This window comes from Stenotrophomonas sp. STK16_22 (genome assembly GCF_051984505.1).
Taxonomy (GTDB): domain Bacteria; phylum Pseudomonadota; class Gammaproteobacteria; order Xanthomonadales; family Xanthomonadaceae; genus Stenotrophomonas; species Stenotrophomonas maltophilia_A.
The window spans coordinates 1,105,791-1,163,461 of the sequence record NZ_CP196972.1; the positions used below are offsets into that span (position 1 = coordinate 1,105,791).

Here is a 57,671-nt window from a genome sequence, read left to right on the forward strand (position 1 = left end):
CAGGGCGATCAGCAGCGGGATCATCAGGCCGAGGCCGACCAGCGGCCAGGTCATGCGCCGCTGCCGTGCATGCAGGTGAAGCAGGAACAGGCCGGTTATGCAGAACACCAGGCAGGCCACGGCGAACAGGTCCAGGAACCAGCCCCACGCTGGGCCCGCGTTGCGGCCCTTGTGCAGGTCGTTGAGGTAGGACACCGCGCCGCGCGAGGTTGATTCGTACTCCACCGCGCCGGTCTCGCGATCGATGCTCAGCCAGGCGTCGCCACCCGGGCGTGGCAGTGACAGGTAGATCTCCTCGGCCGACCACTCGGCCGGGCGCCCGCCGATGGCGATGCCCAGCTGCGTGTCCAGCCATTGCCGGGCCGGGCGCGGGATCGGCGCGTTGCCATCCTCGCGCGTGCCCAGCTGGCCCAGCAGCGCGGCCGGCAGTTCCAGATGCTGGTTCTGCACCTCGGGCTTGGCCTCGATCTTCGCCGCATGGTTGAGGGTCAGGCCTGTCACCGCAAACAGCAGCATGCCGATCAGGCAGACCGCCGAGCTGATCCAGTGCCACTGGTGCAGCGTCCGCAGCCAGAAGCCACGGTTCTGTTGCTGCTGCACGGTGGAAGAGGCAGGACGGCTCACGGCACGGTTCGAGGCGGACGGGGACTGCCCATTACATCATTGATGAGAATAGCTCGCAATTGCGTGTCGTTCTGTATCCCAGAGGGATTGCCGGCCAGCGGCCGGCACTACCGACTGGCCGGCAATCCCACGGATCAGTAGATCCACGCCATGCGTGGATGGAGCGCTGCCGACCAAGGTCGGCACCCGCCAGGGCAGGGCGCAGAGATCAGAACTTCGCGTTCAACGAAATCCAGTAGCTGCGGCGCTGGTCCTTGGTCGCGTAGTCGTCCACGCAGCTGAACTCGCTGGGATTGAGCAGCAGGCACGACTGCGAAACGAAGTCCTTGTCGAACAGGTTGTTGACCCGCGCGTTGACCGTCAGCCACGGCGTGGCCTTCCAGCTGCCACCGAGATGGAAGATCGTGTAGTCCTCGTAATAGCGCACGTGGCGGGCGCCGGCACTGTCGATGAGGGTGTCGCGATAGCGGTCGTAGCGGCCTTCGCCGATCAGCGACAGGCTGATCGCTTCGTTGATCTGCCAGTTGAGGCTGGCGTTGGCCATGTGCTTTGCCGGCGTGGTGCCAGAGATCGGGCGCCCTTTGTCGGGGCCGCTGGTCTGTTCGCTCTTGGTCCAGGTGTAGTTGCCGCGCAGCTGCAGGTTGTCGAGCAGGTCGACGTGGCCGGCCAGTTCCGCACCGCGGGTCTCGGCCTTGTCGATGTTCACGCTCTGGGTGAAGGTGCTGTAGCCCAGTGCTGCCCAGCCCGGGCCGATGTCCACGCAGTAACCGCTGCCGGCGCGGGCCACTTCGCAGTTCGGGAACGTGCCGCCGCTGGCGATCTTGTCTTCGAACTTGTTGAAGAAGCCGGTGACATTGAAGCCCCAGCGCTGGCCTTCGTAGTACGCGGCCAGCTCGTAGTTGGTGCTGGTTTCAGGCTTCAGGTTCGGCGAACCCACCAGCGGCAGCACGCCCTGGCCACCGAAGCCGGTGATGCCCGGGAACAGCTGATCCGGTCGCGGGGTCTTGTAGCCGGTGCTGACGCCACCCTTGAAGGTCCAGGCGTCAGTGGCGTTCCACACCAGGTAGCCGCGCGGGCTGACATGGCTGCCGAACACGTTGTGGTCGTCGTGGCGCAGGCCGAAGGTGGCGGTGAGGTGTCGGTCAGCGACCAGTTGTCCTCGGCGAACAGCGCCCACATGCGGTGCTTCTGCTTGGTGTTGCTGCGGTAACCGGCGCCGTCCATGCCGAACACGCCGTCGATCATGTCAGTGTTGTTGTACTGGCCGCCGACGGTCAGCTTGTGCGCGCCGAAGTCGAGGTCGAGCATGGTGTCGAGCACGTAGCCTTCCAGCTCCATGGTGCGCAGCGGACGCGGCAGGAATGCCTGCAGGCGTGCCATTTCACTTGGGTTGAGGGCGGCCAGTGCATTGCCGCGGCCGGCCGCGCAGTTGTTGGCGCCGCCGGTGCGGCGGCAGACGTCGTTCCACAGGGTCTGCAGGTTGGCGCGTTCGTCCAGGGTCAGCGGCAGCGAGCGGCCCAGGTTGCTGCTCTTGCTGTGGGTCAGCGAGGTCTGCCAGGTGCCGAAGCTGTAGCGGCCCTGGTGGGTCAGCGACAACTGGTCGCGCTCGTAGCGCTGGTAGGCGGTGTAGCCCACGCGCGGCTGCACCACGCGGCGGGTGACGGTACCGCTGCCGTTCGGGTTGGGGATGACGGCATTGCCGACGCGCCACAGGCTGGCCAGGCTGTCGAGGGTGCCGGTCTGGCCCTCGCTGTTGTCGTACTTCTGCCGCGACACGTCGTAGTCCAGCCACAGTTCGTGGTCATCGTTGACGTGGAAGTTCAGCCGCACACCGGTGTTCCAGTTGGTGTTGGCCACCGACTTGCCGCCGCCACCGAAGCCGATGCTGCGCTCCCACAGGCTGCCGTCTGGCAGGGTCAGTGCATCCCACTCCGGATTGGAGGCCTTGGCGTCGTAGTAGCTGCCGCGTACTGCCAGGCCGATACGGTCCTTGACCAGCGGGCCGCTGAGGTAGACGTCGGTGGTACGCGCATCGCCGAACTGATCGTCCTGCTGCACGGTGAAGCCCTGGGTGAGTGCGCCGTGCCAGCTGTCCTGGTTGCGACGGGTGATGATGTTGATCACGCCGCCCATTGCATCCGAGCCGTACAACGTGGACATCGGGCCGCGCACCACTTCAATGCGCTCGATGGCATCCAGCGGCGGCAGGTAGGCGAACTGGCCACCGCCGAAGTTGTTCGGATACAGCTGGCCGACATTGCTCTGGCGGCGGCCGTCGATCAGCACCAGGGTGTACTCGGAGGGCAGGCCGCGCATCGAGATGGTGGCACGGCCGTTCTTGTCGCTGGCTTCCAGGCCGACGTCGATGCCTTCAACGTTGCGCAGCGCGTCGACCAGATTGGTGTACGGGCGCTTGCTGAGTTCTTCGCGGCTGACCACGCTGATGCTGGCGGGTGCATCGACCACCTTCTGCTCAAAGCCGGAGGCGGTGACCACCACCTTGTCCAGCGTCTGTGGCGCGCCGGAAGCGTCACCGTGGGCGAAGGCAGGGGCGGTCATGGCTGCCAGCACGGCGCTGGTCAGCAGGGTACGGGACAGGGACGAACGGACACGATGGCGCTGGGCCATGGCAGTAACCTCGAAGGATGCAGGGTAGTGCAATGCCAGGCGCGAACGGCGCGGCATGCACGGGGAGGCCCGGTCAGGGGCGGCAGGGATGAAGCAGGCAGCGGCGTGCGGGCACGACCGCGCAGGCGGTCACGCGGGGCCGTGATTCAGGCGAGCGGCGGCGCCTGGCCGCGTTGCTGGCGGCGCCCGGGCGCGTCGGCCCAGGGCGTGTCCGGAGCGGCCAGCGGCCAGTCCGGGCGCACGCCGGGCATGGCCGGCGTGGTGGGTACGAGTTCAAGCTCGGTGCGCAGCCATTGGCTGGCCAGCAGCAACGGCGGGCGTGCCTTCTCGGCCGATTTCACCGGGGCGGCAGCACAGCGGCGCAGTTTGGCCGGTGCTTCTTCCTGCGGGGACGCTTCGCCACCGCGCTCTTCCAGCGGCATCTGCACGGCCATTCCGGCTTGGCCGTGTGGCAGCAGCGGCAAGGTGCCCAGCAGCAAAGCCAGCATCGCCACCCACGCCAGCAGACTGGCCAGCGCAGGACGCTGGCCGCGCATGGCGGTGCCCATCTTTCGATGGATGAGTGGGCGAGGGCGAAGCGGGCGCAGCAAGCAGGGGTCCCCAGGGGTCTGCCGGCAGCGGCCGGCATCAACGGGGCGTGATTGTAATGAGAGCTGTTAGCTGTTGCAAATGAGAATGATTGCCAAAATGTCGCAGGCCGGCCGGATCCGGCTCAGACCTCGCTCCAGCGCCGCAGCAGGTTGTGGTAAACGCCGGTCAGCTGCAGGATCGCCTCGGCGTCACCGCCGGTCTGCCGCAGGCGCTCGATCGAGCCATCCATTTCCCACAGCAGGCGGCGCTGCACATCGTCGCGGATCATGCTCTGTACCCAGAAGAACGAGGCCACGCGCGCACCGCGGGTGACCGGCCGCACCTGGTGCAGGCTGCTGGACGGATACACGATCAGGTCGCCGGCCGGCAGCTTTACCTCGTGCTCGCCGTAGGTATCGCTGATGATCAGCTCGCCACCCTCGTACTCCTCGGGCGCGGACAGGAACAGGGTGCAGGAGATGTCCGAGCGCAGTTGCTCGCCGTTGGCCAGGTTCATCACCGCGCCATCGACATGGAAGCCATAGGTGCCGCCCCCGCTGTAGCGGTTGAAACGCGGCGGCAGGTACTTCAGCGGCAGCGCTGCGCTGAAGAACAGCGGGTGCCGGGCCAGCGCGACGAGGATGATCTCGCCCAGTTCGCGGCGCAGCGGCGAGGCCTCGGGCAGCTGCTGGTTGTGCTTGGCCTGCGCGCCCAGATGGCCGACGGTCTCGCGGCCATCGGTCCAGTCGGCGGCATCCAGTCGGCGGCGGAAGTCGGCCACCTGGTCTGCGCTGAGAATGTCGGGGATGTGCAGCAGCATGCGGGACTCCTCAGAGGGACGGCGGTGCGACCAGGGCGCGCACCTGCGGATGCGGCGACGCGGCCAGTTCCGGCACGATGTGCGCCATGAACGCCGGGCTGCCGTGCGCCAGTGCGAGCCGCAGCCAACGCACGGCCTGCTCGACCTGGCCGGCCTGCAGCAGGATGGAGGCGTAGTTGGCCTGGCCGCGGAAATCGCCGGTCTCGGCCGCGCGCCGGTACCAGCCCAGGGCGGCCTGCGGATCGCGTTCGATCTCCAGGCCGTCTTCGAGGTGGCGGGCCAGCAGGTTCATCGATTTGGCATGGCCCAGGTGTGCGGCACGGGTATACAGGGCCAATGCCTGCGCGCGGTCCTGCGGTACACCGCGGCCGGTGGCCAGCAGGTTGGCCAGGTTGTACAGGCCCCAGTCCAGCCCGGTGTCGGCCGCGCGCCGGTACCAGACCGCGGCCAGCGTCGGGTCGGTGACGGTGCCCTGGCCCAGCTCATGGCAGCGGCCGAGCATGTTCATCGCCATCGGCGCGCCGTTGTTGGCGGCGGTTTCGTACCAGAGCAGCGCGGCCGAGGCGTCCTGCGCGGTGCCTTTGCCTTCCATGTGCATCTGCGCGAGCAGCAGTTGTGCCTCGACCTGTCCAGCCTGCGCGGCGTCGCGCACGCGTGCGAACGCGGCCTGCGGATCGTGCTGCAGCAGCTCGGCCAGGGCGTCGCTGTCGATGGGAGTGCGGGTAACCATGGGGTGAGTATCGCCGGAAGCAAAAACGGCGGCAGGAGAGCCTGCCGCCGTGGTGGAGCGGAGTTACATCAGAACTTCACGTTCAGTGCCAGGGTGGCCGAGCGACCCGGGGCGATGCTCGCGTAGTGCGAGGCATAGGCCTTGGTGAAGTAGGTCTTGTCGGTCAGGTTCTGCACGTTGAGCTGCAGGCTGATGTTGTCCTGGATCGCGTAGCTGGCCATCGCGTCGAAGCGGGTGTAGCTGGCAATCCACTTGGTGTTGGCGACGTCACCGTACTGCTTGTCCGAGTAGAACGCACCGGCGCCGATGGTCAGGCCGGTCGGGAAGCGGTAGGTGGTCCACAGGTTGGCGCTGTGCTTGGCGGTGTTGGGGAACACGTTGCCGTTGTTCGGCGACGGCACGTAGATGCCGCTCGGGCAGGTGCGGCCCGATACGGCGCAGACAAAGCCGTTGTCCTTCAGTTCCGAATCCAGGTAGGTGTAGCCGCCGTACAGGCTCCAGGCATCGGTCAACTGGCCATTGAAGCCCAGCTCGAAGCCGTTGATTTCCTTCTTGCCGGCGTTCTGGCTGGTGCCGTTGTCGATGGTCACACGTGCGTTGTTCATCACGGTGTGGAAGATCGCGGCAGTCAGGTTCAGGCGGTTGTCGAGCAGGTCCCACTTGGTGCCGAGTTCGAGGTTCCTGGTGTCCTGCGGCTTGAGGTCGGCCACAGCCGCGCTCAGACCGTCGGAGCCGTCACCTCCGTCCATGCCCGGCGGGGTCGAAGAGGTGCCCCAGGACAGGTAGATGCTGCCGTTGGCCGCCGGCTTGAACACCACGCCGGCCTGGTAGTTCAGGAAGTCGTTGTCATTGCGCACGCGGGTCGGCGCCGCACCGGCCACCGGCGTGGTCAGGGTGGTGCGGAAGTCGTCGTAGCGCAGGCCGAGATTGAAGCTCCACTGTGCGTTGAGTTCGATGGTGTCGAACAGGTACGCCGAGGTGGTCTTGGTGCGCTGTTCGACGTCCAGCGCCTTGTCGCTGCGATACACCGCGTGGGTCGCCGCCCACGGATCGTTCGGGTTCGGATTGGCGAAGCTGGTGCAGTTGTAGCCGGTGGCCGCGCCGGTGGTCGGGCACTTGCTGTTGCCGGTCAGCGGGTTACTGGTGCCCGGGGTCATCAGGTAGCTGCCGCGGGTCATCTTCTCGTCGCTGTACTCCACACCGGCGCTGTAGCTGTGCTTGAGCGCGCCGGTCTGGAACGCGCCGGTCAGGCCCAGCTGGTCGGCGAAGCTCTTGACGTCGACGGCGCGGCTGTTGGTACGGCGCCACAAGGTGCCGTAGTTGTTCGGGTTGCCCTGGCTGTCGTCCGGCTGGGTCCACAGGTAGTCGTTGCTGGTGTTGCCCAGGCGCGCGATGTTGCGCAGCTTGTGGCCACCGAAGTCGTAGCTGGCGTCCAGGGTGCTGATGTCGGCGCGGGTGCGCTGGAAGTCACGGTCGACCAGGCCGTAGTAGTTGTTGCGGTCCGGCACCATCGGGCGGCCATCGACCCACTTCGAGGCCGGCGCACCGTTCGGATTACCGTACGGGAAACCACCTGCATCCGGCAGGTCATCGCTCTGCATGTGGTAGTGGCTGGCGATCAGCTGTGCCGGACCGTTCAGGCCGAACGCGATCGACGGCGCGATGCCCCAGCGGCTGACATTGGCAGCGTCGCGGCCGGCGATGTCCGACTCGTGCTTCATCAGGTTCAGGCGGGCGGCGATGCCATCGCCCAGCACGTAGTTGGCGTCCACGGTGCCGCGTGCGTAGCTGTCGGTGCCGATGCCCATGCTGGCGCTGGTCTCGTTCTTCAGCTTCGGCGTCTTGCTCACCAGGTTCAGGCTGCCACCACCGGAGTCACGGCCGCCGTAGGCCGAGCTCGGGCCCTTGACCACTTCCACCTGCTCCAGGTCGAAGATCTCGCGCGTCTGCGAGCCGACGTCGCGCAGGCCGTCGACGAAGACGTTGCTCTGCGAATCGAAGCCACGGATGAAGGGGCGGTCACCGGTCGGGTTGCCGCCTTCGCCGGCACCGAAGGTGATACCCGGGACCATGCGCAATGCATCCTGCAGGTTGGTTGCACCGGTTTCGGCGATCAGCTTCTCCGAGACGATCGACACCGACTTCGGGGTGTCCAGCAGCTCGGCGGTGAACTTCGGCGAGGACGGATTGAACCAGCTGCCGCGCACCTGCACCTTGTCCAGGTCGGTGGCCTTGCGGGAGCCGGCATCGGCGCTGTCGGCAGCCTGTGCGGCCAGCGGTGCGAAGCCGGCGGCCAGGGTGGCGGTAGCGAGCAGGGAAACGCGCGGAGCGTGCTTGCGGGACGTGATGTGGGTCATGGTCTGGGTGGCGGTGGCTTGGATCGGGAAAGGGCGAGCGCGAGCCGGCGCAGATGGACGTGCGGCGACAGGCGGGAGGTGGGTTCTATAGAGCCGAGCCATGCTCGGCTGGCGGGAAACGCAATCAGGCGCACGGCAACGGCCGCAGGGCGCCTCAGCTGGCGTGCGGTGCGGGCGGAGCGTGGCCGGGGTTCAACCGCAGTGCGGGATCGCGCAGCTGCCAGCGCAGGGCGTCGGAACGCCACAGCGGAACATGCGCGACCAGGGCGGCGCGCGGGGGAGCCAGTCCGGTACAGGGCGTGGCGCCCTCGCCATCCAGCGGCGGCTCGGGTGCTGGCGCGGCATGGTGCGGGCACTCGTCGGCCGGCGGGGCCGGCACCGGCATGACCTGCTGCAGATCTTCAGCGTGTGCCTGCCAGCCGTGGGTAGCCGGGTTGTTGCCGCGTCCTTCGTGCAGTGCCGACCAGCCCAACACCAGCGTCAGCAGCACGGCCACGAGCAGCGGCCACCCTTGGCGGGCGAGCTGGCACAGCGTGGCGGTGGGCGCGGGCGAAGCCATGGCGCGGGGGCGGAGTCGTTACGAAGATGTTACGTAGAATAACATCAACGATAATGATTCGCATGTACGGGCCGTGCCGGGCCCTCGAGGCGACCCGGGGGCGCCCTGGGGAGGCTCTAATGGCCTTGCGATGGATCCACCCCATGGGTGGATGCTCTCCCGCGGGGCGCCCTCTGGGGGGCTCTCTGGGCCGAGCGCCGCCTCAATCCCGGTCGTCGCGGGTCCAGACAGCGTCGTGCTCGCGCTTCACCGGAAACTTGGGCACAGGGCTGTAGGCCGGGGCGCACAGGGCGCGGCCGTCACGCACGTCGAAGCGCGCGCCGTGCAGCACGCACTCCACACTGCCCTCGGTGGTGTTGAACTCGCCCGAGGACAGCTCGAACTCTTCATGTGTGCACTGGTCTTCCAGCGCGTACAACTCACCGTCGAGGTTGAACACCACGATCGGCGTGCCGGTTACCTCGTCGAACACGCTCTTCATTTCACCCGGCAGCAGCTCGGTGCCGGCACAGACGAAGGTCCAGGTATCGCTCACGCGGCGGCTCCGGCCAGCGGCTTTTCCAGGATCTCGAAGCGCAGGTCGTCGCGCTTGGGAATGCCGAAGCGTTCGTCGCCGTACGGGAACGGCTTCTTGATGCCGGTGCGCAGATAGCCGCGGCGCTCGTAGAAGGCGATCAGCTCGTCGCGCACGTCGATCACCGTCATCTGCATCACCGGCACCTTCCATTCGCGTGCGGCGTGCGCTTCGGCGGCGTCCATCAGCTGCTTGCCGACGCCGCCACCCTGCTGGGCCGGGTCGACCGAGAACATGCCGAAGTAGCCCTTGCCGTCGACATCGGCGACGTGGGCGCAGGCCACCAGCTGGCCGTCGCGTTCGGCCAGCAGGATGGTGGAGCGCGGGCGGTCCAGGTCGGCCTGGATGCCCTCGGCATCGATGCGGGCGCCGTCCAGCAGGTCGGCTTCGGTGGTCCAGCCAACGCGGCTGGCGTCACCACGGTAGGCCGAGGTGACCAGGGCGATCAGGGCGGGGATGTCGGCCGGCGTGGCGGCGCGGAAGGTCAGGGTGCTCATGGGCACATTCTAGGTGGAGCGGGGAAGGGCGCGGGAGGCTACCGCTTGGGCCAACTTTGCCGAGTGTGGCCAATACACAGGGTTGACGCCGTCTTCATTATTCGTTCATATCCATGGTCAGCACCCGCCCACCGTGAAGCAACGCGTGGCTGTCTGCCGGAGTGGGTGCCGCCTGGTCGAAGGCCAACTGCCGTTCGGCGCGGGTGGGGCACACAGGGAAGTCGATCCAGGGAGGATCTTCATGCAGTCTCGCCTCATTTCTCATCCGCGCGCCGCAACGGCTGCCAAGGGTCTGTTTCTCGGTGTCATTGCCCTGTGTGTGCTGGCACCGGTCGGCGTTTCAGCCCAGATCGTTCCCACCTGGCGCCAGGAGTACGACAAGCGGCTGAAGTACGGGGACCTTGTCGAACCGCTGAAGGGCGAGATCTTCGGCGAGCAGGTCAACCTCTATGACGGCTCGATTAGCTTCAAGGCCACGGATATTTCGATTCCAGGCAATGGCGGTCTGACGATGACCTTGGGCCGCAGCTACAGCGATGACGATGGCGGCGGAGAGAACTCATTCTCGAATTGGGGCCTGGATATCCCGTCCATGTCCGGCGTCTATGGTGATCTGCCGGAGACCGCGTCTGTCGGCTATTGGGCGCCTGCCGCGCGCTGCAGTACGGTGGCGGCGCCTCCGTCATTAGAGGTCTGGAACCGTCGCAAAACCCAGACCGTCAATTTCAGTCCCACTACATTCTGGGATGGCGTGCGACTCTCTCTACCGGGTGGTGGCAGTGAGCCGGTGCTGGGAGGCAGCGGAGATGCGCGCCAGCCGCAGCCACAGTTTGGCGAACCGGCGCCTTGGAATACCAAGGGCGGCTGGACGTTCAGTTGTCTGACCGCCCTGAAGAGCGGACAGCCGGGACAAGGCTTCCTTGGTCATGCTCCCGACGGCACCAAGTACTACTTCGACTGGATGGTCGCCAAGCCTCACAACGGTGCAACGCTGCAACCCTACGGGCCAGAAAGCAATGCACTGCTGAATCGAAAGCGTGTGTTCCTGTACCCATCGCAGGTTGTGGATCGCTTCGGCAACTGGGTGCGCTACGAGTGGAGTGGCGACCGGCTGTTGCGCATGGTTGCCAACGATGGCCGCGAGATCAGCCTGGGCTACAACGCGAAAGGACTGATCGCATCCGCAACCGCTGCTGGGCGTACCTGGACTTACGGGTACACGGAGGCCGATATCCTGCGGACAGTGACGCTGCCGGACGGAACCCAATGGGTCTACAACCTGCCGCCGCTGTCAGTCACCCACAAGTATGCCGACTATAACGGGCAGAGCATCTGGGAGTACATGGACTACCCGGCCACATGTTCGCGCGTCAACAAGATCGTGCCCAGCGAGATCACCCTGAGCATCCAGCATCCGTCGGGTGCGCTGGGGACGTTCCTGTTCCGGCCGTTCCGCCATGGGCGCAAGAATGTGAAGCTGGATTGCCAGACCTCTGGCGACAATCACCTGTTTGCCGATGGCTGGAACTACACGCCGGTCTACCGTGACGCAATGTCGCTGGTGACCAAGACCATCAGCGGTCCGGGCATGCCCACTGCACAGTGGACCTATCAATACACCAATCTCAATGGTGCTTTCGCCCAGGACCTGGGCGGTCCAGTAATCCCCGTAGGCCAGGCAGAGCCGAAGATCACCACCGAGACGTTGCCCGATGGTGTCGTTCGCGTCTACGAGTTCGGCAAGGAAGTTGCCTACAACGACGGCCTGTTGCTGTCCACGACAACGCGATCGGGCGGCTCCGTCGTGCGCGTTGACCGCAATAACTACTATCCAGATGCCCAGCTGGATGCGGCGCCCTTCCCGAAAGAGGCCGGCAAGGACTTCAAGTACGGTGCGAGCGATCTCAAGGCCCATTACAATCGCCCCGTCCAATCCACTGTGGTGGAACAGGATGGCGTGCAGTTCACCCGCACCGTGCAGGCCTTTGATGCATTTGCGCGCGAAGTCACCGTCGTTGAAGCGAATTCCGCCGGCCAGAGTCGCACCACCAGCACCAGCTACTACGACAATCCCGCGCTATGGGTTAACGGCCAGACAGCGCGCAGTGTGCTCAATGGCATCGAACAGTCCCGCACCGAATTCGATACGGCCAAAGCACTGCCGCTGCGCGCCTACGCATTTGGCCGCCTGGCGCAGCAGGTGACCTATGCAGCCGACGGCACGGTTGCCTCGGTGGCCGATGGCCGTGGAAATACCAGCCATCTATCGGGATGGAAGCGTGGTGTTCCGCAGCAGCTCCGCATGCCGGCCACGCCCGAAGCGCCCAATGGTGCGGTGCGCACGGTTGCCGTCGACGACAACGGTTGGATCACCTCGCTGACCGACGAAACCGGCGCAACCACCAGCTTCAGCTACGACAGCATGGGCAGGCTGCGCAGCCAGCAGTTCCCTGGCGGCGACAGCGTGAACTGGAATGGCGTAACCATGGACCTGCAGCGGCTGGGTGGCGCGCAGCTGGGGGTGCCCGCCGGTGCGTGGAAGCACTCCCGCACGCAGGGCGGACGGCGCACGGACACCTACCTGGATGCGATGTTCCGCCCGGTGCTGGTGACCGAAAACGCCAACAACGTGCTGGACAGCGCCGTGGTGACCCGCTACGACACCAGCGGCAAGACCGTGTTTGCCTCGTATCCCACGCGGCAGTTCTCCGATATCAATGCCACCCTGACCGGCACCACGACGCAGTACGACGCGTTGGGCCGCCCCACCGTGGTCAGTCAATCGTCCGAGTTGGGGGCACTGGTTACCCGCACCGAGTACGTGGGCAACCTGTCAGTGAAGGTGACCAATCCCCGCGGCCAGGCCACGACGACCCGTCATCTTGCCTACGACCAGCCCAGCTACGAGATGCCGCTGACGCTGCAGCACCCGGAAGGCGTGGTGACCGAGATCCAGCGCGACACGCTGGGCAAGCCGCTGGCGATCACCCGCCGCAATGCGGACGGCAGCCAGTCGCTGACCCGCCGCTACGTCTATGACGGCTACCAGCAGCTGTGCAAGACCATCGAGCCGGAAACCGGTGCGACCGTGCAGGACTACGACGCGGCAGGCAACGTGCTGTGGTCGGCGGCCGGCACGGGTTTGACCAGCACCACCGACTGCAACCGCAGTGAAGCCCTGGCCAGCGGACGTGCGGTGAAGCGCAGTTATGACGCCGCCAACCGCCTGTCGACCCTGATCTTCCCGGATGGGCGCGGAAATCAGAACTGGTCCTACGCGCCTGATGGTCTGCCGGCCGAGATCAGCACGCAGAACGATCCGGCCCGGCCGATGGTCGTCAACCGCTACCAGTACAACCGCCGCCGCCTGCTCAGCGGCGAAACCCTGCAGCATCCGGATCTGGGAAGCCTGAGCCTGGTATATGGCTACGATGCCAACGGCACGCTGGCCAGCAATACCTATCCGGGTGGGCGTGTCGTCAGCTATGCGCCGGACGCACTGGGTCGGGCGACGACGGTCGGCGGCTATGCGAAGGAGGCCAGTTACTTTGCCAACGGCGCGTTGGCCCGCTTCGTATATGGCAATGGGATCGTGCACACGTTGACCCAGAATGCCCGCGGGCTGCCCGACCGCAGCCGCGATGCCACTGCAGCGGCCGCAGTGCTGGATGACAGCTATGACTACGATGCTGGTGGCAACGTGATGGCCATTTCCGATGGTCTGCCCGGGGCGCCCGGCAACCGGGACATGACCTATGACGGCCTGGACCGGTTGCGGACGGTCACTGCGCCGGGCTTCGGCAACGCCTTGTATGAGTATGACGCGTTGGACAACCTGCGCCGTGCCAAGGTCGGCAGCCGCGATCGTACGCACTACTTCGATCCGACCAATCGGCTGGTCAACGTGATCGAAACCGGAACCGGGGCAACCGTGACCGGTCTTGGCTATGACGTGCAGGGCAATCTTTCGGTGCGCAATGGTCAGGCTTTCGCGTTTGACTACGGCAACCGGCTGCGCGCGGCGGGAACAGCAGAGAGCTACGAGTACGACGCCCACGGTCGCCGGGTGAAGGCTGGTGCCAGTGGCAAGGGGGCAATCTACTCGTTCTACGACAACGGCGGCGTGCTGCGATTCCAGCGCAACGAACGTACCGGCAAGCAGACCGACTATCTCTACCTGTCAGGCAGCCTGGTTTCCCAGGTGCATGGTGAAGCGGCACCCAGCGTTCCCGCGCTGAGTGCGCCGGGCTACATCACCCAGGGCAGCGTGAACCTGACCTGGAGCCCGGCCGGCGGTGCCAACCGCTATGAGTTGCAGCGTGCCCTTGCGGGCAACTGGAGCACGGTCTTCGATGGCGCGGCGCAATCGTTCACCAGCACCGGCCTGGTCACGGGGACCTATCAATTCCGGGTGCGCGGCTGCCGGGCGGTGTGCGGCGGATGGAGCAATGTCGCGTCAGTGGCCGTGGCATTGGCGCCATCCACCGTGCCGACCCTGAACGTGCCTGCCACAGCCTTCAACGGCAGCTACAACGTAGCTTGGTCTGCGGCTTCCGGTGCCGAGCGCTATGAGCTGGAGGAAAGCGCCAATGGTGGCGCTTGGGCCCAGGTGCACAACGCCATCGGTCAGTCCAAGGCCTTCAGTGGCAAGGCAGCGGGAAGCTACAACTACCGGGTTCGCGCATGTAACCCGGTAGGGTGCACGGGATACAGCGCCACGGCTGCGGTGACGGTCGTATATCCGCCTGCCACTGCGCCAGGACTCTCTGCGCCGGCACGCGCTGCGCCGGGCAGTATCGGCATTGGCTGGAACGGGGTGGCTGGTGCCACGCGTTACACCTTGCAGGAGAGCAGCAATGGTGGCGGATGGGTCACGCTGTTCGACGGCAACGCAGGTTCCTATGCCACCGCTGCGCGGGGTGTGGGCAGCTATGGCTATCGGGTTGCCGCCTGCAATGGCGCAGGCTGCGGGCCGTGGTCGGCCACGTCGACGGTAGCGGTGATCGGGCCGCCGACGATCGAGCCGGTGATCAGCGCACCGGGCCTGGTGAACGTGCCGCAGTACAGCCTGAGCTGGTCGGTGCCGGCCAACAGCGAGAGCTTCGTGCTGGAGGAGAGTGCCAACGGTGGTGGCTGGACGGTGGTGCATAACGGCGGCGGGAACAGCTTTGGTGCCAGCCGTGGTAATGGCAGCTATGCCTATCGTGTGAGGGCGTGCAATTTCGCGGGGTGCAGTCCCTATTCGGGCATCGCCAGTGTCTCCGTCGTGCTTCCTCCCGCGGCCACTCAGATCTACGTGGCGGAGTGGCTCAGCACGCGCAAGGCGCCCTATCAGGTGCAGTGCAGCGTCGGCTGGCGCGCGGTTCCGGGGGCAACGGAGTATCAGCTGGAGCCTTCCGGAGCTGGACGGCGCCTGTACACCGGCCCCAAGACCTATGTGCAGTCGAGCGGCGGGACCTACTGCGCCAGTCTCTACATTGTCAGGGCCTGCAACGCCGGTGGTTGTTCGGCATGGTCCGCAGACTTCCCCGTCACCCGCGGCGTATTGAATTGGGACTAAGCCATGAATGGACTCTGTTCGCTGTTGATTCGGGCGGTACTCGCGGTGGGGGGGCTGGTGGCCTGTGTGGCTCCGGCAGTTGCCCAGGAAGTGGTCGAGTACATCCACACTGATGCACTGGGTTCACCGGTGGCGATCACCGATGCCAGCGGGAACGTCATCGAGCGTACGGTGTATGAGCCGTATGGGGCGGTGGTGAATCGGCCGTTGAAGGATGGGCCGGGATATACGGGGCATGTGACGGACTCGGGGACCGGGCTGAGTTACATGCAGCAGCGGTACTATGATCCTGCGTTGGCAGGCTTTCTGTCTGTCGATCCGGTCGCTGCATATCAGAGCCCGATTGGACAGTTCAGTCGCTACAGGTACGGAGATGGCAATCCCTACCGCTTTACTGACCCAGATGGGCGTCAAGTGTCGGATCCACGTTCTTGCCACGACACTTCCAGCTGCCTGACCCTTGATCAGGCACAACAGCAAGTCGGGCGAGATGGCCGTCTGATGCTGAGAATTGTTGGAGGATCGGCGGTCGCGGGCACAACCGGTGGTGCAGCGATAGAGGGTGGAGGATTCGTTTCAGCGTTGGCTGCGGCAATGCGTGGCGCCATAATGGCCGGGAAGGATTTTTCCCAAGCACGGAAGTACATTGACTCGGTTGCAGATCAGTTGGGTCCCACCGGGGGACGTGCTGGCAGAAGAACCAACCAGTACGAGGGGCATGGTGGCGCCGCTGGCGCAAAAAAAATGTTCAATATATTGACTCGCGGTCAGTCTGAGGCGCGGGATGGGGGGCAGTTAGGGAAACTGGGCGACGGCTCAGTGGTTCAGATGAGTGCAAGAATTACAAGGGATGGTTCGGGCGAGACTTCAGTTCGGCTCAGCGCTGAACGAACCGGAACCAAGATTAAAGAGGTTATTAAAGTTAGATTTAAAGAGGAGTAGGTGGCATGTTTGGTGATGATTCCACGCTATTCATGAGGTATGTGAAGGGGCGGGGTAATGCTGTATACCCGTGGTCGTTGTCAATTGTAGATTGCTATTTTATGTGGCTCGCATTTTCCAAGGTCTCTGGGAGTGATCGGCCGCTGCTGTCGAGGATATCTGATAATGGCAGGCAGATTGAGGATGTTCTCATTGCTGATGCCTACGATATCTATGAGATTGATAGTCGTGCCGCGGGTTTTGAAGTTGTGCTGCGCCATGATTCGTCGGGCTCATTGTGTTATTGGGATGTTCATGAGCGCTTTGTTATAGCTGTTGGTGGTCGTGACTTTCTTGGGGTGGCAAGCCCATATCCCGGGGACATAGAAAAGCATCGTTATATTGAGGAGATGATGCATAGAGAGGCGTTCGGATTTGATGGGCCGCCTGAGGCGATTTATGCGGCCATCTCCAATCCGTTCTCTTGAAGGTGTGACTAACGTCGTTGTTTAGGGATGCTCTGAAGAACTCCCGGGCAGTGCGGGCCGCTGGCCGGCAACCTGAGAGGCAATGACAGCTCAGGTTGAGGAGACTGTACTGCTTGCTCACCATAGACACCCCTCTCGTTACCATTGATTATGGCTCTGAGCTGCCTACGAAATCCTGGTCGGTCCAATATGAAGATCAAATTGATCTTGAAGGGCGTCGCCGTGTATTACGCGAAAACTGCTGTTTTCACGATCGTAAGCTATGGATTGTTGCGTCTCGTGTACGGGCATACATGGATTTCATTCATTGAATGGGCGCTCATACTTCTGGCGGCGTTCACGGTGGGCTACATACCTCTTTTCGTTGGCTTGCTACGCGGGAAGAGTTCGTAGCAGCCTTGTGCAGACGCGATACGTCCACCGAATGGGGCCTCTTCTTAAGCGTAGCTATCTTGCAGGCTGCTGAAGCGCCAGTCGCAACGGGAGACTGCGTCATCGGCATTTTTTCGCGGCAAGACCTACGTGCAGTCGAGTGGCGGGACCTATTGCGCGCATGAGTATCGCGCGCGTGCCTGCAATGCAGAAGATTGCTTGCCGTGGTGGAGCAACCATCCTGTCACCCAGAGTGTACCGAGCTGGGACTAAGCCATGAATGGACTCTCTTTGTTGTTGATTCGAGTGGTGCTTGCGATAGTGGTGCTGGTGGCCTGTATGGCGCCAGCGACCGCCCAGGAAGTGGTCGAGTACATCCACACTGATGCATTGGGTTCACCGGTGGCGATCACCGATGCCAGCGGAAACGTCATCGAGCGTACAATCCATGAGCCGTATGGGGCGGTGGTGAATCGGCCGTTGAAGGATGGGCCGGGATATACGGGGCATGTGACGGAATCGGGGGCCGGGCTGAGTTACATGCAGCAGCGATATTATGACTTCCAAACTGTCGCATTTCTGGGGGCTGATCCAGTTGCAGCTAGTTCGGAAGGGGCTTCATTCAATCGCTATCGCTATGCTTCTGCCAATCTGTATAAGTTCAAGGATCCGGACGGCAGGGCAGACATGAACGTGTTCGGTGAAGCTGATCCGAACGGGCTGAGAGCAGGAGGAGATGCGCTCAACATTCCGGGCAAGTTCACGGTCGCAGGGCACGCCAATAACATGGTCATTCAGGACCAGCGAGGGGGGCGCATGGAAAACTACTCCACAGTCAGCTCCTGGGATATGGCTCGGACCCAGTTTGGGCTAAAACAGGGCCAGGAAATATTCATGGCAGGTTGCCACTTGGGGGCGGAAATCGGTCAGGCAAAGGCTTTTTCTCAGGGATGGGCGAACCTGAATAAGTCGTCCGTATATGCTCCCAACGGATTCGTTCGCTATCCAAAAAACTACAAGCCTGGAGATGATATGACGCTCCGTGTCAGTATGGGTGAGAACGGAACCGGAGGTGCAGGTGTATGACAGAGGTTCTCGCCTGGAGGGACGGGGCCGGCAGGTCCCGCCATTCGTTCGATTACGATCAAAGCTGATGGTTCAATATCCTATCAGTTTGCTGAGCCTGAATTGGGGTCCAGAATTCGTAGAGTAGAAACGGTGAAGGTGAAGCAATGAAAATTCTTTCGAATTCTGTTGCTTTGTCTTTGCTGCTTGTTGGCTGCGGTAACGGGGAGCCCCAGGAAGAGCGGCTTTCCCGAAATGAGAAATATGATGAGGCGCCAAGTCTGGCCCTTTCCGAGGAGGAGTTGGAACGTCAGACTTCGATGGCTGAAAACGGGAGTGCAGAGGCCCGTCTAAAGCTCGAATGGCACTACTCGACGCGTGGCGACATGGAGCGGTATCGCTACTGGCTTGAGGAGGGAGTCGCACGAATTGACGTTAGTTCAATGCAGCGATTGGCACTGTTCCTCTCCCTTGAGCAAGGCGGGGGGGACTGTAGGCGCGCAATGCAAATCCTCGAGGAAGGCTTGCGTCTTGATCCGCCGGAGACTACGCGCGAATTGATGGAGATGGATCTTCAGAGGTTGCGGCATGAACGGGTCGGGATTCCACCTTGCGGGGTGGGGATTTCCAATTAGAGGTTGCAATTGCGCGAATGTCCATAATAATTCGTTCGGATTCAATGATAGGAACGGGTGGTGTGGAGCGTATTCTGGTTTGAACTCGAGGTCATTGGATGGGCAGGTTTCGATGAGGATCATAGTTTTTCTATCTGCTGCCTTATCGATGCCGCTTCTCGCCTCCTGTGTGCAGGACCGCGGTTGTCTTCTTCGGGTGGCCAACCAGGACCACGACAGCTCCTCATCTCAGAAGATCCATGCTGATATGGATGAGCTCATACATTCGCGTCCTGTGGATGGGGCGCGGAAAGTGAATGCAGAGTTGGTGGTATCGCAGCTCGAACTCTCTCGGGAGGGTCAGAGAAATAGAAGGATCTTCTATGTATTGACTGATGGCGGCGGGAAGTTCTTGACTGCGGGGACTTGCGGCATTGACGAAGACCAGTGTGCCTCGGTCATTTTGAAGCGAATGATCGGGTTCTGTGAAAGGATGTAGATTGCGGGTGCGCTAAGTTTTGGGAGGTATTTCAGTGAAAAATTCCCAAATGCTTGATCGCTTTGGGCGGCTGGTCGATATTATTGTAGCGGCGCTTTGCTTGTTAGGGCTTACAGCCTGTGGCGGAAGAGATGAAGGTTTGGGTGTGGTCATAAATCATGAGCCGGGAAACGCAGCGGCTAATCACTACGCACTTGCGCTCGAGTCAGTTTTTAGTTCTTCCGGGAGCGTGCCAGAAGCGCAAATATGCAGGGTACATTTAATTGATGTCAGGAAATCATTTGATCAGGCTGGAAGCGAAAGGGTGAGGGTATATTTCGTCTTGGCCGATCATCAAGGTGTCGTCAGGTCGGCGGACACCTGTGGGCTTCCTATGAATGAGTGCGTGATGACTATTGCCGAGAGGTCGAGGGTGAGCTGTCGGCTGGAAAAAGGGCTGGCTCCCCACTGATTCGGACGGCACTCGCGGTATTGGTGCGCGTGGCCCGTATAAGGCGTCGCGGCGGTCGGATGGGATGTATACGGCACCGCTACTGAGGGGCAGTGAGAGGGCGGCGCGGATATGCAGTAATGAATCGTTCGGACAATGGGAAACTGCAGTCCGATGAGCTGAAGTCATTTCATGTCGATTGGGATTCCAAGTGCAGGGCTTTTGTTGATGAGCTTGGCTATCAGTGATTCAGTGAATTTTTCGGCTGACAGGGGGGGCTTGGGGTTTGTGGGTGTGGAGCGAAGAAAGTGAGCGGGTATCCATGGCGCTGGATGGCGACGCGGAGGTGTGGGCATGAATTTTAATTTCCGGTTTTTCATGGTTATTGTTTTTATTTTCTATGGGGCTGGTTGCAGGTATCAAGAAGGTGGGGGCGCACCGTCTGGAAAGACCTGTGGCGTCGAGGGCAGCTCCGCCTGCCGGGTCAGCTTCCGGGAACTGGCTGCTACGCCCCGGCTATTCGATGGAAAGTTGGTGCGGATGGAGGGCTATCTCGGGGTGAGCCGGGAGCTCTTTGTACTGAATTCAAGCAAAGAGTTGTTTGAGGCCGGAGTGACTGAGGAGACCCAAGTTCGAATTAGAGGGCCAATAGATCTGCAGCAAAGCGTATTTGATGAATACGCGTATTCATGGGTCTCGATAATCGGGGTGTTCAGGACAAGAGAGAGTGACAATTCGACAGGTGACCTGCTGCTTGGCGAAATTCACGCCCCCCTTGAAGTTCGCTCCCTACGAATCCCTGGTCCCGTTCCACGTGCGGAATTTGGAGATGTGCTCGTCAATCTTGAAGATCTGAAGTGAGCGATAGGTTGTGGAAATGGCGTTATGTGCTTTCATTTCTGCCTTCTGTGGCAGGAAAGCGGGATGATCCACAGGCGCGCCTAACATGTGATCGCATGGTCTCCATGTTAGGATTGACACTTGCCAGACAGAGACTTCGGAACATTCTCGATGGCTGGCAGAGTCACAGATATCACAGTACGCCATTTCACTCCTGGGCTGTTCAATTCTACACGTTGCGCGATTGCGTCTGTGTCATTGCGAGCTGATCGATCACGTCGATAGGCTTTGGGGCAATTTCCGCTTGGTTGAAGAATGCGAGGTTTCGCATTGAGCGCTATCGATGAAAAGGATCTCGTTTTAGCCTGTCTGCGGAGGCTGTTGGAATTCGAGCCCGCTTCCGTGGAACAGGTGTCTGGCTGGTGCCAGAGGGCGGAACCTATCAAAAACGTGCTTCGGTCAAGTTCGTATGAAATCGGAGTTCCTCGCGTGATATGGCACTATCTTGATGATGCCGATATCCGTATTCGCGATCCCCGCTATGCCGAAGCACAGGTGTTGGCCGTTAGGCGGTGTGCTGATGACTGGGCTTGAGTACATTCAGAGAAGCCATGAGCATTACATATTGCTGGCCAGATTTCATTGCGGCATCCCTCTCGGATGCTAACCCTCCGGATCTCCCTTTCCTCCGGGAAGACTGGGCCGGGATGGCGTTTGATCGCAACCTGTATGAGGATTTTGCTCCGAATGATGTTTGGGTGGCGTGGCTGAGCGCACTTTCGGAGGACCTTGAAGATATCGCGATGTGCGCGGTTCGATGTTCAGAGTGCTTCGACGGGGGAAGCCCCGTGGAAATTGAGCGAGGTCTGGATGGCCTGCGCTCCTACTGGCTCGAAGATGGGAACTTCATGCGTGATCATTATTTGTATTCGCATGATGGTCGCTGGGTTGTAAAGCTGGATCAGGACGTGACGTTGTTTGCGGGAGATGTCACTTTCCTTGAGGATGTTGTCGCGCGACTTGGTGGTGTAGAGCATGTCGAGAAGATGATGCGACGGGACCTGATTGGTACAGCTGAGGACGTTGTTGGCCTCGGTGGGTACGTCAAGGGGCTTCTTGCGCCATTGAACGCATCGACTCCATAGCTGATTGCTGCGTAGAAGATTGGGTGTGCAGGTGCTATGTGATGGAGTAGCCTCAAAAGGAGGAGCTGAGTGCCAGGGTTTGTTGAAAGCTTCCCCATTTGGGCTTCCATCATTCTAGGTGCCATGTGGATAAACGCATTTGCGGCTCACAGGATGTTGCTTAGAATCGAGCGTGAACGGCCGGAAGTACTCGCTGCAGTCGGAATCATCAAGGTTGATTGGTGGCTTAGGTGCTTGCGCGGTATTGCAGTGCTTGCCCTTACTTCCAAAGGGCAGACGCTCCATCAGGGGGAACGGTGGGTGTTGAGGGGCGTCGTGATGATGTACGTCTTCTTGATTGCCTCCGGGGTATCCATGCTTGTTGGCATGTAGGGGACGGTGCCTCAAGGTCGTTGATGGTGGATGGATCGGCATTACGGTGAGATTGCCCGTTCCTGGCATCGCTCAGCGTTTCCCGGTTACACCTCTGCTTGGTTGCGTCCAGCGCGCAATAAAAAAACGCCGCAGTTTCCTGCGGCGTTCTTGTACTTTCCTGGTTCTGGCGAATCCTCACCCCAGCAGTTTGCGTACCTTGGTCAGCGCGGTCATGAACCGCTCGATCTCGGCGTGCGTGTTGTAGAACGCCAGCGAGGCACGGCAGGTGGCGGCGACGCCGAAGTACTGCAGCAGCGGATGCGCGCAGTGCTGGCCAGAGCGCACGGCCACGCCTTCCAGATCCAGAAGGGTGGCCAGATCGTGGGCATGCGCGCCGTCGATCAGGAACGAGACCACCGCGGCCTTCTCCGGCGCTTCGCCGATGATGCGCAGGCCGTCGACGCGGCGCAGCTCTTCGGTGAAGTGCGCCAGCAGTTCGGCTTCGCGGGCTTCCACGTTCTCCTGGCCAAGCTGCTGCAAGTAGTCGGCAGCCACGCCCAGGCCGATGAAACCGGCGATGTTCGGGGTGCCGGCTTCGAACTTGTGCGGGGCATCGTTGAACACGGTGCCGTCGAAGCTGACTTCCTTGATCATCTCGCCGCCGCCGAGGAACGGCGGCATCGCGTCCAGGTGCTCGCGGCGCGCCCACAGTGCGCCGGTGCCGGTCGGGCCGCACATCTTGTGGCCGGTGATGGCGTAGAAATCGCAGCCGATCGCGGCGACGTCGACCTTGCGGTGCGGCACGGCCTGCGAGCCATCGACCACGGTGATGATGCCGCGCTTGCGCGCTTCGCGGCAGATCTCGCGCACCGGATTGACCGTGCCCAGCACGTTGGAGACATGAGTAACCGCCAGCAGCTTGACCTCCGGGGTCATCGCCGCGCGCAGCGCATCCAGGTCCAGCGCGCCATCGGGGGTGATCTCGGCCACGCGGATGGTGGCGCCGGTACGCTGCGCGACCAGCTGCCACGGCACGATGTTGGCGTGGTGCTCCATGCGCGTGATCAGGATCACGTCACCGGCCTTCAGCCGCGGCAGCGCCCACGAATAGGCCACCAGGTTGATGGCGAAGGTGGTGCCACTGCACAGCACCAGGTCGCTGGGGCGCACGTTGAGGAAGCGTGCCAGCTTGTTGCGTGCGCCTTCGTAGGCATCGGTGGCTTCGCTGCCCAGTGCATGCACCGCGCGGCTGACGTTGGCGTTGTAGCGGCGGTAGAACTCGTCCACCGCGCCGATCACCTGCACTGGCTTCTGGCCGGTGTTGGCGTTGTCGAAATAGACCAGCGGCTTGCCGTGCACTTCACGCATCAACAGCGGGAAGTCGAGACGGACGCGGTCCCAGTCGGGGGCGCCGGTGCGTTCTTCGATCGGTCGCGGCGTGGACAGGTTCATGCCACACCCGCCTCGGCGAGGGCCTTGTCCAGGCGACGTGCCAGCTGCGCACGCAGTGCGTCGGGCAGGATCTTCAGCGGCTCGTGGCAGAACGCGGCGCTCAGCAGTGCCTGCGCCTGTGCCTGCGGCAGGCCGCGCGAGCGCAGGTAGAACAGCGCATTGGCATCGAGCTGGCCGACGGTCGCGCCGTGCGCGGCCTTCACTTCATCGGCGTCGATCACCAGTGTCGGCTGGGTGTCGATCTCGGCATCGGCCGACAGCAGCAGGTTCTTGTTGGACAGGTTCGCGTCGGTGCCATCGGCGCCTTCGCGGATCTGGATGCCACCATGGAACACCACGCGGCTGCGGTTGGCGGCGACGCCGCGCCACAGCAGTTCGCAGGCGGTATCGCGTGCGATGTGGTCGATGCCCAGGCGGGTTTCGACGTGGCGGCGGCCATTGCCAAGCAGCACGCCGTTGGCGGTCAGCTGGGCATTGTCGCCTTCCAGGCGCACGTTCAGTTCATGGCGGCTGAGCGCGGCGCCCAGTTCCAGGTCGACGCGGTGGTACTGCGCGTCGCGGGCCAGCACCGCGTCGGTGCGCAGGAAGCTGGTCTGGCGCGCGCTGCCGGCCTGCACGCGGGCGTGCTTGAGCACGGCATCACGGGCGACGTGGGCATGCAGCACGGTGTTGTCCAGGTGGGCGGAGTCACCCACGCTGAAGAGGTGCTCGACCACGCCCAGGCTGGCGCCGGCACGCAGTTCGATCAGGTGACGGTGGTGCCAGGCCAGGTCGGTGTCGCCGGCGACGCTGGCGAATACCAGCTGCAGCGGCGTTTCGACCTGCACGCCTTCATCCACGCGCAACACCACACCTTCATCGGCCAGCGCGGCATTCAGGCGGGCGAAGATCTCTTCGCTGCGTTCGTAGCGGCGGCCAAGGAAACGCACGGCGTCTTCGCCGGAGGCCAGTGCGGCCGACAGCGGCTGCAGCTGCACGCCGGCCGGCAGCGCCTGCACGTCGCTCAGCGCGGCATCCAGGCGACCGTTGACGAACACCAGGCGCGGCGCCGGAATGTCGTCCAGCAGCGCGGCGTCCAGCGCAGGGCCCTGCAGCGGCGCCGCAGCGAACGCACGGCGTTCCAGCTGGCGCAGCGAGGTGTACTTCCAGGCTTCGTTGCGGGCGGCCGGCAGGCCGTCGCGCAGGGCCGCGTCCAGCACTTCGCGGCGCGCATCGCTGCCGCAGAAGGCCTGGGCCATCGAATCAAGCAGGGCGCTCATCAGACCGCCGCCTCGGGCACGACCCGGTCCTTCAGGAAATCATAGCCGTGCGCTTCCAGTTCCAGTGCCAACTCCGGGCCGCCACTCTTGACGATGCGGCCATCGGCCAGCACGTGCACCACGTCCGGCTTGATGTAGTCCAGCAGGCGCTGGTAGTGGGTGATGACCAGGAACGAGCGATCGGCGGCGCGCAGCGCGTTGACACCATCGGCCACGCTCTTCAGCGCATCGATGTCCAGGCCCGAGTCGGTTTCGTCCAGGATCGCCAGCTTCGGTTCGAGCACGGCCAGCTGGAAGATCTCGTTGCGCTTCTTCTCGCCACCGGAGAAGCCTTCGTTGACGCCACGGTGCAGCAGTTCGTCCTTCAGGTGCAGCACGGCCAGCTTCTGGCGCACCAGCTTGAGGAACTGCATGGAATCGAGTTCTTCCTCACCGCGCGCCTTGCGCTGGGCGTTCAGTGCCGCGCGCAGGAAGTAGGTGTTGTTCACGCCCGGGATTTCCACCGGGTACTGGAACGCCAGGAACAGGCCGGCAGCGGCGCGCGCTTCCGGGTCCTGCTCCAGCAGGTCGACGCCGTCGAACTGCACGCTGCCTTCGGTCACTTCGTAGCCGTCGCGGCCGGCCAGGACATTGCCCAGGGTGGACTTGCCGGCGCCGTTCGGGCCCATGATGGCGTGCACCTGGCCGGGCTGGACGTCCAGCGACAGGCCCTTGAGGATTTCCTTGTCGCCGATGCGGGCGTGGAGGTTTTCGATCTTCAGCATGGTGGGGGTTTCCGTGGGGCGGGCCGCGGCCCGCCGGTAAAGAGAATGCGTTTGCGAGGGGCAGGGGCGGGCGGTCAGCCCACCGAACCTTCCAGCGAGACTTCCAGCAGCTTCTTGGCTTCCACCGCGAACTCCATCGGCAGTTCGCGGAACACCTGCTTGCAGAAGCCGTCGACGATCATAGACACCGCGTCTTCCTGGCTGATGCCACGGGCGCGGCAGTAGAACAGCTGGTCGTCGGAAATCTTCGAGGTGGTGGCCTCGTGCTCGACGGTGGCGCCCGGGTTCTTCACCTCGATGTAGGGGAAGGTGTGCGCGCCGCACTGCTTGCCGATCAGCAGCGAATCGCACTGGGTGTAGTTGCGCGCGCCATCGGCATTGCGGTCCACACGCACCAGGCCGCGGTAGGTGTTCTGGCCGCGGCCGGCACTGATGCCCTTGCTGACGATCTTGCTCTTGGTGCGCTTGCCGACGTGGATCATCTTGGTGCCGGTGTCGGCCTGCTGGCGGTGATGGGTCAGCGCCACGGAGTGGAACTCACCGACCGAGTCGTCGCCCAGCAGCACGCAGGACGGGTACTTCCAGGTGATCGCCGAGCCGGTTTCGACCTGGGTCCAGGTGACCTTGCTGCGCGCACCACGGCACTCGGCACGCTTGGTGACGAAGTTGTAGATGCCGCCGACGCCGTTCTCGTCGCCCGGGTACCAGTTCTGCACGGTGGAGTACTTGATCTCCGCGTCTTCCAGCGCGACCAGCTCGACCACTGCGGCGTGCAGCTGGTTCTCGTCGCGCATCGGCGCGGTGCAGCCTTCCAGGTAGGACACGTAGGCCTTGTCCTCGCACACGATGAGGGTGCGCTCGAACTGGCCGGTGTGGCCGGCATTGATGCGGAAGTAGGTGCTCAGTTCCATCGGGCAGCGAACGCCTTTGGGAATGAACACGAAGCTGCCATCGGAGAACACCGCCGAGTTGAGCGCGGCGAAGTAGTTGTCGCCCACCGGCACCACGGTGCCCAGGTACTGGCGGACCAGTTCCGGGTGTTCCTTGATGGCCTCGGACATCGAGCAGAAGATGATGCCCTTCTCGGCCAGTTCCTTGCGGAACGTGGTGCCGACGGACACCGAGTCGAACACCGCGTCCACCGCCACGCCGGCCAGCTTGGCACGCTCGTGCAGCGGCACGCCCAGCTTGTCGTAGGTGTCGAGCAGTTCCTTCGGCACGTCATCCAGCGAGGCGTACTTCGGGCCCTTCGGCGCGGAGTAGTAGCTGAGCGCCTGCAGGTCGATCGGCGCGATCTCCAGCTTGGCCCAGTCCGGCATCGGCATGGTCAGGAAGTGGCGGTAGGCGTCCAGGCGCCACTGCGTCATCCACTCCGGCTCTTCCTTCTTGGCCGACAGGGCACGGATGGTGTCCTCGTCCAGGCCCGGCGGCAGGGAGTCCGATTCGATCTCGGTGATGAAGCCGGCCGAATACTTGCGGCCGAGCTGCTCGTGGATCTCGCGGTTGGGGGTGTCGTCGTGGGCGACGTTTTCGATGGTTTCGGTGGCCATGGGGGGGCTGCCTACGGATCAGGAGACGACGTCGACAGCGATGGTGCGGCGCTGTTCGTCATCGGCAAGGGGGAGAGGGGGCAGGATCTGCGCAAGGGTGACATCGCGCAGGGCCTCGGAGACCACGTCGTTGATCAACCGCCAGCTGCTGCGCGCGCCGCACTTGGGCGCCATGCCGCACTGGTGGTGGTCGTGGCTGCATTCGGTCAGGGCCAGCGGCCCTTCCATCGCTTCGACCACTTCGAACAGCGAGATCTCGATGGCCGGGCGGGTCAGGCGGTAGCCGCCACGGACGCCGCGCAGGCCTTCAACCAGGCCGGCCTGGGCCAGCGGCTTGAGCACCTTGCTGACGGTGGGCGGCTCCAGACCGGTGAATTCGGCCAGCTCGGTGGCACTGAGCACCTCGCCCGGACGGGCGGCGAGCACGGTCAGCACGACGGTGGCGTAATCGGTGAGTTTGGTGACGCGCAACATGGGGATGCGAGTGGTTCTTAAAGCGGACTGAAATTGTACGCTTTTATTCGCCGCCATCCAACCCGGGCATTCAGCCGGCGCTGGGGCCGGGCCGGGAGGACACACCGGGGCCGTTGCCAGGGCGCAATGCTGCGCCAACGGGGTGATTTTCGCAATCACCCGGAATGGGCGAGAATCCCTGTTCCATTCGCTGCAAACAGCCCGTGCCGATGCCGAAGAAGATCCAAGCCCGCAAGTCCGCCATCCATGGCAACGGCGTGTTCGCCGTGGCCCCGATCAAGCAGGGCGAGCGCGTGATCCAGTACAAGGGCCTGCTGCGCAGCCACGGCGACGTTGATGCCGATGACAGCGGCGACGTCGAAAGTGGCCATACCTTCCTGTTCACCCTCAACGACGACTGGGTGATCGATGCCAACTACAAGGGCAATGACGCGCGCTGGATCAACCACAGCTGCGACCCGAACTGCGAGGCGGTGATCGAGGAAGACGAGGACGGCGACAGCCGCGGCGACAAGGTGTTCATCGAGGCGCTGCGTGACATCAAGGCCGGCGAAGAGCTGACCTACAACTACGGCATCACCCTGGCCGAGCGCCACACCGCCAAGCTGAAGAAGATCTGGGAATGCCGCTGCGGCTCGCCCAAGTGCACCGGCACCATGCTGCAGCCCAAGCGCTGACCCGCAGCGGGTAGTGCCGGCCGCTGGCCGGTACACATGTGAAAAGCGTGCCGGCCAGCGGCCGGCACTACCTTACTTACCCAGCACGCCTGCCGGCACCAGGTTGCCCAGGTTCTGGTTGAAGGTGACCACCAGCTTGCCGTTCTTCACCTGCGCCGACTGCACCTGCAGCGCGCCGAGCAGGCCGGCCACGGCCGGGTCCAGCTTGTAGATCGGTTCGCGCTGGGCGTAGTCGCTCAGCCAGGCATTGAGCAGGCCGCGGGTGCGCGAATCGAGGCGACCGCCCTGGTTGGCCGGGGTGAAGTCATCCACGCTCGGCTGCTGCAGGTGGAAGCCCTGGGTCTGCGAGTCGTAGCGCAGTCCACTGCTGAGCTTCACCGTGCCCAGCTTGGCCGGGTTGCCACCGGCGGTGGCCAGTGCCACATCCATGCCCAGGTTCAGCCGCTCGCCGGCCGGAAGGCTCAGCTGTGGATGGCTCATGGTCAGCGCGATCAGGCCGCCGAGGGCGTCCTGGGTGCGTGGGAAGCTGCCATCGAGGTACTGCTGCACGTCACTGGCGCCGACCGACAGTTCGCGGCCGGAAATGGAAGGGGCGGCCTGGGCGCCGATCGCAGCGGCGATCAGTACGGTGGAGGCCGCGAGGCGGATCATCAGGGAACGCAGGCGCATGGCGGTGACCGGTGGATATGAATGGACGAATCAAAGAGTAGCCGTGCCGGCTGAATCGCGCGTGCATGCCGCTGCAACGGTTCAGTCCAGCGATGGGCGCAGTTGCGCCGACTGGATCTGCCAGGCGCGGCCATCGGCACGGGGTTGCACCCGGTACCAGCCACCGAAGCGGAAGGTGCCCTCAGGGGTCACTGCGCGGATCTGCACCGGAACCTCCAGCAGCTGCGGCGGCTGGTGACCGTCGCGCGCGATCGGTAGTTCGCTGGTCAGGCGCAGGCTGCGCACGTCCGTGAGCTGGCGCAATGCGGCATCGTCGGCGCGTCGTGCATCGCTGGGCGGGAATGTCCACGCGGCGTCGACGGCCTTGCGATCGCGATTGAGCAGGGCCATGACATAGGCATTGAGCATTCCCGCCGGCAGCTCGGCCTCGGCCGCGACGGCGGCAAACAGGGGATCGACATCGATGGCCTGCACGGCCGGTGCATCGCCTTCTGCGGCGGTCTGTGACTTCGTGCGGGCAGCCACCTCGGCCGTGGCCGACGGTGTGGCATCCGCTGGATCGGATTGCGATGGCGGCCGGGAACAGGCCAGCAGCACCAGCGGTGCGAGCAGTATCAGGAACCTGCGCATGTCTGCCTCCTCCCCGAGGCGAACGGAAGGAGGCAGTGTATCGACTGTGCCGCGATCAGCGGGAGGAGGGCAGCTGTTCCAGTGCATCCAGCGCCGGCAGCACCTGCGCGGCGATGGCGGCCAGGGCATGCCCTTCGGTGTCGGCGTGGCGCTGCACAATGTCGCGCAGCAGCTGGGTGGCGATCACCAGGGTCGCGCGCTCGTCGCCGCTGATACCAGCGGTGCGCGGCGCCGCTTCCAGCAGGCGCATCAGGTCGCGGCTTGCGCGATGTTCCAGTTCGATGGTGCAGCGCCCGGTGCACTGCAACCCGTCCTTTTCGATGGGGGTCACCGAGATCCGGTAGCGGGTGGAGGGGCTGGCCATGAGGGTGTGCTCGCCGTAGCTGTGGAGGATGTGCCCACCTTAGGCAAGGCCGTGCCCGGCGGCGATGGCCGGGGCTGCACGCAGTGTTCCACCCGGTACGTTCCGGGGCCGCAACGGACCACGCCCAGCCAATGGCGACGGGCCTGTACGCGCATTCCCGGGGATGCGGCAACGCTGTGTTGCGGGCTGTGGTTGGGACAAAAAAAACGGGACGGCCAGAGCCGTCCCGTCGGAATCCGCGTTGGGGCGCGCGCTTACAGCGCGGCGTCCTTCAGCTTCTTCAGCGGACGCACCTTCAGCTTGGTGGTGGCCGGCTTGGCAGCGAACCACTGCTCTTCCTTGGTGAACGGGTTGATGCCCTTGCGCTTCGGCTTGGCCGGCACATTGACGGTGGTGATCTTCAGCAGGCCCGGCAGGGTGAAGGAGCCAGCGCCCTTCTTGTGCACCGAGGAGGCGACGGCGCTTTCAAGCGAGGCCAGCACAGCGCGGACGTCCTTGGCGATGACGCCGGAGGCTTCAGCGATGTGTGCAACCAGGCCGGACTTGGTCAGCACTTCCTTGATCGGCTTCGGAGCGGCCGGCTTGGCGGCTGCCTTCGTCGCGACTTTCTTCACTGCCTTCTTCGGGGCAGCCTTCTTAGCGGTCTTTGCCATGGTTTCCTGTTCCGTGAACGGTTGGTTGTTTGGTCGGCGCCGAACCCCGTCGGCAAGCGCAATGTAGGGCAACTCTCGGGCGCCGCCAATAGCCCGAAGCGCGGAAAGTGCATGTTTTTTCATATCCAGGCCGATTCAGTACATGGCCGGCAGTGGGGGAAGGGGGTGTGGCAGCGCGCGCGATGGCCCGCGCCCGCCCGTCGGAGGAATGCGCGAAACCACTGAAAACAAGGGAAAAATGCGCGCCGGTCTGGCGAAGAAGTGACCAGTTGTCCGGTTTCCGGCGGACCTGTAGCGTGCGGCGGAGCGACGCAGGGCTAACGCCTCCCGTGCGAGGGTGACCGTTCATCACCGTCACGCAGGAGCAGCACATGGGAATCTCGCGACACGCCACCGCGCACTGGGAAGGCGATCTGAAGTCGGGCAAGGGGCAGCTGAGCACGCCGCAGAGCGGGCTGCTGGACAAGACACGCTACGGCTTCAACAGCCGTTTCGGCGACGAAAAGGGCACCAATCCGGAAGAACTGATCGCTGCCGCGCACGCCGGCTGTTTCACCATGGCGCTGTCGGCCAAGCTCGGCGAGGCCGGCTTTACCCCGACCTCGCTGGATACCGAAGCCAAGGTCGATCTGTCGCTGGAAGGCGGCCCGCAGCTGTCGCAGATCCGGCTGAAGGTGAAGGCCGTGGTGCCGGGCATCGACGCGACGCAGTTCCGTGCGATTGCCGATGACGCCAAGCAGAACTGCCCGGTATCCAAGGCATTGAGCGCAGTGCCGATCAGCCTGGAAGCCGAGCTGGGCTGAGGGTAGTGCCGGCCGCTGGCCGGCAACCGCATGATGTCGAGGTCCAGGTAGCAGCCGGCCAGCGTTATGGCGGCCTTCCTGGCCGCCACCCTCCGGGCCGTCGCGTCCGACGTTGGCAGCGGCTCCTGCCGCTGCCTTCGGCTCTACCATCCCCCATCACAATCACCAATCAAGGGTGCCGGTAATCACCGTCTGCACCTGGCCACCGGACCAGACTTCCCCGTCTTCATCGACGAAAAGGGTCAGGCGCGCGTCGTGGCCGACTTCGCGGCCCTGGCTGACTTCGAACGGTGCGCGACCACGGGGCAGCGCATCGCGCAGGTCCAGCCATGCGGCCAGCACCGCATTGGCAGCACCGGAGGCGGCGTCCTCGAAGCGGCGTCCATTGCCGACGAAGGCACGTACCGCCAGATCGAAGCCCTCGCTGCCATCGCTGAAGGCATAGGCGAACACGCCCATGCTGTCGGTGGACTCGGCCAGTGCGGCCACCGCATCCCAGTCCGGCTGCAGCGCGCGCAATGCGGCCTCATCGGCCACCTGCACCACCCACCAGCTGCGTCCGCCCTGCATCCGCGCCGGCGGCAGCGTGCCCAGCGGCCAGTCCTTCAGTGCGGCCTGCAGGCGTGGATCGGTCGCCTCGGCAGTCTCGGCCAGCTGCGCGCGCGGCGTGCGGATGGCGATGCGCTGCTGCACACCCTCACCGCTGACGCGCAGCGGCAGGGCACCGGCAATGCCGTCCTGCACCAGCACACCATCGACCGCTGCGGCCAGGCCGGCCTGCAGCACCGCATGTGCGGTGCCGACGCTGGGGTGGCCGGCAAACGGAACTTCCTTCTGCGGGCTGAACATGCGCAGCCGGTAACTGGCACCGGCGACCTGCGGCGGGAACACGAAGGTGGTTTCGGGCAGACGCGTCCAGCGCGCGATGGCCTGCATGCTGGCGTCGTCCAGGCCCTCGGCATCGAGCACCACGGCCAGCGGATTGCCAGCGCCGGCGCGCGGGGAAAACACATCCAGCTGCAGGAAACGGCGGGTGGACATCAGGCGGCACTCCAGTAAACAGGCCGCATAGCGTAGCGCGGGGCACCCAAAAGGGGACGGGGGGAATTAAGTCGCTTTTGCCCCATGTGCCATAAGCGACTTAATTCCCTCCGTCCCCTTTTTTCCGTGGGCTACCAGCGGATGTGGCCGTCGATGACCGCCTGCACCTGGCCGCCGATCCAGACCGTGCCCTGCGCATCGACCTGCACCTGCACGCGGCCGTCGCGGCCGACTTCGCGGCCCTGGCTGGCCACGTAGTGGCCCTCGCGGCCGGGCAGGGCGTTGCGCTGCCGCAGCCAGGCACCGATCAGGGCATTGGCGCTGCCGGTGACCGGATCTTCCGGCACGCTGGCCGCATCAGCGGGGCAGAAGGCGCGCACCACCCGGGTGTGGTCGGTGCCAGCTTCGTCGGCGAACACGGCCAGGCCGGTGGCATCAGTGGTGAGGCTCCAGTCGGCCAGTGCGGCCATGTCCGGCACCAGGTTGCGTACGGCGGAGGCGTCGCGCAGCGGCAGCAGCCACCAGCGAGCGCCGTTGTCCCAGAGTTCGGGTACGTGCCCGCTAGCAGCCAGCGCCAGCAGCGCTTCCGGCGCTCCGTCCGCCGCTGTGTCCAGTTGCTGCGCCGGTGGGCTGGCCAGTTGGATCTGCAGTGCCTCGGCCGGGCCGCTCACCCGTACCGGCAGCAACCCCGCCGCGCATTGCTGCAGCAGGGCACCGTCGCGTGGTTGCGCCAGGCCGCAGGTCACCGCCGCCCAGGCGGCGCCGACGCTGGGGTGGCCGGCAAATGCCAGCTCGCGGGTCGGAGTGAAGATGCGGATGTGGTAGTCGGCGCCGGGCGCGCTGGGGCGCAGGAAGAACACCGTCTCGGACAGGTTCAGCCAGGCGGCCAGGGCCTGCATCTGCTCGCCGGAGAGGTCGTCGGCATCCAGGAGGGCGCCCAGCGGATTGCCAGTGCCGGGGCGGGGGGCGAAGACATCGAGCTGCAGGTAACGAAGGACGGCCATCTACGGGGATATTGCGCTTAGAATCAAAGGTTCCGCCCCTGAGGGCGGCTTCCCCACATTCTACATAGCCAATCCATGTCAGCTTCCCCCCTTGTCGATCGTTGGATCGTACTGAAGTTCGGCGGCACTTCGGTGTCGCGTCGTCACCGCTGGGACACGATCGGGAAGCTGGCGAAAAAACGCGCGGAAGAGACCGGCTCGCGCGTGCTGGTGGTGGTGTCGGCGCTGTCCGGGGTCACCAACGAACTGACCGCGATCGCCGATGGCGCGCCGGACAGCCGTGATCGCGTGGCGGCGCTGGTCGAACGCCACGAGGCCTTCCTGGTTGAACTCGGCCTGGGTCGCGAGGTGCTGGCCGAGCGCCTGGCGGCGCTGCAGGGGCTGCTCGACGACGCGCGCGCGGCCACCCGGCCGCTGCAGTGGCAGGCCGAAGTGCTGGGCCAGGGCGAACTGCTGTCCTCCACCCTGGGCGCGGCCTACCTGCACGCCTCGGGCCTGGACATGGGCTGGATGGATGCCCGCCAGTGGCTGGACGCGATGCCGCCGCAGCCGAACCAGAGCGACTGGTCGCAGCGGCTGTCGGTGAACTGCCAGTGGCGTGCCGATGCGGAGTGGATGCAGCGCTTCCGCGCGCAGCCGACCCGCCTGCTGATCACCCAGGGCTTCATTTCGCGGCATGCCGATGGTGGTACCGCCATCCTCGGCCGTGGTGGCTCGGATACCTCGGCGGCGTACTTCGGTGCGCTGCTCGGTGCCAGCCGCGTGGAGATCTGGACCGATGTGCCGGGCATGTTCAGTGCCAACCCGAAGGACGTGCCGGACGCGCGCCTGCTGACCCGCCTGGATTATTACGAGGCGCAGGAAATCGCCACCACTGGCGCCAAGGTGCTGCACCCGCGCTCGATCAAGCCGTGCCGCGATGCTGGCGTGCCAATGGCCATCCTCGATACCGAGCGCCCGGAACTGCCGGGCACCAGCATCGATGGCAGCGCTGCGCCGGTCCCGGGCGTGAAGGCGATCAGCCGCCGCAACGGCATCGTGCTGGTGTCGATGGAAGGCATCGGCATGTGGCAGCAGGTCGGCTTCCTGGCCGATGTGTTCAACCTGTTCAAGAAGCATGGCCTGTCGGTGGACCTGATCGGTTCGGCCGAAACCAACGTCACCGTATCGCTGGATCCGTCCGAGAACCTGGTCAACACCGATGTGCTGGCCGCGCTGTCGGCCGACCTGTCGCAGATCTGCAAGGTGAAGGTGATCGTGCCGTGCGCAGCGATCACCCTGGTTGGCCGCGGCATGCGTTCGCTGCTGCACAAGCTGTCGGACGTGTGGGCCACGTTCGGCCGCGAGCGCGTGCACATGATCTCGCAGTCGTCCAACGACCTGAACCTGACCTTCGTCATCGACGAAGCCGATGCCGATGGCCTGCTGCCGATCCTGCACGCCGAGCTGATCGACAGCGGTGCGATGCCGGTGGAAGAGACCGAAGTGTTCGGCCCACGCTGGCGCGAGATCGCCGGCACCGTGCGCCCGCGTGGCACGCCGTGGTGGCGGGGCCAGCGGGCGCACCTGCTGCAGCTGGCCGATGCTGGCACGCCGCGCTATGTCTACCACCTGCCGACCGTGCGCGCCCGTGCCCGCGCGCTGGCCGCGATCAAGCCGATCGACCAGCGTTACTACGCGATCAAGGCCAACAGCCATCCGGCCATCCTGCAGCTGCTGGAGGCCGAGGGCTTCGGCCTGGAGTGCGTCTCGCACGGCGAACTGAAGCACGTGTTCCAGCACCTGCCGGAACTGTCGCCCAAGCGTGTGCTGTTCACCCCCAGCTTCTGCCCGCGCAGCGAGTACGAAGCCGCGTTCGCGCTGGGCGTGACCGTCACCGTCGACAACGTCGAAGCGCTGCAGCGCTGGCCGGACCTGTTCCGCAACCGCGAGCTGTGGCTGCGCGTGGATCTGGGCCGTGGCGAAGGCCACCATGCCAAGGTCCGTACCGGCGGCAAGGACTCCAAGTTCGGCCTGCCGATCGCCCGCGTCGATGAGTTCGTGCGCGCGGCCACCGATCTGGGCAGCCGCGTGGTCGGCCTGCACGCGCACCTCGGCAGTGGCGTGGAAACCGCGCAGCACTGGCGCCTGATGTGCGATGAGCTGGCCGGTTTCGCCCGCCGCATCGGCAGCGTGCACACCATCGACATCGGCGGTGGCCTGCCGATTCCGTACAGCGACGAAGACGAGCCGTTCGACCTGGACGCCTGGGCCGAGGGCCTGGCCGAGGTCAAGGCGCTGCATCCGGCATTCCGCCTGGCGATCGAGCCGGGCCGCTACCTGGTGGCCGAGTCCGGCGTGCTGCTGACCCATGTCACCCAGGTGGTGGAGAAGGACGGCGTGCGCCGTGTTGGCCTGGATGCCGGCATGAACGCACTGATGCGGCCGGCCCTGTACGACGCCTGGCACGACATCGAGAACCTCAGCCGCCAGGGCGGTTATGCCGAAGCGGCGTTCGATGTGGTCGGCCCGATCTGCGAATCCAGCGATGTCTTCGGCAAGCGCCGCAAGCTGCCGGTGTCGACCGCGCCGGACGACGTGATGCTGATCGCCGATGCCGGCGCCTACGGCTATTCGATGGCCAACACCTACAACCAGCGGATGCTGCCGCGCGAAGACGTGATCGAATGATCGCCGCGCGCGCCCTGCACCCGCCCACCGACACGCCCCGCGCCATCGCGCGGGCCCGTGCCTGACCGGATACACCATGACTGCTTTCGACAAACACCAGGTTTCCCGCTTCCGCTTCGTCCGCTGCGAATTCGCCGCGGACACCGGCGTGGCCAAGCTGGTCTACGCCTTTGATGACGGCCCGGAGATGGTGGAAACCATCACCGTGCCGGGCGCCCCGTTCGTGCTGGACGAAGCGCGTACCGCCGCTGTGCAGCGCGCGCTGCAGCTGCTGCACCTGATCGCCGGTGTCAGCTACTACAAGGCGGGCGTGCCGGAGACGGTCAGCATCGACAGCTACGCCATCGATGCCGATACCGCTGCGCTGGTGGAGACGGTCTACCTCAATGGCCTGGGTGAATTTGCCTACCGCAACGGCCTGAACCTGCGCGGGCGGTTCCGCCTGCCGGTGCAGGGCGAGGCAGTGCAGGCGCCGGTGCTGGGCCTGCAGCCGCACGCGCTGGTGGCGATCGGTGGCGGCAAGGATTCGCTGGTCAGCATCGAAGCGCTGCGCCGTGCCGGCGTGGACGAGACGGTGACCTGGATCGGTGGCTCGCAGCTGATCCGTGCCTGCGCTGAACGCACCGGCCTGCCGACGCTGAACCTGGGCCGCGCGCTGGCGCCGGAACTGTTCGAGCTGAACCGCCAGGGTGCGTGGAACGGGCATATCCCGGTCACTGCGGTGAACTCGGCGATCATGGTGCTGGCCGCGCTGCTGCAGGGCGTGGACCAGGTGGTGTTCTCCAACGAACGTTCGGCCAGCTACGGCAGCCAGATTCCGGGCACCGGCGAAGTGAACCACCAGTGGTCCAAGGGCTGGGCATTCGAGCAGGCGTTCGGCAGCCATGTGCAGACGCACGTAGCGGCGGACCTGCAGTACTACTCGCTGCTGCGCCCGATGTCGGAGCTGGCAGTGGCCCGCCAGTTCGCCAAGACCGATTTCTACGACGCGCATTTCTCCAGCTGCAACCGCAACTTCCACATCCTCGGCGAGCGCCCGGTGAACCGCTGGTGCGGTGTCTGCCCGAAGTGCCATTTCGTGTTCCTGGCGCTGGCCCCGTTCATGCCCAAGACGCGCCTGGTGCGCATCTTCGGCCGCAACCTGCTGGACGATGCCGAGCAGGCCGGCGGCTTCGACGCGCTGCTGGAATTCCAGGACCACAAGCCGTTCGAGTGCGTGGGCGAAGGCCGCGAATCGCGTGCGGCGATGGCGACCCTGGCGCAGCGCCCGGAGTGGAAGGAAGACGTGCTGGTGAAGCGCTTCTGCAATGAGATCCAGCCGCAGCTGGATGCCGCCGAACTGGAACTGGCATCGCTGCTGCAGCTGCAGGGCGAGCACCGCGTTCCGGCTGCGCTGTGGGAACGGGTGCGTGAAGATTTCGAAGCTTGAAGGAAAGCGCGTTGCGCTGTGGGGCTGGGGCCGTGAGGGCCGCGCCGCGTTTGCGGTGCTGCGCGAGCGCCTGCCCACGCTTGGCCTGAGCCTGTTCTGCCCGGCGGCCGAAGTGGAGGCCGCGCGTGCGGAAACACAGGGCGTGCTGGATGTGCGTGGCGAGCCTTCTGCTGAAGCGCTGGCCGCGTTCGACGTGGTGATCAAGTCGCCCGGCATCAGCCCCTACCAGCCGGTCGCGCTGGCGGCGGCGGGGCAGGGCACCACCTTCATCGGTGGCACCGCGCTGTGGTTTGCCGAACATGCAGGTGCCGATGGCATCGTGCACGACACCGTGTGCGTGACCGGCACCAAGGGCAAGAGCACCACCACCGCGCTGGTCGCGCACCTGCTGCGTGCCGCCGGCCACCGCACCGGCCTGGTCGGCAACATCGGCCTGCCGCTACTGGAAGTGCTGGACCCGCAGCCCGTACCCGCGTACTGGGCGGTGGAACTGTCCAGCTACCAGACCGGCGAAGTGGCGCGCAGTGGCGCCCATCCGCAGGTAGCGGTGGTGCTGAACCTGTTCCCGGAGCACCTGGACTGGCACGGCAGCGAGCAGCGTTACATCGACGACAAGCTGCGGCTGGTGACTGAAGCCGCGCCGCGCATTGCCGTGCTCAATGCCGCCGATCCGCACCTGGCCGTGCTGTCACTGCCCGATAGCGAGGTGGTCTGGTTCAACCAGCCGCAGGGCTGGCACATGCGCGGTGACATCGTGCATCGCGGCGAGCAGGCGGTGTTCGATACCCGCAACACGCCGCTGCCGGGTCGCCACAACCGCGGCAACCTGTGTGCGGTACTGGCGGCGCTGGAAGCGCTGGGGCTGGACGCCGTGGCGCTGGCACCGGCGGTGCAGGATTTCCGTCCGCTGCCGAATCGCCTGCAGCGCATCGGCGCGGCCGATGGCCTGACCTACGTCAACGATTCGATCAGCACCACGCCGCATGCCAGCCTGGCCGCGCTGGAGTGCTTCGCCGGCCAGCGCATCGCGCTGCTGGTGGGCGGGCATGACCGTGGCCTGGACTGGACCGATTTCATGCAGCACATGGCGCACGACGTGCCGCCGGTGGAGATCGTGACGATGGGCAGCAACGGCCCGCGCATCCACGCGATGCTGCAGCCGCTGGCCGATGCCGGTCGCTTCGGTCTGCACGCGGCGGCGGATCTGCCCGAGGCAATGGCGCTGGCACGTGCCGCGCTGGGTTCTGAGGGCGGGGTGGTATTGCTGTCGCCGGGCGCGCCTAGTTTCGGCGCCTACCGTGACTACGTGGCGCGTGGCCGCCATTTCGCTGAGCTGGCTGGGTTTGACCCGGAGAGCATCAGCGCGATTCCCGGGCTGGGTATCGCTTGAAGGTAGTGCCGGCCGCTGGCCGGCAACCTCCGGAGAAATTCATCCACGCATGGCGTGGATCTACTGCTCCTCATCGATGAACGCGTAGCCGCCTTCGATCAGCTGCTGCAGGTACGCATCGAAGCTGGGCGCGATCACCGCATAGCTGTCCGGATCGTGCAGGTAGCGCACCACCTGGCCGACCGCGCCGCCCGGCGCGGGATCAAAATCCAGGTACAGCATCGAGGTGCCGCCGTTGTTCATGCAGTGCGAGAAGCACAGGCGGCGGTTCATCGGCAGATCGGCGTCGATGCCCTCACCCAGGATCTCCGGTTCGTCATCCAGCCACTCTTCGTAGATGGAACGGATGCTGTCGTCCCACTGCTGCTGGTCCTCGAAGATCTGCGCGACCGAGCGCAGGTAATAGGGGTAATCGCCCACATCTGAACCCAGCATCAGCACGCAGACCTCACCGCCGGGATACTCGCGGAAATGGGTGCCATCCACGCGGGACAACAGTTCCACCAGGCTGTCCGGCACCTGCGGCCACTGCGCACGCAGGCGCTGCAGGTCTTCGGCGCTGGCGCCCTGGACCCAAGCCCACTGGGCGGCATCGTCGGCAGGCAGACGCGGAACAAGGCCAGACAGGAAGCGATCAACAAGATTCATGCGAAAAAAGGGGACGGAGGGGATTAAGTCGTATCCAACCACACCTGCGTCACGTCGCCAATGCAGAATGCGACGCGGGAGGGGCGAATACGGCTTAATCCCCTCCGTCCCCTTTTTCTTGCGGAGCAGGCGCATGAATCGTTGGCGATGCGGTGTGGCGGTGGTTCTGGGGCTGGCGGCGATGCCGGCGTGGGCGGCGATGAAGACGCAGCCGGTGGAGTGGAAGCACCAGGGCACGACTTTCAGCGGCGTGCTGGTCTATGACGACGGCGACAACGATAAGCGCCCCGGGCTGGTGATGGTGCCGAACTGGAAAGGCGTGAACGAATCGGCGGTCGAGAAGGCCAAGCAGCTGGCTGGCGATGACTATGTGGTGCTGGTGGCCGATGTCTACGGCAAGAGCGTGCGGCCGAAGACCGATGCCGAGGCCGGGCCGGTGGCCAGCAAGCTGCGCAACGATCGGCCGCTGCTGCGTGCGCGTGCGCTGGAGGCGGTGAACGTGCTCAAGGCGCAGGCCGGCAAGGCGCCGCTCGATGCCAGCCGGATCGGTGCGGTGGGCTTCTGTTTCGGTGGCACCACGGTGCTGGAGCTGGCCCGTGCCGGTGCGCCGCTGGCAGGGGTGGTCAGCCTGCACGGCGGGCTGGGTTCGCCGCTGCCGGCACAGGCTGGTGGCAGCCACCCGTCGGTGCTGGTGCTCAATGGCGCCGACGACACCAGCGTGACCGCCGAGGACATCGGCAGCTTCCAGAAAGAAATGAACGCGGCCAAGGTCGATTGGGAATTCACCAACTACAGCGGCGCGGTGCACTGCTTTGCCGAGCGCGATGCCAACAGCCCGCCGGGCTGCCAGTACAACGAGCGCGCGGCGAAGCGTGCGTGGAAGGCGCTGGATGAGTTCTTCGAGGAGCGCTTCGAGAAACGTTGAACCGTGCAGCGGTAGTGCCGGCCGCTGGCCGGCATTCCCGTGACATCCGCAGCATCATGAGGTTGCCGGCCAGCGGCCGGCACTACAATGCGGTAAACGCGATCGGTCGGTAGTCACCGATGTTTCCGTGCCGACCGTTGGTCGGCACACCTCAATGCGAGCGCTGCACCGCGTAGCGGGCCAGGCCGCGCAGGGCCGCCACGGCATCATTGTCGGCCAGGCCATCGAGCGCGCGCTCGGCGGCTTCGGCATATTCCTCGGCACGCGCGCGGCTGTACTCCAGGCCGCCGGTGGCACGGATCGCGGCCAGCACTTCCGGCATCGCCGAGGCGTCGCCGTCCTGCACGATGGTGCGCAGGCGTTCGCGGGTGGCGGCGTCCGAATGGGCCATGGCATGGATCAGCGGCAGCGTGGCCTTGCCCTCGGCGAGGTCGTCACCCAGGTTCTTGCCCAGCTCCTCGGCATTGGCCGAGTAGTCCAGCACGTCGTCGGCGATCTGGAACGCGTAGCCCAGGTGCATGCCGTAGTCGAACAGGGCCTGTTGGGTGGCTTCGTCCACGCCGCTGGCCAGCGCACCCAGACGGGTGCCGGCGGCGAACAGCACCGCGGTCTTGCGCTCGATCACGCGCAGGTAGGCGGCTTCGTCGGTATCCGGGTTGTGCACGTGCAGCAGCTGCAGCACTTCACCCTCGGCGATGCGGTTGGTGGCATCGGCCAGGATCTGCATCACCGACATGCGCTCCAGCTCGACCATCAGCTGGAAGCTGCGCGAGTACAGGAAGTCGCCGACCAGCACGCTGGGCGCGTTGCCCCACAGGGCGTTGGCGGTGCTGCGGCCACGGCGCAGGCTGGATTCGTCCACCACGTCGTCGTGCAGCAGGGTGGAGGTGTGGATGAACTCGATGATCGCCGCCAGCTGGTGGTGGTCCGGGCCGGCCTGGCCGACCGCATGGCCGGCCAGCATCACCAGCATCGGGCGCAGGCGCTTGCCGCCGGCGGAAATGATGTGGTCGGCGATCTGGTTGATCAGCACGACGTCCGAGGACAGGCGGCGCCGGATCAGGGCGTCGACGGCGGCCATGTCGGCCGCGGCAAGCGACTGGATCTGGGGCAGGCCCAGGGCGGGACGGGTGTCTTCGGTGATGGTCATGCGATCAGGCTTTCAGGCTCATCGCTGATTATAGGCGTTGCCTGTGAATTCGGGCGCAAACCGGGCAGGCCGGCGTCTGCGGCCCGGCCACGGATGCCGCCTGCGTGAATACGTATGCAGGTTGCGCCATGCCCGTGAGGCCACCGCTAAGCTTGCGGCATCAGGATTTCGGCCCGCTCCCGGCGGGTCCCGCACGCCCGGAGGGGGGCTGTCGATGTCGCACTATCCATGGTGGCGCGGAGCCGTCATCTACCAGATCTACCCGCGCAGTTTCCTTGACGCCAACGGCGACGGGGTAGGCGACCTGCCGGGCATCATCCAGCGCCTGGACCACATCGCAACGCTGGGCGTGGACGCGATCTGGATCTCGCCGTTCTTCAAATCGCCGATGGCCGACTTCGGCTACGACATCGCCGACTACCGCGACGTCGACCCGCTGTTCGGCAGCCTGGACGACTTCGACCGCCTGCTGGCCAAGGCGCACGGTCTGGGCCTGAAGGTGATGATCGACCAGGTGCTGAGCCATACCTCGATCGAGCACGCCTGGTTCCGCGAGAGCCGCCAGGACCGGACCAACCCCAAGGCCGACTGGTACGTGTGGGCGGACCCGCGCGAGGACGGCACGCCGCCCAATAACTGGCTGTCGCTGTTCGGCGGCGGCGCCTGGCAGTGGGAGCCGCGCCGAGAGCAGTACTACCTGCACAACTTCCTGGTCGACCAGCCGGACCTGAACTTCCATCACCCGGACGTGCAGCAGGCCACCCTGGACAACGTGCGCTTCTGGCTGGACCGCGGCGTGGATGGCTTCCGCCTGGATGCGATCAACTTCTGCTTCCATGACGCGCAGCTGCGCGACAACCCGGCCAAGCCGGCGGAGAAGCGCTTCGGTCGCGGCTTCAGCCCGGACAACCCGTACGCCTACCAGTACCACTATTACAACAACACCCAGCCGGAGAACCTGCCGTTCCTGGAGAGGCTGCGCGCGCTGCTGGACGAGTACCCGGGGGCGGTCAGCCTGGGTGAGATCTCCTCGGAGGACTCGCTGGCCACCACCGCCGAGTACACCCGCGATGGCCGCCTGCACATGGGCTACAGCTTCGAGCTGCTGGTGGACGATTACAGCGCGGCCTACATCCGCGACACGGTCTCGCGGCTGGAAGCGGCAATGACCGAAGGCTGGCCGTGCTGGGCGGTTTCGAATCACGATGTGGAGCGGGCGGTCAGCCGCTGGGGCGGCCACCCGGCTGACCCGCGCCTGGCGAGGATGCTGGTGGCGATGCTGTGCTCGCTGCGCGGCTCGGTCTGCCTGTACCAGGGCGAGGAACTGGGCCTGGCCGAGGCCGAGGTGCCGTTCGAGGCCCTGCAGGACCCCTATGGCATCACCTTCTGGCCCAACTTCAAGGGCCGCGATGGCTGCCGGACCCCACTGCCGTGGACCGACGCGCCGCTGGCCGGTTTCACCGCCGGCCAGCCGTGGCTGCCGATTCCGCCCGAGCACCGCGCCGCGGCCGTGGCGGTGCAGGAGCGCGACCCGGACTCGGTCCTGGCTGCGTTCCGCGGGTTCCTGGCCTGGCGGCATAGCCAGCCGGCACTCCTGCATGGCAGCATCCGATTCATCGAAAGCGCCGAGCCAGTGCTGCTGTTCGAGCGTATGCTTGCAGATGAAACCCTCCTGCTGGCCTTCAACCTGTCGGCCGAGGCGGTGAGCCATCCGCTGCCGCCGGGCAACTGGCAGCAGGTGGCGGTGCCAGGCCCGGATGCGGGCACGGTGCAGGGCAATGAACTCCAGCTGCCGCCGCGCGCGGTGTATTGCGCCCGACGCAGCTGACCGTTTTCTCCGGTGGCGGTACTTGCGGGGACGGGGCCGAAGCGCCCCGTCCCTTTTTTGTGGGTGGGATTCCGGTGAAGGGCATCCACGCATGGCGTGGATCTACTGGGGATGGCCCTTATCCACGCCATGCGTGGATGGGCCTTGCCGACCAACGGCCGGCATCCGCGCAAAAGAAAACCCGCTGCCTGCGCAGCGGGTTTCCGATGAGTCCCTGCCGGCCAGCGGCCGGCACTACCCGGTCGTGGTCAGAACTTGTAGTTCACGCCCAGCATGTAGGTGCGGCCCCACTCGATGTATTCCAGCGGGCGGTCCTTGCTGCCGGCGTAGGTGCGGTATGGCTCGTTGGTCAGGTTGCTGCCCTGCAGCAGCAGGGTCAGCCCGCGCAGGCTGCTGCTGTCGCTGAAGGTGTAGCTGACCTGTGCATCGGTCACGTTCTCGCCCACCACGTAACGCAGCGTGCGATTGCCGTTGAAGTTGCCGATCTCACCGATGAAGTCCGAACGGCGGCGCTGGCTCACACGTGCTTCAAAGCCGCTGCGCTCGTAGTAGGCGGTGAAGTTGTACACGCGCTTGGACAGTCCCGGCAGGCTGATCGGGTCGGTGCCCACACTGGAGGCGCTCTCCGGATCCAGGATGGTGATGTCGCTCTTGTTGAAGGTCGCGCTGGCCTGCACGCCGAAGCCGCGCAGGCTGTCGGTCAGCATCTCCAGCGGGAACGACCCGGTCAGCTCCAGCCCCTTCAACGTGCCGCCCTTGCCGTTCTGCGGCGTGGAGAAGGTGCCGGTGGTCAGCACCGGTGCGGTCATGCCCGGCGGTGGCACGTAGTTGCCGAGCAGGCCGCTGAAGTCGTAGTTGTCCACCGATTGCGTGTATACGTAGCTCTTCAGGTCCTTGTAGAAGATCGCCGCAGCCACGTAGGCCTTCTCGCCGAAGTACTTCTCATAGGACAGATCCAGCGCGGTGGCGCGCCACGGATCCAGCAGTGGATTGCCACCGCTGCCACCGGGGCGGCCATTGTTGGTATCCACGCCGAATTCCAGGCCGGCACGCATCTGGTCCACGCGCGGGCGCGCGACCTGCTTGGCGGCGGCGAATCGCAGCGTCTGCTGGTGCGGGAACATGAACACCAGGTTCAAGCTTGGCAGCCAATCCTTGTAGGTCTTGCCGGCAGAGAAGGGCTGGATGTTGCTGCCCGCCGGCTGCGAGCTGTCCCAGTAGCGCGAATCCGAGCTCTGGTCGGTGTGCTGCATCTGCACGCCGATGTTGCCGCGCACGCCGACCACGCCGATGTCGGTGTTGATGTTCAGGCGTGCCCACGCCGTGGTGATCTTCTCCTCGACCGTCCAGGATTTCGGAATCAGGTAGTCCAGGTTGTCGACCGGGTTGAAGGTCATGTAACGACCGACGGCTGCCGGCACATTCCACGACGGGATGTAGCCAATGCCGGCGAAACCGAGGTTGACCGGGCGGTACTGCAGGTCCGGTGCGATGGTGGATTCGCCTTGGGCGCCGAGCAGGATGTTGCCTTCGGCCTGGGCCTTCTGCTTGCGGCGGTCGGCATAGTTCACGCCCACGTCCACATCCGAGAACCAGCTGGACATGGCCTCGGGAACCGGCAGCGTCGCCGCCAGCTTGGCGCCCTTCAAGCGGTCTTCGACCTCTGGCACCTTGCCGTAGCCGGAACCATAGATCGTGTTGGTCAGGAACAGGCTGTCCGGATTGGAATAGTCGCGCCCCGGTGTGATCTGCGAGAAGCTGTTGTTGTTCACCACCAGGCCGATCGTGTCGAACTGCGGGCGCGGCACCAGCTGCAGGTTGTTTTCCAGGTTGATCTCGCGGCGGGTCGCCTTGGAGTAGTTCAGGTCGGCGACCAGCTTCACGCCACCGACGTTGAACTCGTTGTTCCAGCCGAACGCATCGATCTTGTCCTTGCGCTTGTTGTACATGCCGCGCACCAGCGGGTATGCATTGTTGATCGTGCCGCCGGTGAAGCTGCCATCGGCATTGCGGCCGACATTGCTGAACACCGGCAGGATCGCGTTGGGGTTGTTGCTGTCCTCGCCGTTGCCGCTGAGGCTCAGCTCGAACTGGTTGGCGGTGTCGATCTGCTCGGCTTCGGTGTGGAACGCATCGAAGGTGCTGGTCCAGCTGTTGCTGGGGCGGAACTGGATCGTTGCCATCACACCGTCGCGCTTGTTGTTGCCGGTACGGCGCAGCGCCTTGATGCCATCGGTGAAGTAGGTGCCAGGTGCGATTCCGCGACGCTCGCCCTTGTCGGTGTGTTCGGTGGTCCACGGCTCGTACAGGCCGACCTGGTTCTCCTGGATCGGCATGTCGCTGTGCGCGTAGCCAATGGCGATGCCCAGGGTGTTGTCGAAGAACTGGTCGATGTAACTGGCGCTGAAACGGTTGCCATACGGATCGATGTTGGCGGCGCGGCCCAGGGAGCTCTTCTGGTAGCGGCCGCTGACTGCGATCACGCGCTCGCCGAAGCTGAGCGGGCGCGCGGTCTGCATGTCGATGGTGCCCGACAGGCCCTGCCCGACCAGCGCCGCGTCCGGGGTCTTGTACACGGTCACGCCGTTGACCAGCTCGGACGGGTACTGGTCGAATTCGACGCCGCGGTTGTCGCCGGTGCTGACCACTTCACGGCCATTGAGCAGGGTGGTGGCGAAGTCGGGCGACAGGCCACGCACACTGATCACCTGCGCACGGCCGGCCACGCGCTGGGCAGCCAGGCCGGGCAGGCGCGAGATGGATTCGGCGATGCTGACGTCGGGCAGTTTGCCGATGTCTTCGGCGGAGATCGCTTCGACCACCGAGGTGGCGTCCTGCTTGATCGCGATTGCGTTCTCGATGCCGCGGCGGATGCCGGTGACCTGCACCGTATCCAGGTTGGTGGCGGCGGTGGCGGCCGGCGTGGTGGTGCTCTGCGTGGACTGTGCCGACGCCAGCGTCGGCGCCAGGACAACGGCCAGCGCGATGCTCAGCGCGCTGCGCTTGTGGTTCAACATTTTCCCCTCCCAGGCAATGTTGCAGATCGATTCGTGAACGTCCCGGAGTGACCGTGGACGTGCGACGCGGTGGCCGCTGTCGTCGCCGCTATGGTAGGCAGCGCGTTCTTCGCGGGAATCACCCTGCATACGTATTCAATGGCGTTTGCAGGGATGTAATCGCTTTCAGGTTCTGTTTGCGGTAGTGCCGGCCGCTGGCCGGCAATCGCGTTCACCGGGTTGCCGTCCAGCGGCCGGCACTACCGCGGCATTCAAAGCGGCGTGAAACGAATGGCCTGCCCACCCCCCGGTGCCAGCACCAGCGTCAGCACATCGGCGCTGGTCACCTCTCGGGTTTCGCGCGCGAATGCGAAGGGATTGCTGCGGAAATCCGCGCCCTCGCCATCGCGGTAGATCTCGGCGCGATAGCGCACGCCCGGCTCCAGGAAGCCCAGCGACACCGGCAGCACGCGGCCGTGCTCGTCGGTGATGCTGCCGAGGAACCAGTCGCGGCTGTTGCGGTCGCGTCGCACGATCGTCGCGTAGTCGCCCACTTCGCCATCGAGCACGCTGCTCTGCTCCCAGTCCACCGCCACGTCTTCGATGAAGCGGAATGCCTCGCGATGCTGCAGGTAGTGCTCGGGCAGGTCGGCGGCCATCTGGATCGGGCTGTACAGCACCACGTACAGCGCCAGTTGGCGGGCCAGCGTGCTGGGGATGGCCTGGCCGTGGCGGCCCTTCAGGCTGAGGATGCCGGGGGTGTAGTCCATTGGCCCGGCCAGCATGCGGGTGAACACCAGGTTGACCTCATGTTCCGGCGGGTTCGGCGGCTGGCCCCAGGCGTTGTACTCCATGCCACGTGCGCCTTCGCGCGAGATCCAGTTGGGATAGGTGCGGCGCAGGCCGGTGTCCTTGATCGGCTCATGCGGGTTCACCGACAGATGGCGGCGCGCAGCCTCCTGCACCACCGTCAGATGGTGGCGGGCCATGAACTGACCGTCGTGCCACTCGCGCCACAGTGGGCCCCCCGTGGGATTGCGGCGGTCGACCTGGCCATCGTCGCAGACGTAGCCGGTCTTGAACTGGTCCACGCCCAGCCGCGCGTACAGGTCCAGCGCAGCGTCCAGCTGCTCCTCGTAGTGCTCGATGGCGCAGCCGGTTTCATGGTGGCCGATCAGGTGCACGCCCTTCTTCAGGCCATACGCCGACAGCGCTTCAATGTCGAAATCGGGCGTGGCACGGGTGAAATCGAAGTCGTAGCCGTTGCCGACCCAGTTGCCGTCCCAGCCCGGGTTCCAGCCTTCCACCAGCACGCCACGGAAGCCGTGTGCGGCGGCGAAGTCGATCACCTTCTTCGTCTTCGCAGTGGTGGCCGCGTGCTTCGGCCCGTTCGCCCAGCTCTCGTTGTCCAGGTGCATCGACCACCACACGCCCAGGTACTTGGCCGGCTTCACCCAGCTCACATCACCCAGCGCATTGGGTTCGTTGAGGTTGAGGACCAGGTCCGATTCGACCAGGCCACCGGCACGGTCGGCAATCTGCAGCGTGCGCCACGGCGTGGCGAAGGGCAGGGCGCGGCGCACCTTCCAGCCTTCTGCCGAGGGTGACAGCTGCGCGCGCAGGCGCTGGCCCTCGGTTCGCCGCAGCCACATGCCGGCATAGTCCACCAGCGCCGCCTCGTGGATCGCCACGTGCAGCCCATCGCGGCTGCGCAGGGTCATCGGCGTATGCACCAGCGGAACCTCGCGCAGCGGCGTGCGCTGGTACAGGTACTCGTAGTGGATCGGTTCGCCGGCAGGGATCCACCACGCGGTGGAATCCTGAGCGATGGCGAACTCGGTCAGCTCGTCATCGATGATGGCTTCGCGCAGGTTCGGCTGCTCGGGGAATACGTAGCGGAAGCCGAGGCCATCGTCGTAGACGCGGAACACCACATCCAGCCGGCGCTTGCTGCCGGTGGTCTCGGCCAGCTGCACGGTCAGTTCGTTGAAGTGGTTGCGGGTGAGCCGGCGTTCGCCCCAGGGCTGTTCCCAGTTGTCATCGACGCTGCGTTGCTGTTGGCCGAGCAGGGCGAAATCCCGGTCCAGGCGCCCATCGCGCAAGGCAAAGCCCAGCTTCGAATCTTCCACCACGGTCTCGCCGAAACGCTCGACGCGATAGCGCGCGGTGCCAACGTCCAGCACCAGGCTGACCTTGAGCACCTTTCCCGGTGATTCGACGCTGGCCACCTGCGGCGCGGCCTGCGCCAGCGTGGCCAGGCCCAGCAGAGTCAGACCGAGCAGGTGCGCGAACACCGCGCGTACAGCAGTGGGTGACATCGGCATTTCCCCTCCCAAGGCGCCGTTGGCAGACCCGGACCATAAGCCAGCACGGCAGGCCCGCTACCGCGCAACGCCATGAATACGTATGCAGCTGGACGCAGCCGACAGCCCCGCGTCTACCATGGGGCCAAGGCACCTTGAGGGAGGGGCCGCGCCCGCCCGCCGGCAACGACGGTGCGGACCTACAACGCGTGCAGAGAGGGAGGGAGGCCGACGGGCGCAAGCCGGTCCGCCGCTTCGATGCTGAAGATCATTTGCCTGACCGCTGCCCTGGGGGCAGCGCTGGGATCGACCGCGCAGGCGGCCGACCTGCAATTCGACGGCCGCCATGCGCGCGCCGAAGCCGCTGCCAAGGGCAGCTACGTGCTGCATGCGCCGAAGGCTGAGGTGCGCATCGCGCCCATGCCGATGCGCAGCCAGACCGGCAGCGTGATGTTCGATGCACTGTTCGCGCTGGCCCAGCAGGAGATGGACCAGGACCGCGTGGATGCGATCCGCGATCCCGCGTTCGACGAAGGCCGGCCGGTGCCATGCGAGTGCTTCCAGACCGGCGCGCGCTGGCCCTACGTGTGGACCCGCGATGTCAGCTTCGCCGCCGACCTGGCGCTGGCGCGGCTGGACCCGCAGCGCACCCGGCAGTCGCTGCAGTTCAAGCTCTCGGCAGCGCGCGATGGCCATACGCCCGGCCTGTTCGTCGCGCAGGACACCGGTTCCGGCGGCAGCTGGCCGATCAGCAGCGACCGGGTGGTGTGGTTCCTGGCGGCACGCCACCTGCTGGACGATCGCGCGTTTGCCGACCAGGTCTGGCAGGCGCTGCAGGGCACGCTGGCGCAGGACCGCGCGATGGTGTTCGACGCGCAGATGGGCCTGTACCGTGGCGAGACCTCGTTCCTGGACTGGCGCGAGCAGACCTATCCGGACTGGACCCGCGAGGACGTGCGCTTCATTGGTGATTCCTACGCACTGTCCACCAACGTGCTGCACTACCAGGCACTGCGCCTGGCCGAGCGGCTGGCCGGCCAGCACGGCGACGCCCGCGCGGCCGAGTACAAGGTGTGGGCCGATGCGCTGGCACAGCAGATCGATGCACGCTTCTGGCGCGAGGATATCGGCCAGTACATGAGCTACATCGGCGAAGCCGCGCACCCGGTGCCGTACGCCAAGGTCGATCTGCTTGGCCTGTCGCTGGGCATCCTCGCCGAGGTGCTGCCGCCCGAGCGCGCGCGCCGTGCACTGGCTGCCTACCCGATGGGGCCGGCCGGCAGCCCGGTGGTCTGGCCGCAGGAATCGCAGCAGCCGATCTACCACAACCGTGCGATCTGGCCGTTTGTCAGTGCCTACTCGCTGCGTGCGGCGCGGCAGCTGGACGATGCGCCGCGCATCGCCGCCGAGATCCGTTCGCTGATGCAGGGCGCGGCGCTGGCCGGTTCCAACATGGAAAACTACGAACTGGTCAGCCAGGCGGTGCATGTCGAGGAAGGTGCGCTGAGCGGCCCGGTGGTCAACTCCGAACGCCAGCTGTGGTCGGTGGCCGGCTATCTGTCGATGGTGGTCGAGGGCGTGTTCGGCGTGCAGGACGATGGCCGCATGCAGCCCAAGCTGCCGGCCGTGCTGGTGCCGGAGCTGTTCGGCACGCATCCCCGCATCACGCTGGAAGCCAGCGGCAGGCGCTATGTGCTGGAGCGCCCGCAGAACGTGGGCGATGGCCTGCTGGTGGCCGGCAGCACCATCACACGTGGCACGACTACCACGGTGCAGCTGGTCGCTGCCCCGGCAGCAACCGGTTTCGCTGCCACGACTGCGGATGCCAACGCGCGTGCGCCCGCAACACCGGCGGCACCGCAGGCCCTGCGCATGGGCACGGGCTGGAACGTTCCGGTGCAAGCCGAGCAGGTTCTGTGGAAGGACGGCAGGGCCCTCGTCGCCAGCAATGGCCCGGTGCACATCAGCGACGATGGCCTGCAGCACTGCCTCAGCCTGACCCGGCGCGAAGGCGCGTTGGAATCGCTGCACAGCCCAATGGTCTGCGTCGGTCCGCAGCAGGTGCTGAAGGGTGCGCAGCGCTGGCCGTTCACCTCGGCCAAGGCCGGGCAGGTTCGCCTGCGCCTGCAATATCGAAACCCGAACGGGCCGATCAACACTGGCGTCACGGCTGCGGTCAAGCAGCTGGTGCTGCAGTGCCCGGGCCAGCCGTTGCAGCGGCATACGGTCACGCTGCCGCACAGCGTGGCCGTGCAGGACTCGACCTCGGCAACATTCACGGTGCCAAAGGGGCGGTGCACGGTCACGCTTGAAGATGGCTTCAACATGAGCGCGCTGCAGCACTTCGCGCACTACACCGGCGGCAAGGGCGGGCGTGATGGTGTGCTCAACCAGGCCCAGGTGCAGGCACTGACGGTGGCGCCGGTGGCGATGGAAGAGGGCGCACGATGAGTCGTCCCGCCAAACCGCAGCTGTCGTTCTGGCAGATCTGGAACATGTGTTTCGGCTTCCTCGGCATCCAGTTCGGGTTCGCCCTGCAGAACGCCAACGCCAGCCGCATCTTCGAGACGCTGGGTGCGGACATCGACGCGGTACCCGGGCTGTGGATTGCCGCGCCGCTGACCGGCCTGCTGGTGCAACCGGTGATCGGTTACCTGTCCGACCGCACCTGGACCCGCTGGGGGCGCCGTCGTCCGTACTTCATGATCGGTGCGGTGTTGACCACGCTGGCGCTGCTGGTGATGCCGAACTCGCCGACGCTGTGGATCGCGGCCGGCACGCTGTGGGTGCTGGATGCTTCGATCAACGTATCGATGGAGCCGTTCCGTGCCTTTGTCGGCGACCAGCTGGCGCCACGCCAGCGTCCGGCCGGCTACGCGATGCAGAGCTTCTTCATCGGCGTGGGCGCCATCGTCGCCAGCTTCCTGCCATTCATCCTGGCCCACTTCGGCGTTGCCAACACCGCGTCCGCCGGGGAAGTGCCCGACACTGTGCGCTATGCGTTCTACTTCGGCGCGGTGGTGCTGCTCGCGGCGATCACCTGGACGGTGGTCAGCACTCGCGAATATTCACCGGCGGAGCTGGCCGGGTTCGATGATGCCGAGCCGCCGGCGCATCACGCGGCGGCCGCGATCAACGGCCCGGCTTCATGGACGCGGGTGACCCTGTGGCTTGGGTTGGGTGTGTTGTTGGCGCTGCTGATCACCTGGCGGCAAGGCGACAGGATGCTGTACGTGCTGGCAGGCCTGTGCGCCGGCTACGGCCTGCTGCTGGCGGCCGCGCGCGCGCTGCCGGCCACGCATATGCTGGCCGCCATCGTCGGCGACCTGCGCGCAATGCCGGTCACCATGCGCCGCCTGGCGTGGGTGCAGTTCTTCTCGTGGTTCGCGCTGTTCGCCATGTGGATCTACACCACCGCTGCGGTGGCCGGTACCCACTTCGGTTCGACCGATCCACAGTCGGCCGCCTACAACGAAGGTGCCAACTGGGTGGGCGTGCTGTTTGGCGCCTACAACGGCTTCGCTGCGCTGGCGGCGGTGCTGATTCCGCCGATGGTGCGTGCGATCGGCCTGCGCTGGAGCCACCTGGTCAACCTGTGGCTGGGTGGCGCCGGCCTGGTCTCGTTGATGTTCATCCGCGACCCGCACTGGCTGCTGCTGTCGATGGTCGGCGTCGGCTTCGCCTGGGCGTCCATTCTTTCGCTGCCCTATGCGCTGTTGTCCGACAGCGTGCCGGCATCGAAGATGGGCGTGTACATGGGCATCTTCAATTTCTTCATCGTGATCCCGCAGCTGGTTGCGGCCAGCGCGCTCGGCTTTGCCCTGCGCGCCTGGCTGGGTGGCCAGCCGATGCATGTGCTGGTGCTGGGCGGCTGCAGCCTGTTCGTTGCCGGCCTGTGCGTGCTGCGGGTTCCGTCCCGTCCGGAGGTGGTGTGATGCGTGGTGCGCTGTCTGTTGCTGTTTCCCTGGTACTGCTGGCCGGCCATGCCGCGGCCGCGCCGCGCCCGGACTACGTCGGCACCACCGAGCCGTTCGCCAGCGATGCGGTGTATTTCGTGGTCACCGACCGCTTCGTCAACGGTGATCCGTCCAACGACCATCGCGACCAGGGCGGCACGCATCGCACCTTCGATATTCCGGTGCCGTGCCCGGACAAGGTGGACGGCAACATCGGCTACCTCGGCGGCGACTTCCGCGGCGTGCTCGACAACGCGCAGTACATCCGCAACCTCGGCTTCGGTGCGGTGTGGATCACGCCCATCGTCGACAACCCGGACGAGGCCTTTACCGGCAGCAAGCCGATCAGCTGTACCAGCACGCTGACCGATCGTGGGAAGACCGGTTACCACGGCTACTGGGGCATCAATTTCTACAAGCTCGACGAGCACCTGCCGAGCAGGGACCTGGACTTCGCCGGGCTGACCAAGGGCCTGCACGGTGCTGGCTTGAAGGTGGTGCTGGATATCGTAGGCAACCACGGTTCGCCGGCCTGGACCATGCCGACACGGCAGCCCCAGTTCGGGCAGATCTTCGACAAGGACGGAAAATTGATCGCCGACCACCAGAACCTGCCACCGCAGAAACTGGATCCGAAGCACAACCCGTTGCACGCGTTCTACAACAACATCGGTCCGGTCGACAGCAAGGACGGCTCGATCTTCGACGGCAACCTGGCCGAGCTGTCGGACTTCAATCAGGACAATCCGGCGGTGATGGACTACCTGGTCGGCGCCTACCTGCAGTGGACCGCGCAGGGCGTGGACGCGTTGCGCATCGACACCATCGGCTGGCTGCCACACCCGTGGTGGCATGAATTCGTCAAGCGCATCCGCGCCGAGCATCCGGGCATGTTCATGTTCGGCGAAGCGTTCGACTACGATGCCGCGCGCATCGCCGAGCACACCTGGCCCGCCAACGCGAACGTGAGCGTGCTGGATTTCCCGTTGCGCGGCGCACTGGAGCAGAGCTTCGGCACCGCCAACAAGGGCTTCGAGACCCTGGCTGAGCCACTGCACTTGAGCGGTGGCCCGTATGCCAATCCGTACGAGCTGATGAGCTTCTACGACAACCACGACATGCCGCGCCTTCAGGCCAGTGACAACGGCTTCATCGATGCGCACAACTGGCTGTTCACCGCGCGCGGCATTCCGGTGGTCTATTACGGTTCGGAGACGGGCTTCATGCGTGGCCGTGCCGAGCATGCCGGCAATCGTGCGTACTTCGGCCAGCCGCGTGTGGATGCGGCGCCGAAGAGCCCGATCTTCGCGCCGCTGCAGCGTATCGCCAGGCTGCGCGAAGCCACCCCGGCGCTGCAGCGCGGCCTGCAGGTGAACGAGCGCCTGCAGGGCGATGAGGCAGTGTTCTTCCGCGTGCTGCAGCATGGCGAGGTGGCGCAGACCGCGCTGGTGCTGCTGAACAAGGGCGACAGGGCAAAGAGCTTCACTGTGTCGCGTTACGTCCAGGCGGGCCGCTGGCGCGATGCGCTGGACGGCGGTTCGTTGCAGGTGAACGGTCTGCTGAAGGCCGACGTGCCCGCGCACGGCGTGAAGGTCTATGTGCTGGACGCTGCCGTGCAGCAGCCGGCGCTGCAGGCCGAGCTGGACAAGGCGATGGCCGACCAGAAGGCGCGGGACCAGCGTCTGGGGCGGTAGTGCCGGCCGCTGGCCGGCAACCCATGAATCCATGGCACCTGCCTACCGCTCTGGTGGGTGCCAACCTTGGTTGGCACGCTCTTCGAGCAGTCGAGCAAGCTCGACTCTACAATAGACATCCCTCACGCCCCGCCGTACCGCCATGACCGACCTCGCCCCGCAGACCCCGATCGAAACCCTGCTGAAGGCGGCGATGGACGGGGCGGTGCCGATCCGCGCCTTCATGGAGGCCTTCGTCGCTTCCGAGGTAGTGCTGCTGACCGGCAGCCTGGTCACCCCGGACGGCAGCGGCTTCGACCCGCTGCTGTTCGACAAGCAGGGCACCCTGCATGTGGCGGTGTTCACCGATCCGTCGCGGGTGGGCGTCTACAGCCAGCAGGCCGAACACCAGATCCGCTGGCTGATGCTGGACGTGCTGCGCCGCGTGCCGGGTGGCTATGGCGTGGTGATCAATCCGGGCACTTCGCTGGGCTTTGAGATTTCGCCAAGCGGCATCGGCGAGATCCTGAAGGACTTCGCCCAGGGCTGAACCGCCACCGCGCTATATTTGTAGAGTCGAGCCATGCTCGACTGCCTTTCGCACAGTGCCAGATCAGTCGAGCATGGCTCGACTCTACAGAACGCTTCCCCATCGAGGCATTGCCATGGAATTCAAGGTATTACCCGCCGGCGCACCGGGACGGCAGCAGTTGGCCCGGTGGTACCACGCCGAATGGGGCCGCGACGCCGGCCTGTCGCTGGAACAGGAACTGCAGCGGCTGAACACACCTCAGGACGCCGAGGGTTTCCCGCACCTGATCGCCGCCTTCGATGGAGACCAGGTGGTCGGTGCCGTGCAGCTCAAGCGCCGGGAAATGCAGGCCTTCCCGCAGTACGAGCATTGGCTGGGCAGCGTGTTCGTGGCCGATAGTCATCGCGGGCGTGGGCTGGCTGGCGCGCTGGTCGAACAGGCCGCGGCGCAGGCGGTGCGGATGGGCGTTTCCGAACTGTACCTGCAGACCGAATCGTTGGATGGCGGCCTGTATGCGCGGTTGGGCTGGAAGCCGCTGCAGGAAGCCGACAACCGCAGCCACCGCGTGCTGGTGATGGTGCGCAGGTTGGCCGCATGAGCGCCGCAACGGCCCGGCACTCCCGCTCAGCACTGATCTTCCTGATCGCAGCCATCGTTGCCGCACTGGTCTCCATGCCCCTGCTGCGCGCGGTGGGCATGGTGCTGTGGCCGGTCTTCGCCATTGCCTGGCTGATCAACCTGGGCGCGGCGTGGCATCTGGCGCAGTGGGCGCGCCAGCAGGGCCGGTCGGCCTGGGCCTTCGGGTTGCCGGCGGGGCTCGGTACCGTCGCCTCGATCGTGGTCTATGTGCTGCTGGCGTTGCTGGGGCCGAAGGCGACGGTGCGCTGAAGCTTCTCGGTCACCGTGGGCAGTATGCCGAGCATGGCTCGGCACTACAGTAAGGCCGAGCCAAGCCCGCAGGTGTTGCGTGGAGCGCCGGCGGACAGGCCGGCGCCCCGTTGCCTCACATCGTCACCTTGCGCCGGTTGTCATCGCTCACTCGGTCGATCAGCTTGTTGTACGGGTCGAAGCCTGCTTCGTCCGGCTTTTCGTCCACCGTCACCGTGATCTTCGGCGCGGCGCTGGTGATGTGGTGGCGCTGCAGGTACAGCACCTTCTGGTCGCGTTCCTTGCCCGAAGGCCCATTGGCGAACACGCCGATCTCAACCCAGTCATCCATCGTGCCGTCGCTCTCCTTGCCCTTGCCATCGGCGTACTGCTTGGCCGCGTGCAGGTCCAGGGTCACGTCGTAGCGACCGTCATCGCGCTTGCGGGCGCTGGCGGCCATCACGCGGTTGTCGTAGAAGCTGATCTTCTCGAACAGGTCGGTGACCAGCTGCTGGCGGTCGGCCGGGGTCTCGGCGCGGATGTAGCCCAGCAGTTCGCGTGAGGTGGTGTACGGCGGTTGCTGATAGCCCTTGTCCTGCAGGAAGCGCTTCAACGCACGGTTCAGCGCCTGCTCGCCGATTTCCTCGCGCAGCCGGTAGAACACCAGCGAACCCTTCTGGTAGTGGATGTACTGCTGGTTCTCCACACGTTCCAGCGGCTGTTCCTCGATGGCCTCGCCGCCGCGGCCGGACAGGTAGCCGTCCAGTTCGCGCTTGAGGAACTGGCGCATGTGCTGGCGGCCGTACTCCTGCTCCATCACCATCAGTGCAGAATACTGCGAAAGCGATTCGGACAGCACCGTCGCGCCCTGCACGTTGGCACCGATCACCTGGTGCGCCCACCATTGGTGCGCGATCTCGTGCGCGGTTACGTAGAACACGTAGTCCACCTTGTCCGGGTCACGCAGGTCGGCGATGAAACCGATGGCCTCGGAGTAGGGGATGGTATTGGCGAACGACTGCGCGAAGCGCGCATAGCCCGGGAACTCGATGATGCGTACCTGGCGGTGCTGGTAGGGCGTGAAGTTCGCTTCGTAGTAGGCCAGCGACTTCTGCACCGCTTCGATCATCCGGTCCACGTTGTAGCCGTGCGCCGGGTCGAAGTAGACCTCGATCGGGACGTCCTTGTACTTCGCCTTGCGCACCTCCCAGCGTGCCGACAGATAGGCGTAGAAGTTCAGCATCGGCCGATCCATGGCGTAGCTGAAGCAGCGGCGGCCATTCACCGTGGTCTCCTTCTGCAGGTAGCCCGGGGCCAGCGCCACCTGGTCCGGTGCGGTGCAGACCGTGGTGCGGAAATCGAGCCAGTCGGCGTCGTTGGAAATGTAGGTGTTGGCGCGCGCGGCTTCGTCTTCCAGCTTGGGCATGCGCCGCGGCTCACCCAGGCCGCGCTTGCGCCGCTCGTTGCGGTCGCTGATCTCGGCGCCTTCGTTGTAGCCGAACGACGGCAGTACGCGGCTGTTGAAGAACGTGCCGTTGTCGACGATGTTGCTCGGCGCCTGGCCGGCGGTGATGCCATTGGGTTTCTGCACCACCCGGAAGTGGACGTTGCGGCTTTCACCCGGTTGCAGTGGCGCGGCCAGGCGGTAGATGCGGTAGCCAAGGTCGGCGTCGTGCATCGACAAGGTCTGCCCACCCAGGTCAGCCGCGACCAGCTGCTTGTCGTCGCCCATCGAGACATGCACGTCCTGGATCGGCACGGCATGCGTGTTGCGCACCGTCCAGTTCGCATCGATCACCATCGACTGCGATTCGGGGAACAGATCAACGCGGTTGTCCACCGCCACGATGCGAGGCTGCGGCAAAGTGCGGTACTTCGACAGCTCGCGCTCGTAGCGGGCCTGCAGATCCAGCTGCTGGTCGGGCGAGATGAACTCATTGCGGATGTTGGTGCTCCAGTACAGCCAGCCACCCACGCCGACGAAGGCCAATGCGGCGACTCCGGCGAAGACCCCGGTCGGGCCGCGCAGGCGGCGGCCGGCCAGGGCCAGGCGCTGGCGCAGGCCCTGGCTGACACCTCGTACCCAGAAGGCTGACGCCAGGCACATCAAGGTCAGCAGGAACAGGGCCCAGTAGCCCTGGAACGCCAGTTGCCCGGTCAGAAAGTGGCCGTAGCCGTTCATGTCCGAATAGGGCGCGTTGGGCCAGCTGCCGAAGTTGTACAGGTTCTGCGTGTAGTCGAGCAGGCCGAGCACGCCCTGGCCGATCATCACCACGATCAGCAGCGCATAACCGACGAACTTGTTGTTGGTGAGCAC

General features: G+C 65.1%; 44 protein-coding genes and 1 pseudogene (2 of these 45 cut by a window edge). 20 read left to right on the top strand and 25 right to left on the bottom strand.

Annotated elements, in window-relative coordinates:
- From ACSYAO_RS05090 to ACSYAO_RS05130, 9 genes and pseudogenes are all read right to left on the bottom strand, one after another.
- Positions 1-624 carry the 5' portion of a PepSY-associated TM helix domain-containing protein gene (locus ACSYAO_RS05090; RefSeq protein ID WP_032129249.1) on the bottom strand. 15 nt of this gene lie to the left of the window's left edge, so 624 of the gene's 639 nt are visible here — the first part of the coding sequence; the start codon lies at positions 622-624; the stop codon falls past the left edge of the window.
- 208 nt (positions 625-832) lie between these two features.
- Positions 833-3,252: pseudogene (locus ACSYAO_RS05095) on the bottom strand (TonB-dependent receptor domain-containing protein).
- A gap of 146 nt (positions 3,253-3,398) precedes the next feature.
- Positions 3,399-3,800 (bottom strand): hypothetical protein, encoded by a 402-nt coding sequence (locus ACSYAO_RS05100; RefSeq protein WP_049398800.1) that lies wholly within the window; start codon positions 3,798-3,800, stop codon positions 3,399-3,401.
- A 164-nt stretch (positions 3,801-3,964) separates the two neighbouring features.
- Positions 3,965-4,642 (bottom strand): Fe2+-dependent dioxygenase, encoded by a 678-nt coding sequence (locus tag ACSYAO_RS05105; protein ID WP_061479225.1) that lies wholly within the window; start codon positions 4,640-4,642, stop codon positions 3,965-3,967.
- 10 nt (positions 4,643-4,652) lie between these two features.
- Entirely contained in the window at positions 4,653-5,372 is a 720-nt protein-coding gene (locus tag ACSYAO_RS05110; protein ID WP_440566608.1) for a tetratricopeptide repeat protein, read from the bottom strand.
- A gap of 68 nt (positions 5,373-5,440) precedes the next feature.
- The gene (locus ACSYAO_RS05115; RefSeq protein WP_134952094.1) at positions 5,441-7,729 is read right to left on the bottom strand and encodes a TonB-dependent receptor; all 2,289 of its coding nucleotides are present in this window, start codon (positions 7,727-7,729) and stop codon (positions 5,441-5,443) included.
- A 154-nt stretch (positions 7,730-7,883) separates the two neighbouring features.
- Positions 7,884-8,288: a hypothetical protein gene (locus tag ACSYAO_RS05120; RefSeq protein WP_100437469.1), complete on the bottom strand. Its 405-nt coding sequence runs from the start codon at positions 8,286-8,288 to the stop codon at positions 7,884-7,886.
- A gap of 202 nt (positions 8,289-8,490) precedes the next feature.
- On the bottom strand, positions 8,491-8,823 hold the full coding sequence (locus ACSYAO_RS05125; RefSeq protein WP_100437470.1) for a non-heme iron oxygenase ferredoxin subunit: 333 nt from the start codon (positions 8,821-8,823) through the stop codon (positions 8,491-8,493).
- Positions 8,820-9,359 (bottom strand): GNAT family N-acetyltransferase, encoded by a 540-nt coding sequence (locus ACSYAO_RS05130; RefSeq protein WP_032129242.1) that lies wholly within the window; start codon positions 9,357-9,359, stop codon positions 8,820-8,822. The genes ACSYAO_RS05125 and ACSYAO_RS05130 overlap by 4 nt, the downstream gene beginning before the upstream one ends.
- A gap of 241 nt (positions 9,360-9,600) precedes the next feature.
- On the opposite strand from ACSYAO_RS05130, the gene ACSYAO_RS05135 reads away from it, so the two are divergent.
- The 7 genes from ACSYAO_RS05135 (at position 9,601) to ACSYAO_RS05165 (ending at position 21,293) form a co-directional block, all read left to right on the top strand.
- Positions 9,601-14,919: an RHS repeat domain-containing protein gene (locus ACSYAO_RS05135; protein WP_100437471.1), complete on the top strand. Its 5,319-nt coding sequence runs from the start codon at positions 9,601-9,603 to the stop codon at positions 14,917-14,919.
- 3 nt (positions 14,920-14,922) lie between these two features.
- Positions 14,923-15,861, top strand: coding sequence for an RHS repeat-associated core domain-containing protein (locus tag ACSYAO_RS05140; RefSeq protein ID WP_100437472.1), 939 nt, complete (start codon positions 14,923-14,925; stop codon positions 15,859-15,861).
- Between the two features lie 5 nt (positions 15,862-15,866).
- On the top strand, positions 15,867-16,328 hold the full coding sequence (locus ACSYAO_RS05145) for a hypothetical protein (protein ID WP_143048182.1): 462 nt from the start codon (positions 15,867-15,869) through the stop codon (positions 16,326-16,328).
- A 648-nt stretch (positions 16,329-16,976) separates the two neighbouring features.
- Entirely contained in the window at positions 16,977-17,786 is an 810-nt protein-coding gene (locus ACSYAO_RS05150) for an RHS repeat domain-containing protein (protein WP_100437473.1), read from the top strand.
- Positions 17,787-17,932: 146 nt separating this feature from the next.
- On the top strand, positions 17,933-18,400 hold the full coding sequence (locus ACSYAO_RS05155) for a hypothetical protein (RefSeq protein WP_149908883.1): 468 nt from the start codon (positions 17,933-17,935) through the stop codon (positions 18,398-18,400).
- Between the two features lie 1,262 nt (positions 18,401-19,662).
- Positions 19,663-20,169 (top strand): hypothetical protein, encoded by a 507-nt coding sequence (locus tag ACSYAO_RS05160; protein WP_157805892.1) that lies wholly within the window; start codon positions 19,663-19,665, stop codon positions 20,167-20,169.
- A 590-nt stretch (positions 20,170-20,759) separates the two neighbouring features.
- Positions 20,760-21,293, top strand: a complete 534-nt coding sequence (locus ACSYAO_RS05165) for a hypothetical protein (protein WP_238380386.1) — start codon at positions 20,760-20,762, stop codon at positions 21,291-21,293.
- A 549-nt stretch (positions 21,294-21,842) separates the two neighbouring features.
- On the opposite strand, the gene ACSYAO_RS05170 is transcribed toward ACSYAO_RS05165, so the two are convergent.
- The 5 genes from ACSYAO_RS05170 to ACSYAO_RS05190 all read right to left on the bottom strand — a co-directional run bounded on the left by ACSYAO_RS05170 (position 21,843) and on the right by ACSYAO_RS05190 (position 27,146).
- Complete coding sequence (locus tag ACSYAO_RS05170) at positions 21,843-23,099, bottom strand: cysteine desulfurase (RefSeq protein WP_005408431.1); 1,257 nt, start codon at positions 23,097-23,099, stop codon at positions 21,843-21,845.
- The gene (sufD, locus tag ACSYAO_RS05175; protein WP_100437476.1) at positions 23,096-24,358 is read right to left on the bottom strand and encodes a Fe-S cluster assembly protein SufD; all 1,263 of its coding nucleotides are present in this window, start codon (positions 24,356-24,358) and stop codon (positions 23,096-23,098) included. The genes ACSYAO_RS05170 and sufD overlap by 4 nt, the downstream gene beginning before the upstream one ends.
- On the bottom strand, positions 24,358-25,122 hold the full coding sequence (gene sufC, locus ACSYAO_RS05180; RefSeq protein ID WP_019337095.1) for a Fe-S cluster assembly ATPase SufC: 765 nt from the start codon (positions 25,120-25,122) through the stop codon (positions 24,358-24,360). Before sufC ends, sufD begins: the two co-directional genes overlap by 1 nt.
- Positions 25,123-25,196: 74 nt before the next feature.
- A complete protein-coding gene (gene sufB, locus ACSYAO_RS05185; protein ID WP_043396952.1) occupies positions 25,197-26,672 on the bottom strand; it encodes a Fe-S cluster assembly protein SufB in 1,476 nt (491 codons plus the stop codon).
- A gap of 18 nt (positions 26,673-26,690) precedes the next feature.
- Positions 26,691-27,146: an SUF system Fe-S cluster assembly regulator gene (locus tag ACSYAO_RS05190; RefSeq protein ID WP_005408436.1), complete on the bottom strand. Its 456-nt coding sequence runs from the start codon at positions 27,144-27,146 to the stop codon at positions 26,691-26,693.
- Positions 27,147-27,355: 209 nt separating this feature from the next.
- Between ACSYAO_RS05190 and ACSYAO_RS05195 the strand changes: the two genes are divergently transcribed.
- Entirely contained in the window at positions 27,356-27,823 is a 468-nt protein-coding gene (locus ACSYAO_RS05195; RefSeq protein WP_012479369.1) for an SET domain-containing protein, read from the top strand.
- Positions 27,824-27,895: 72 nt separating this feature from the next.
- Here the strand turns inward: ACSYAO_RS05195 and ACSYAO_RS05200 are convergent, their stop codons facing one another.
- From ACSYAO_RS05200 to ACSYAO_RS05215, 4 genes are all read right to left on the bottom strand, one after another.
- Positions 27,896-28,492, bottom strand: coding sequence for a DUF1439 domain-containing protein (locus ACSYAO_RS05200; protein ID WP_197655983.1), 597 nt, complete (start codon positions 28,490-28,492; stop codon positions 27,896-27,898).
- 81 nt (positions 28,493-28,573) lie between these two features.
- Positions 28,574-29,122 (bottom strand): hypothetical protein, encoded by a 549-nt coding sequence (locus tag ACSYAO_RS05205; protein WP_197655984.1) that lies wholly within the window; start codon positions 29,120-29,122, stop codon positions 28,574-28,576.
- 55 nt (positions 29,123-29,177) lie between these two features.
- Positions 29,178-29,486 (bottom strand): DUF3861 family protein, encoded by a 309-nt coding sequence (locus tag ACSYAO_RS05210; RefSeq protein ID WP_049398822.1) that lies wholly within the window; start codon positions 29,484-29,486, stop codon positions 29,178-29,180.
- Between the two features lie 254 nt (positions 29,487-29,740).
- On the bottom strand, positions 29,741-30,139 hold the full coding sequence (locus tag ACSYAO_RS05215) for an HU family DNA-binding protein (RefSeq protein WP_010483539.1): 399 nt from the start codon (positions 30,137-30,139) through the stop codon (positions 29,741-29,743).
- 371 nt (positions 30,140-30,510) lie between these two features.
- Here ACSYAO_RS05215 and ACSYAO_RS05220 point away from each other — a divergent pair, with 371 nt between their 5' ends.
- Positions 30,511-30,942 (top strand): OsmC family protein, encoded by a 432-nt coding sequence (locus ACSYAO_RS05220; protein WP_005408443.1) that lies wholly within the window; start codon positions 30,511-30,513, stop codon positions 30,940-30,942.
- Between the two features lie 162 nt (positions 30,943-31,104).
- Here the strand turns inward: ACSYAO_RS05220 and ACSYAO_RS05225 are convergent, their stop codons facing one another.
- Positions 31,105-31,983, bottom strand: a complete 879-nt coding sequence (locus ACSYAO_RS05225; protein WP_100437479.1) for a PhzF family phenazine biosynthesis protein — start codon at positions 31,981-31,983, stop codon at positions 31,105-31,107.
- 131 nt (positions 31,984-32,114) lie between these two features.
- Positions 32,115-32,987 (bottom strand): PhzF family phenazine biosynthesis protein, encoded by an 873-nt coding sequence (locus ACSYAO_RS05230; RefSeq protein WP_100437480.1) that lies wholly within the window; start codon positions 32,985-32,987, stop codon positions 32,115-32,117.
- Positions 32,988-33,062: 75 nt separating this feature from the next.
- Between ACSYAO_RS05230 and ACSYAO_RS05235 the strand changes: the two genes are divergently transcribed.
- From ACSYAO_RS05235 to murD, 3 genes are all read left to right on the top strand, one after another.
- On the top strand, positions 33,063-35,657 hold the full coding sequence (locus ACSYAO_RS05235) for a bifunctional aspartate kinase/diaminopimelate decarboxylase (RefSeq protein WP_100437481.1): 2,595 nt from the start codon (positions 33,063-33,065) through the stop codon (positions 35,655-35,657).
- Positions 35,658-35,733: 76 nt separating this feature from the next.
- Positions 35,734-37,086 carry a UDP-N-acetyl-alpha-D-muramoyl-L-alanyl-L-glutamate epimerase gene (gene murL / locus ACSYAO_RS05240; RefSeq protein ID WP_134951844.1) on the top strand — a complete coding sequence of 451 codons (1,353 nt, stop codon included), beginning with the start codon at positions 35,734-35,736 and terminating at the stop codon, positions 37,084-37,086.
- Entirely contained in the window at positions 37,067-38,476 is a 1,410-nt protein-coding gene (murD, locus tag ACSYAO_RS05245) for a UDP-N-acetylmuramoyl-L-alanine--D-glutamate ligase (RefSeq protein WP_100437483.1), read from the top strand. Before murL ends, murD begins: the two co-directional genes overlap by 20 nt.
- A 60-nt stretch (positions 38,477-38,536) precedes the next feature.
- On the opposite strand, the gene ACSYAO_RS05250 is transcribed toward murD, so the two are convergent.
- A complete protein-coding gene (locus ACSYAO_RS05250) occupies positions 38,537-39,124 on the bottom strand; it encodes an SMI1/KNR4 family protein (RefSeq protein WP_100437484.1) in 588 nt (195 codons plus the stop codon).
- A 133-nt stretch (positions 39,125-39,257) separates the two neighbouring features.
- On the opposite strand from ACSYAO_RS05250, the gene ACSYAO_RS05255 reads away from it, so the two are divergent.
- Positions 39,258-40,049: a dienelactone hydrolase family protein gene (locus ACSYAO_RS05255; protein ID WP_100437485.1), complete on the top strand. Its 792-nt coding sequence runs from the start codon at positions 39,258-39,260 to the stop codon at positions 40,047-40,049.
- 151 nt (positions 40,050-40,200) lie between these two features.
- Here ACSYAO_RS05255 and ACSYAO_RS05260 read toward each other — a convergent pair whose 3' ends face one another.
- The gene (locus ACSYAO_RS05260; protein ID WP_100437486.1) at positions 40,201-41,199 is read right to left on the bottom strand and encodes a polyprenyl synthetase family protein; all 999 of its coding nucleotides are present in this window, start codon (positions 41,197-41,199) and stop codon (positions 40,201-40,203) included.
- A gap of 214 nt (positions 41,200-41,413) precedes the next feature.
- Between ACSYAO_RS05260 and ACSYAO_RS05265 the strand changes: the two genes are divergently transcribed.
- The gene (locus ACSYAO_RS05265) at positions 41,414-43,027 is read left to right on the top strand and encodes an alpha-glucosidase (protein WP_100437487.1); all 1,614 of its coding nucleotides are present in this window, start codon (positions 41,414-41,416) and stop codon (positions 43,025-43,027) included.
- Positions 43,028-43,275: 248 nt separating this feature from the next.
- On the opposite strand, the gene ACSYAO_RS05270 is transcribed toward ACSYAO_RS05265, so the two are convergent.
- Together ACSYAO_RS05270 and ACSYAO_RS05275 are read right to left on the bottom strand one after the other, a co-directional pair.
- The gene (locus ACSYAO_RS05270; RefSeq protein WP_032129600.1) at positions 43,276-46,044 is read right to left on the bottom strand and encodes a TonB-dependent receptor; all 2,769 of its coding nucleotides are present in this window, start codon (positions 46,042-46,044) and stop codon (positions 43,276-43,278) included.
- Between the two features lie 251 nt (positions 46,045-46,295).
- Positions 46,296-48,347: a glycoside hydrolase family 97 protein gene (locus ACSYAO_RS05275; RefSeq protein WP_197655665.1), complete on the bottom strand. Its 2,052-nt coding sequence runs from the start codon at positions 48,345-48,347 to the stop codon at positions 46,296-46,298.
- 237 nt (positions 48,348-48,584) lie between these two features.
- Between ACSYAO_RS05275 and ACSYAO_RS05280 the strand changes: the two genes are divergently transcribed.
- The 6 genes from ACSYAO_RS05280 (at position 48,585) to ACSYAO_RS05305 (ending at position 55,375) form a co-directional block, all read left to right on the top strand.
- A complete protein-coding gene (locus ACSYAO_RS05280; RefSeq protein WP_100437489.1) occupies positions 48,585-50,777 on the top strand; it encodes a Six-hairpin glycosidase-like protein in 2,193 nt (730 codons plus the stop codon).
- Complete coding sequence (locus tag ACSYAO_RS05285; RefSeq protein ID WP_100437490.1) at positions 50,774-52,261, top strand: MFS transporter; 1,488 nt, start codon at positions 50,774-50,776, stop codon at positions 52,259-52,261. Before ACSYAO_RS05280 ends, ACSYAO_RS05285 begins: the two co-directional genes overlap by 4 nt.
- Positions 52,261-53,976 carry an alpha-amylase family glycosyl hydrolase gene (locus ACSYAO_RS05290; RefSeq protein WP_100437491.1) on the top strand — a complete coding sequence of 572 codons (1,716 nt, stop codon included), beginning with the start codon at positions 52,261-52,263 and terminating at the stop codon, positions 53,974-53,976. Before ACSYAO_RS05285 ends, ACSYAO_RS05290 begins: the two co-directional genes overlap by 1 nt.
- A 142-nt stretch (positions 53,977-54,118) precedes the next feature.
- Positions 54,119-54,505, top strand: a complete 387-nt coding sequence (locus ACSYAO_RS05295; RefSeq protein ID WP_100437492.1) for an SseB family protein — start codon at positions 54,119-54,121, stop codon at positions 54,503-54,505.
- Between the two features lie 115 nt (positions 54,506-54,620).
- The gene (locus ACSYAO_RS05300; RefSeq protein ID WP_100437493.1) at positions 54,621-55,085 is read left to right on the top strand and encodes a GNAT family N-acetyltransferase; all 465 of its coding nucleotides are present in this window, start codon (positions 54,621-54,623) and stop codon (positions 55,083-55,085) included.
- Positions 55,082-55,375 carry a hypothetical protein gene (locus tag ACSYAO_RS05305; RefSeq protein WP_100437494.1) on the top strand — a complete coding sequence of 98 codons (294 nt, stop codon included), beginning with the start codon at positions 55,082-55,084 and terminating at the stop codon, positions 55,373-55,375. The genes ACSYAO_RS05300 and ACSYAO_RS05305 overlap by 4 nt, the downstream gene beginning before the upstream one ends.
- A 115-nt stretch (positions 55,376-55,490) precedes the next feature.
- Here ACSYAO_RS05305 and ACSYAO_RS05310 read toward each other — a convergent pair whose 3' ends face one another.
- On the bottom strand, positions 55,491-57,671 hold the 3' portion of the coding sequence (locus ACSYAO_RS05310) for an ABC transporter permease/M1 family aminopeptidase (RefSeq protein WP_100437495.1). Its footprint extends 1,404 nt past the window's final position; only the last 2,181 of its 3,585 coding nucleotides appear in the window; its start codon lies beyond the right edge, outside the window — the gene reads right to left on this strand; it ends in the stop codon at positions 55,491-55,493.

Excerpts from the sequence above, each read along its gene's own strand:
- ACSYAO_RS05100 (WP_049398800.1), bottom strand. The coding sequence starts at position 3,800 with ATGGGCACCGCCATGCGCGGCCAGCGTCCTGCGCTGGCCAGTCTGCTG.
- ACSYAO_RS05105 (WP_061479225.1), bottom strand. The coding sequence starts at position 4,642 with ATGCTGCTGCACATCCCCGACATTCTCAGCGCAGACCAGGTGGCCGAC.
- ACSYAO_RS05110 (WP_440566608.1), bottom strand. The coding sequence starts at position 5,372 with ATGGTTACCCGCACTCCCATCGACAGCGACGCCCTGGCCGAGCTGCTG.
- ACSYAO_RS05115 (WP_134952094.1), bottom strand. The coding sequence starts at position 7,729 with ATGACCCACATCACGTCCCGCAAGCACGCTCCGCGCGTTTCCCTGCTC.
- ACSYAO_RS05120 (WP_100437469.1), bottom strand. The coding sequence starts at position 8,288 with ATGGCTTCGCCCGCGCCCACCGCCACGCTGTGCCAGCTCGCCCGCCAA.
- ACSYAO_RS05130 (WP_032129242.1), bottom strand. The coding sequence starts at position 9,359 with ATGAGCACCCTGACCTTCCGCGCCGCCACGCCGGCCGACATCCCCGCC.
- ACSYAO_RS05135 (WP_100437471.1), top strand. The coding sequence starts at position 9,601 with ATGCAGTCTCGCCTCATTTCTCATCCGCGCGCCGCAACGGCTGCCAAG.
- ACSYAO_RS05140 (WP_100437472.1), top strand. The coding sequence starts at position 14,923 with ATGAATGGACTCTGTTCGCTGTTGATTCGGGCGGTACTCGCGGTGGGG.
- ACSYAO_RS05145 (WP_143048182.1), top strand. The coding sequence starts at position 15,867 with ATGTTTGGTGATGATTCCACGCTATTCATGAGGTATGTGAAGGGGCGG.
- ACSYAO_RS05150 (WP_100437473.1), top strand. The coding sequence starts at position 16,977 with ATGAATGGACTCTCTTTGTTGTTGATTCGAGTGGTGCTTGCGATAGTG.
- ACSYAO_RS05155 (WP_149908883.1), top strand. The coding sequence starts at position 17,933 with ATGAAAATTCTTTCGAATTCTGTTGCTTTGTCTTTGCTGCTTGTTGGC.
- ACSYAO_RS05160 (WP_157805892.1), top strand. The coding sequence starts at position 19,663 with ATGAATTTTAATTTCCGGTTTTTCATGGTTATTGTTTTTATTTTCTAT.
- ACSYAO_RS05165 (WP_238380386.1), top strand. The coding sequence starts at position 20,760 with ATGAGCATTACATATTGCTGGCCAGATTTCATTGCGGCATCCCTCTCG.
- ACSYAO_RS05170 (WP_005408431.1), bottom strand. The coding sequence starts at position 23,099 with ATGAACCTGTCCACGCCGCGACCGATCGAAGAACGCACCGGCGCCCCC.
- sufD (WP_100437476.1), bottom strand. The coding sequence starts at position 24,358 with ATGAGCGCCCTGCTTGATTCGATGGCCCAGGCCTTCTGCGGCAGCGAT.
- sufC (WP_019337095.1), bottom strand. The coding sequence starts at position 25,122 with ATGCTGAAGATCGAAAACCTCCACGCCCGCATCGGCGACAAGGAAATC.
- sufB (WP_043396952.1), bottom strand. The coding sequence starts at position 26,672 with ATGGCCACCGAAACCATCGAAAACGTCGCCCACGACGACACCCCCAAC.
- ACSYAO_RS05190 (WP_005408436.1), bottom strand. The coding sequence starts at position 27,146 with ATGTTGCGCGTCACCAAACTCACCGATTACGCCACCGTCGTGCTGACC.
- ACSYAO_RS05195 (WP_012479369.1), top strand. The coding sequence starts at position 27,356 with ATGCCGAAGAAGATCCAAGCCCGCAAGTCCGCCATCCATGGCAACGGC.
- ACSYAO_RS05200 (WP_197655983.1), bottom strand. The coding sequence starts at position 28,492 with ATGCGCCTGCGTTCCCTGATGATCCGCCTCGCGGCCTCCACCGTACTG.
- ACSYAO_RS05205 (WP_197655984.1), bottom strand. The coding sequence starts at position 29,122 with ATGCGCAGGTTCCTGATACTGCTCGCACCGCTGGTGCTGCTGGCCTGT.
- ACSYAO_RS05210 (WP_049398822.1), bottom strand. The coding sequence starts at position 29,486 with ATGGCCAGCCCCTCCACCCGCTACCGGATCTCGGTGACCCCCATCGAA.
- ACSYAO_RS05215 (WP_010483539.1), bottom strand. The coding sequence starts at position 30,139 with ATGGCAAAGACCGCTAAGAAGGCTGCCCCGAAGAAGGCAGTGAAGAAA.
- ACSYAO_RS05220 (WP_005408443.1), top strand. The coding sequence starts at position 30,511 with ATGGGAATCTCGCGACACGCCACCGCGCACTGGGAAGGCGATCTGAAG.
- ACSYAO_RS05225 (WP_100437479.1), bottom strand. The coding sequence starts at position 31,983 with ATGTCCACCCGCCGTTTCCTGCAGCTGGATGTGTTTTCCCCGCGCGCC.
- ACSYAO_RS05230 (WP_100437480.1), bottom strand. The coding sequence starts at position 32,987 with ATGGCCGTCCTTCGTTACCTGCAGCTCGATGTCTTCGCCCCCCGCCCC.
- ACSYAO_RS05235 (WP_100437481.1), top strand. The coding sequence starts at position 33,063 with ATGTCAGCTTCCCCCCTTGTCGATCGTTGGATCGTACTGAAGTTCGGC.
- murL (WP_134951844.1), top strand. The coding sequence starts at position 35,734 with ATGACTGCTTTCGACAAACACCAGGTTTCCCGCTTCCGCTTCGTCCGC.
- ACSYAO_RS05250 (WP_100437484.1), bottom strand. The coding sequence starts at position 39,124 with ATGAATCTTGTTGATCGCTTCCTGTCTGGCCTTGTTCCGCGTCTGCCT.
- ACSYAO_RS05255 (WP_100437485.1), top strand. The coding sequence starts at position 39,258 with ATGAATCGTTGGCGATGCGGTGTGGCGGTGGTTCTGGGGCTGGCGGCG.
- ACSYAO_RS05260 (WP_100437486.1), bottom strand. The coding sequence starts at position 41,199 with ATGACCATCACCGAAGACACCCGTCCCGCCCTGGGCCTGCCCCAGATC.
- ACSYAO_RS05265 (WP_100437487.1), top strand. The coding sequence starts at position 41,414 with ATGTCGCACTATCCATGGTGGCGCGGAGCCGTCATCTACCAGATCTAC.
- ACSYAO_RS05270 (WP_032129600.1), bottom strand. The coding sequence starts at position 46,044 with ATGTTGAACCACAAGCGCAGCGCGCTGAGCATCGCGCTGGCCGTTGTC.
- ACSYAO_RS05275 (WP_197655665.1), bottom strand. The coding sequence starts at position 48,347 with ATGCCGATGTCACCCACTGCTGTACGCGCGGTGTTCGCGCACCTGCTC.
- ACSYAO_RS05280 (WP_100437489.1), top strand. The coding sequence starts at position 48,585 with ATGCTGAAGATCATTTGCCTGACCGCTGCCCTGGGGGCAGCGCTGGGA.
- ACSYAO_RS05285 (WP_100437490.1), top strand. The coding sequence starts at position 50,774 with ATGAGTCGTCCCGCCAAACCGCAGCTGTCGTTCTGGCAGATCTGGAAC.
- ACSYAO_RS05290 (WP_100437491.1), top strand. The coding sequence starts at position 52,261 with ATGCGTGGTGCGCTGTCTGTTGCTGTTTCCCTGGTACTGCTGGCCGGC.
- ACSYAO_RS05295 (WP_100437492.1), top strand. The coding sequence starts at position 54,119 with ATGACCGACCTCGCCCCGCAGACCCCGATCGAAACCCTGCTGAAGGCG.
- ACSYAO_RS05300 (WP_100437493.1), top strand. The coding sequence starts at position 54,621 with ATGGAATTCAAGGTATTACCCGCCGGCGCACCGGGACGGCAGCAGTTG.
- ACSYAO_RS05305 (WP_100437494.1), top strand. The coding sequence starts at position 55,082 with ATGAGCGCCGCAACGGCCCGGCACTCCCGCTCAGCACTGATCTTCCTG.